The sequence below is a fragment of the Flavobacterium difficile genome, from assembly GCF_011392115.1.
Classification (GTDB): Bacteria; Bacteroidota; Bacteroidia; order Flavobacteriales; family Flavobacteriaceae; genus Flavobacterium; species Flavobacterium difficile.
The window spans coordinates 576,713-634,383 of sequence record NZ_JAAJBT010000001.1 but is presented as its reverse complement, the minus strand read 5'-3'; the positions used below and the strand labels follow the sequence as shown (position 1 = coordinate 634,383).

Sequence of the window (57,671 nt, the reverse complement as noted above, 5' to 3'; positions counted from 1 at the left end):
AAGTTCATGAAAACTTTGAAAATATTTTAGAAGAAAATGACTGGTTCGAAAAGGAAGTACAATGTTTTGACTCCAGATTATTTCATTTTTTAGATGATAACCGATTAGAATACAAAAACATTAAAAATCCAACCTTCCTATTTACTGCTTGTGAAAACTTAATCGCAGATGAAGGCTCTATACTATTTTCATCAAAACAATTGAAGCAAAACAAAATAGATGAATTACCAACCAATATTATTGTATTTGCTTCAACAAGTCAATTAACTTTAACAAAAGGAGACAGCTTAAGAAACATTAAAAACAAATACGACAAAGAATATCCAACAAATATTACCGCTATAAAGTATTTTGAAAAAGCAAAAGAAGAAGATTTTCTTCATTATGGTAGTTGCCATAAAAACCTTTATCTAATACTTCTAGAAGACTTATAGTAATGAGTGAGAATATTACAAGAGCAAGCAGTGGTGCGATATATGTTGCTTTACTTTTATTTTGCACCCTTTTTTCGCCAATTACTTTTCACATACTTTTTACTGTTTTTATGTGCCTAAGTATCTATGAGTTTTCTAAAATGACTCATTATAAATATTATTATTTATTTGCCATTGGAGGAATTGCAATTTCTGTGCTTTTTTTCTTTAGCCAACTTCCGCCAGCAAATTTAATTTATATCGCTTCAGGCTGTGTTGTTTTTAATATATTGTTAGTATTCAATTTATTCAACAACAACTCTTTTCATAAATATCACAAAACATATAGTCACTTATTTTTATACATTACACTTCCATTTATCCTATTATTAACTCTACCAAATTTTGGAAATGTACTACCAAATATTACGGTAAAAGAACCTAAATACGAAATCGTATTAGCCATTTTTATTATGATATGGTGCAATGACACATTTGCATATATAGTAGGAAAATCAATAGGGAAACACAAACTACTTGAAAGAGTATCACCTAAAAAAACCATCGAAGGGTTCTTAGGCGGAATGCTTTTTACTGTAATTTCTTCTGTAATAATTAGTCAATTTTATACTTTTTTTAACGTAACTTTGTGGATTATTACAGCAATTATAATTGCATTATTTGGAACTCTTGGAGATTTAGTAGAATCTAAATTTAAAAGAGAAGCCGGTATAAAAGATAGCGGAAACATCATGCCTGGTCATGGTGGAATTTTAGACCGATTAGATAGTGTTATTTTTGTAATTCCGTTTTTATATCTTATATATTTAATTTATTTTAATTATGCTTAAATTTCATCCAGAAGGCGGAAAAATTATTTTAATTTCAACTTTAATCACCGTTTTAGGTATTTTCGGTGTAGATTATTTATTACACGACAACAAGATTCTTAGAATTGTAGTGCAATGTGTTTTGTTATTTTTATTAGTTATGATTCTTCAATTCTTTAGAGACCCAAAAAGAATTGCAGACAATAGCGACAATCATGTTTTAGCTCCAGTGGATGGAAAAGTAGTAGTAATTGAAGAAGTTTTTGAACCAGAATATTTTAAAGATAAAAGATTGATGGTATCTATTTTTATGTCGCCAATCAATGTTCACGTTACAAGATATGCCGTTAATGGAATCGTAAAATACAGCAAATATCATCCAGGAAAGTTTTTAGTAGCTTGGCATCCAAAAGCAAGTGAAGAAAACGAAAGAACAACTGTTGTCATTGAAAATCGAGTTTATGGAGAAATTATGTACCGTCAAATCGCAGGTGCATTAGCTAAAAGAATTGTAAATTATGCTGTAGAAGGCATGAGAGTAGTTCAGGGTAAAGATGCCGGTTTTATTAAATTTGGTTCTCGTGTAGATTTATATTTTCCCGTAGGAACAGAAATTAATGTTAAATTAGGTCAAAAAGCAATTGGAAATAAAACTATAATTAGTAAAAAATAAATGAGTGAATTGTCGTTAGATGAAAGATTCCAGGAAGCCATTCGTAATGCCAACGAAAAAATTCCTAAAGCTTCTGTACCACAAGATGTACAGCTAGTTCTCTATGCTTATTACAAACAAGCACTTTCGGAAAACATTAGTTACAGTCATCATGGCTACGAATCTGATGAAGTGATTACAGCTTTTAAACAAAATGCCTGGATGCAAGTTAGACATCTTAGTGCAGATCAAGCCAAAGAGAAATACATCGAAATTATAAATCAAATGTTAAAAGATAGACAGTAATGTTTGTCTTTTTTTAATTTTTGTAAGAATTCAAATTAATCATAACATGAAAAATAAATCTATAGCTTTGACTTTCGCCGTAATTTTTGCACTTATAAGTTGTGGAAAAGATAAAGAATTAATAGAAGTTACTATTCCAGAACCAGAGAAAACTGAAAAAGTAGCTATGGGAAATCCTGCTGATGTAAAAGCAGACGATCCGGAAGGTGCTTTTCAAATGAAAGGCTTATCATACGCATACAACAGTTTAGAGCCTTTTATTGATGCCAAAACTATGGAAACACATTATTCTAAACATCATTTAGGATATTGTAACAAACTAAATTCTGCCATCAAAGGAACAGATTTAGAATCAAAATCTATTGAAGAAATTCTAAATAAATTAGATATGAATCAAACCGACATTAGAAATAACGCAGGCGGTTACTATAATCATAATTTTTTTTTCGAAATTTTAACATCCAATGGCGGAGAAGCAACCGATGAAGTTTTAGAGGCTATCAATACAGATTTTGGATCTTACGATGAATTCAAATACAAATTTACTGACAGCGCAACCAAATTATTTGGCTCAGGTTGGGTTTGGTTAATTAAGGATAAATCTGGCAAATTAGCAATTACCACAACAACAAATCAAGACAACCCATTAATGCCAAAAGCTGAAAGTAAAGGCGTTCCTATTCTAGCTTTAGATGTTTGGGAGCATGCCTACTACTTAAAATATCAAAACAAACGTAAAGATTATATTGAAGCTTTTTTCAACGTTATCAATTGGAAAAAAGTAAACGAAAAATTCAAAGCGGCAACAGCTACAGATTAATAAAAATCTTGAAACAAAAAAAAGGACTTCAAAATTGAAGTCCTTTTTTGCAACTATTTTTCGACAATTAATACCAATTACATATTAAATTGCATTCATTTTTATCTTAATTGGAAACTGTTTTTAGAAACTAATTCTCCGTTTTTATCAAACACATTTACAAAATAAGAACCTGAAGTAATATTTTTAACAGGTAAATCTTCTTGAACTTGAACCGTTTTATTTTCATATTTTACAGTTTTCTGGAAACTATATGGTAAATAAGTAGATCCGAATGTTTCAGACTTTTTTTCACCCAAAACATTATTTTTACTATCGATAACTTGAACATAATACGTTCTGTCTCCAGTTTTTGCAACCTGATTTTCAGCTATAGTAAAACTAATTTTTAAAACATCAGCTCTCGTAGCTTTATCTGTATCAATTTGTTTCCCAGAACTTCTTTGTTTTACCGCTAAAGTTGTTAAATTTAAAACTGCTAATTTTTGAGCTTTTTCAACTGTTTTTGATAAATTTTCATTTTTAGCTGCTAAAGTATCATTCGCAGTTTTCGCATTGGATAACAAAACTGTTGTGCTGTCTAAATTCTTAGTTAATCCTAAATTAGCTTCTTTTAAAACTTTATTTTCAGCAATTAAATTATCCATTTCACGTTTTAACTTCACATATTCATTTTTATATTTTGAAAGTTCCGCTACGCTTCCATTAGATTTTTTAATTTTTTCTAATAATTCAACAATTTTCGCTTGTTCTTCTTCTAATTCACCTTTTAAAGCAGTATTGTCTGCAATAGCTGTATCATATTCAGCAATTTTTGCTTCAAGCTCTGCCTGAAATTTTTCTTTTTCAGTCAGTGTTTTTGTTAAAGTTGAATCTACATCATTTTTATCTTGATTTAACTTATACATATATGCCAAACTTCCCATAAGAAGTAATGCTAAAACAACAATAGCAGCTTTTAATCCAGAATTTCTAGGGTTTGATTGATTTAATTCCATATTTAATCGATTTAGGTTATTTAATCGTGCAAAAATAAAATTTTATTTATTTCTTCTACTATATAACGTTATCTATCTTGAAAATATTATATTTGAAAACATAATAAAAAGTTAAAATGGACAAATTAAACGTATTCAGTTCTAAATATTTAGCTAAAATTACGCAACACAGAAGCGGCGAAATAAAATTCGGAGAAAAAATCATCACGGTTCCAATTGACGAAAACTGGATAGATTTTATTTCAAATTGCGAGGCAAAATTCGTTTTAATTGGTTTACCCGAAGACATTGGAGTAAAAGCAAATTTGGGAAGAACAGGAACGGCAACTGCATTTGAAAGTACGTTAAAAAGTTTAGTGAATTTTCAACATAACAAATTTTGCAAAGGAAGCGAATTGATCGTTTTAGGTGAAATTAATTTCTCTGCTGAAATGGAAATTTCTAGAACATTAGACACCAGCAATAAAGAAGATCGAAAAAAACTTTTTAGCATGGTTGAAGAAATTGACAAAGATGTATCTTTTGTTATTAGTACTATTTTAAAAGCTAACAAAATTCCTATAATTATAGGTGGCGGACATAACAATGCATATGGAAACATAAAAGGATTAGCTTTAGCTAAGGGAATGCCTGTAAATGCCATAAACTTTGATGCTCATACTGACTTTAGAATAATGGAAGGCCGTCATAGCGGAAATGGATTTACCTATGCTTTTGAAGAAGGCTTTTTGAAAAAATATTTCATCTTTGGATTGCATGAAAATTTTGTTTCTAAAAGTGTTTTCAATACCCTAAAAACTATAGAAGACAGAGTAAAATATGTAACTTATGAAGAAATGGCTGTAAGAAAAACTAAAAGTTTTACTTCAGAAATTACAACTGCATTAAAATTTATTTCCAATACACCTTTTGGTTTAGAAGTCGATTTAGATGCCATTCCGAACATACATAGTAGCGCTATGACATTAAGTGGTTTTAGTGTAGAAAAAGCACGTCATTTTATCCATCAGGTTGGAAAAGAAGAAAATGCATGTTATATACACATCTGTGAAGGCGCTCCAGATTTAGATTTATCCAACAATAATCATTTAACTGGGAAGTTAATTGCTACTTTAATTTTAGATTTTATAAAGAGTAAAAAACAAGATGAAAATTAAAGATTAAGCCTCGAGAAAAAAAACTTTATAATTTTTGTAAAAAAGTGTTGGATTTCGAAATTGAAGTTTTAAATTTGTAAAATCAAGAAAAGAATTAAGTTGAAATGAGCGAATTGTCAAAAATTATTGATTCTTTAGAAGTAAAGTTCTTTAAATTATCTAAAAAAATAGAAAGTTTAGAGCAATTAAACGAGAGTTTATCTAAAGAATTAAATGAAATAAAACAAACCGCCCAACACGAAAAAGAAAAAGTAAACACTTTAAAAAACGAGTTGGAAAGCTTACGAATCACAAATTCTCTTCTAGGCAGTGAAGAATACAAGAAAGAAACAAAACTGAAAATAAATTCGTTGATTAGAGAAATCGACTATTGTATAGCACAACTTTCTGAATAATTATGGCAGAAAAGTTAAAAATAAAAATTTCAATTGCAGACCGAGTGTATCCCTTAACAGTGGAAACAACTCAGGAAGAAGGTTTAAGAACAGCATCTAAAAAAATTGACGCTACCATTAAAAAATTTGAAGCCAGCTATGCAGTAAGAGACAAACAAGATGTATTGGCCATGTGCGCTTTACAATTTGCATCTCAAATAGAACAAACACAAATAGACACTTCAACAGAAACTGTAGAAGCATTCGAAAGATTGAAAAAACTCAACGATAAAATTGAAGGTTTACTTTCAAAATAAATAAAAAAAAAAAAAAAAACGTTCATACAAAACACTAAAGTACTGCCCACATTAGTAAATATTTGATAAACTCAACACTAACAATTAAACGAGTGAATTTGCGATACTAAAGCACGTTCCGATTTATCGGAAATCCTTGAACATTGCTCTAGCTCAAATCCTGTCTGAATCGAGTTTATTCAAACACCTGATGTGGGCTTTTTTATTAAACAAAACAAAACTATGGAACCATTAAGTATAATAATTGGAATCGTTGTCGGATTAGCTATTGGATTTGCAATTGCTAAATTTTTAGAAAAAAGCAATGTTTCTAATCTTATTAAAAATGCTAAAAAAGAAGCAGGCTCAATATTAAGAGATGCAAAATCTGAAGCCGAAGCAGAAAAGAAAAACAAGCTATTACAAGCCAAAGAAAAATTTTTAGAATTAAAATCGGAACACGAAAAAGAAATTTTGTCAAAAGACAAAAAAATGGCTGAAGCCGAAAAAAGAACAAGAGATAAAGAATCTCAAGTTTCTAATGAGTTAGCGAAAGCAAAGAAAATTAATGAGGAAGCTGAAGCTAAAATTAAAGAATACCAAACTAAAATCGATAACTTAGAGAAAAAATCTCAAGAAGTAGACAAATTACATAAAAGCCAGATTGAACAATTAGAAGTAATATCTGGTTTATCTGCAGATGATGCTAAAAATCAATTAGTAGAAAGTTTAAAAGCTGAAGCTAAAACGAATGCAATGGCGCATATTCAAGAAACAATTGAAGAAGCCAAACTTACTGCTCAACAAGAAGCTAAAAAGATCATTATCAGTACAATTCAACGTGTTGGAACAGAAGAAGCAGTTGAAAATTGCGTGTCTGTTTTTAACATTGAATCAGACGATGTAAAAGGTAGAATTATTGGTAGAGAAGGAAGAAACATTAGAGCTATTGAAGCTGCAACTGGAGTGGAAATCATTGTAGATGACACACCAGAAGCAATTATTTTATCTTGTTTTGATCCTGTTAGAAGAGAAATTGCGCGTTTAGCACTACATAAATTAGTTACAGATGGTCGTATTCACCCTGCTCGTATTGAGGAAGTGGTAGAAAAAACCAAAAAACAAATTGAAGAAGAAATTATCGAAGTAGGGAAACGTACTGTAATCGATTTAGGAATTCATGGTTTACACCCAGAGTTAATAAAAATTGTAGGTAGAATGAAATACCGTTCTTCATACGGACAAAATTTACTACAACACTCGAGAGAAGTTTCTAAATTATGTGGTTTAATGGCTGCAGAATTAGGACTTAACGTAAAATTAGCAAAAAGAGCCGGTTTATTACACGATATTGGAAAAGTTCCAGATACAGAAAGTGAATTACCTCATGCTATTTTAGGTATGCAATGGGCTGAAAAATATGGTGAAAAAGAAGAGGTATGCAACGCAATTGGTGCACACCACGATGAAATTGAAATGAAATATTTAATTTCTCCTTTAGTTCAAGTATGTGATGCGATTTCGGGTGCTAGACCTGGCGCAAGACGTCAAGTATTAGATTCTTATATCCAACGTTTAAAAGACTTAGAAGAAGTAGCTTATAGTTTCCCAGGAGTTAAAAATGCTTATGCAATTCAAGCTGGTAGAGAATTACGTGTATTAGTAGAAAGCGAAAAAGTTTCAGATGAATTAGCAGCAAACTTATCTTTTGAAATTTCACACAAAATTCAAACAGAAATGACATATCCAGGACAAGTAAAAGTTACCGTAATTAGAGAAACAAGAGCGGTAAACATTGCCAAATAAACTCAATTCATAGCAAAATAAAAGTCCGTTTCGATCAATTCACAACGGACTTTTTTTTATAATTTTATTCAAATTTTACAAAAGGGCATGGAATTTGCTTTTGATTTTCTAAATAGAAAAATATATAATAAGAAAAACATTACTTATTTATTAATCTTAATTTAAATAGTATGAAAAAAGTCATTTTATTACTAACTAGTTTTATTACAGTTACTGCATTATCTCAAGAAAAAACCTCAAACGAGGGAAAATTTGGCATTAAAGGTGGATTAAATTATTCCACCGTAACAAAAGGAGAATTCAAAGACGGCTTAGATCCCAGAACAAGTTTTCATATTGGATTTGTAGGAGAAATACCTTTAATTGGTAACACATTTGCCTTACAACCTGAAATTTTATATTCGCGTCAAGGTTTTGAAAACAATTTTACAGTTTTGGGAGCCAATTTTAAAAATGAATATCAAATTGATTATATCAACGTACCTGTTTTATTAAAACTAAAAGCTGGAAATGTTCTATCTTTTGAAGCAGGACCACAATTTGGTCTTAAAATAAATGAAAAAATTGTTAATGATAACAATCAAATAGTTAACGATGACATTAATGAATTTGATACTGCCTTAGCCGGTGGTGTATCATTAAACTTTAATGAGTTTTTCATATCAGGTAGGTATACTTATAGTTTTAATGAAATAATTGAAAATTCTGACAGTAAGAATTCTGTTTTCCAACTTGGAGTGGGTTTTAGATTTTAATCTTATTTTATCAAAAAGGTCCGTCATGATTAAATCATAACGGACCTTTTTTTATTATTACAAGTCTATCTATTTATCTTTTTTTCTTGGTTTGGTTTTATTGTCAATTACTTTAATTATAACATAGTATATTAAAACAAAAGAGATTAAACGTAATCCCATAAACATAGATTCACTTTTCATGAAACTTAAAAATTTCAAATCGAAAGGAAAAGCTAAAAATGCTGAAACAATTGCAATAACCAGCAATTTAGAATTGGTCATATTAGTAAAAAAGTTCTTCATGCTTAATAAATTAATTAAAGAAAGAATCTACAAATTCTGTCTTATTAAATACTTGTAAATCTTCAATACCTTCTCCTACTCCAATATATTTTACTGGAATTTGAAATTGATCTGAGATACCGATAACCACACCGCCTTTTGCCGTACCATCTAATTTAGTAACAGCTAAACAAGAAACTTCTGTAGCTGCGGTAAATTGTTTGGCTTGCTCAAAAGCATTTTGTCCAGTTGAGCCATCAAGCACCAACATTACATCATTTGGAGTGTTTGGAACTACTTTTTGCATCACATTTTTTACTTTTGTAAGTTCATTCATTAAACCAACTTTGTTATGTAAACGTCCTGCTGTATCAATAATCACAACATCTGCATTTTGTGCTACAGCAGATTGTAAAGTATCAAAAGCAACTGAGGCCGGATCAGAACCCATTTGCTGTCTTACCATAGGAACTCCTACTCTATCTGCCCAAATTTGTAACTGATCAATTGCTGCCGCTCTGAACGTATCCGCCGCACCTAAAACCACATTAAAACCAGCTTTTTTAAATTGATAAGCTAATTTTCCAATAGTTGTTGTTTTCCCAACTCCATTCACACCAACCACCATAATTACGTAAGGTTTAATATCTTTTGGAAGGATAAATTCAGAATCATTTCCGGTATTGGTTTCAGATAAAAGTGCGCCAATTTCTTCTCTTAAGATTAAATTAAGCTCATCTGTTCCTAAGTATTTGTCTTGAGAAACTCTTTTTTCTATTCGTTGAATAATTTTTAACGTGGTATTCACACCAACATCAGAAGAAATAAGTACTTCCTCTAGATTATCTAAAACTTCATCATCTACTTTAGATTTTCCAGCAACCGCTTTAGTTAATTTGGAAAAGAACGACGTTTTAGTTTTCTCTAAACCTTTATCTAAAACTTGCTTTTCCTGTTCAGTTAAAACAGGTTCGCTTTTGTTGGAAGAAAATATTTTTTTAAAAAAACTCATTGTTTATTTAGGTAAGGATTTGATTTGCATTAATATGAAACAAAAATAAAATAAAAAAAGCTACTTTCAAATGAAAATAGCTTTTTTAGTATCTATATATATAGATTATTTCTTTTTTAAGAACTCATCTACTTCTTCAGGACTCATAACTGATTCCACAAATGTGTAAGCACCTGTTTTAGGAGACCTTACCATTTTGATTGCTTTAGTCAATCTTTTAGAAGCTGTTTGTAAAGTTGCTACGGTTTTCTTTGCCATGACTTAATGTTTTATGGAATTTAAAAGTTTCAAATAAACTACTTGAAAATTAAAAATTTCTAATTATTTAATTTCTTTGTGAACAGTTACTCTTTTCAAGATAGGATTGAATTTCTTAATTTCCATTCTATCTGGTGTGTTTTTCTTGTTTTTAGTAGTGATGTAACGAGAAGTTCCTGGTTGACCAGATTCTTTGTGCTCAGTACACTCTAAAATTACTTGGATTCTATTACCTTTCTTTGCCATTTTGATATATTTTTAAATGATTAAACAGATTTTACAAATCCATCTGCTTTAGCTTTTTTCAAAACTGCGGCAATACCATTTTTGTTAATTGTTTTTAATGCTGCTGTAGATATTTTTAGGCTCACCCATCTATCTTCTTCTGCAATGTAAAAACGTTTTTTCACTAAGTTCACAGAGAATTTTCTCTTAGTTTTATTCATCGCGTGAGAAACGTTGTTTCCAACCATTGCTCTTTTTCCTGTTAGTTCACAAACTCTTGACATTATTCTAAACTTTTATATCGTTATTCTAAATAAGGGTGCAAAGAAAAGGATTTTTCAATTACTATGCAACTATTTTTTATTAGTTTTTTGAAATTTCTTTGTACAACATTTCAAATGCTGTGTTAACTGCCCTATACACTACCTTTTCACGTGGTTGACCAAAATTAAATTCTTCTACAAAAACTTCATTTGGTGTAGCAATTGCAATAAATACCGTACCTAATTCTGCATCGCTTTCTCCTTTTGTCGGACCAGCATTTCCTGTAGTAGCTATGGCATAATCTGTTTTAAAAATGGATTTACAATTAAGAGCCATTTCTTTAGCAACAGCTGCACTTACAACAGAAAACTCATCAATTAAATCTGAATTAACTTTTAAAACATCTGTTTTAATTTGATTCGAATAAGCTGTAATTCCACCATAAAAATACGCAGAAGCTCCAGCCACAGCTGTTATTAATTGAGATATTTTTCCACCTGTACAACTTTCAGCAGTAGATAAGGTTACTTTTTTTTCTGCAAATAATTTACCTAAAACCACTTCAATTGTTTCGTCTTCTTCGTAACCTACAATAATATCACCAATAATAGGTTTTAATTTTTCAACTTCATTAAAAATAGCTTCTTTTAAAAAGTCTTCATTTTCACCACGAGCTGTTAATCTTAAACGAACTTTACCCGGACTCGGCAAATAAGCCAACTTAATAAAATTAGGTAAATTGGTTTCCCAATTTTCAATTTGTTCTGCAATTAAGCTTTCTCCACGACCATAAGTCATTAATGTTTTGTGAACAATATAAGGTCGTTCAAATTTTTCAACTAGGTAAGGAATTATCTCATTATCTACTAAGTATTTCATCTCATAAGGCACTCCAGGTAATGAAATAAACACTGTACTTTCATGTTCCATTAGCATTCCTGGCGCAGTTCCTACTTTATTAAAAAGTACTTTCGCTTTAGAAGGCACTAATGCTTGATCGATATTTAATTGTGTAATTGGTTTTTTATAAAAGCCTTCAATAATATCTTTTACATTTTGTAAAACCTCATCGTTTTGAACTAAAACATCATCAAAATAATCGCAGAATGTTTTTTTTGTGATATCATCTTTAGTCGGACCTAATCCACCTGTTATAATTACAACATCAAAATTATTTTGCACATCTTTAAACGTCTTTAAAATATGCTCTTTATTATCTGAAATGGAAAGCATTTCATAGGTTGCAATTCCGATTTTATCTAAAGCTTTCGAGATATAAGACGAATTGGTATCGACAATTTGACCTATTAATATTTCATCTCCAATGGTTATGACTGCTGCTTTCATATTTAAAATTTGTGCAAAAATAAGAAAACCCCGCTTAAAGCGAGGTTAATTATATATTAAAAGATAGCTTATAGATTAAAATCTTTTTTTATTTCATCTGCGGCATCATTAATTCTGGATCTTAAAGATTTAAATACTTCTTTAATCTCTTTACGTTTTCCTTCTTCTTTTGTCCAATTCATAATTTGCATATTATCTTCATAAGCAATATCCATACCTAATAAATCTAAAGTTGGTTTTATTTTATGAGCTGATGCGTAAGTTTGAGTATAATCTTTAAGTTCAATAGCATTTTTCATAGATTGAATTTCTAAAGGAACTTCTTCTAAAAATAATGAAACAATTTGCAAGGCAAACTCGTTATCATTTTCAGATATTTCATATACTTTGGATAAATTATATTGTAATGCCATTTATTTAACTTGAATTTTAAACATTTGTTTGCCTTCTAAAAAACCTTCTAAAATATCATTTTCTTTAACAGCTGCTACACCTTTTGGTGTTCCTGTAAAAATGATATCTCCTTTTTTTAAAGTAAAATATTGTGAAACATACGAAACAATTTCGTCAATATTCCACAACATCATAGAAGTTGAGCCTTTTTGAGCAATTTCGGAATTTTTCCTTAATTCAAAGTTAATATTTTCTAGAGAAGAATAACTTTTTTTCGGTAAAAAGTCACCAATAATCGCTGAATGGTCAAAAGCCTTAGCTTTTTCCCATGGAAGGCCTTTTTCTTTTAACATAGTTTGCACATCACGAGCGGTGAAATCGATTCCCAAACCAATTTCATCATAATATTTGTGGGCAAATTTAGTACTTATATATTTTCCAACTTTACATATTTTAACTAAAACCTCCACTTCATGATGAACGTCTTGACTAAATTCTGGGATCACAAAAGGCGTCTTTTTTGGTAAAATAGCCGTATCTGGCTTCATAAAAATAACTGGTTCGACTGGTCGTTCGTTATTTAATTCTGAAATATGGTCTGCATAATTTCTACCAATACAAATAATCTTCATACTACTTAGTATTTAATCTTCTTAATTTCAAACCTGTTAATACTTTTTTAGTGTAAAGTGGAAAATCGGCACCTTGAATCCAACCGAAATAACCTGGATCTTTATCAAAAACCTCATCCACTAAAACATTTTTATATTTCCCGAAACTAAACATTTCTTGACCTTTGTCATTCATCACAATCATTCCGGCAAAATCTACTGATTTTTTGCGAGTAGTGAATTCAGATAAGGCTTTTACATCATTTTGCAGATCAGGATATCTTTCTAATTGCCCTAATAAAATTTCATAAGTGGCCATAGTGTCTGCTGCTGCAGAATGCGCATTTTCTAACGTTTTTCCACAATAAAATTTCAAAGCTGCAGCAAGTGTTCTTTCTTCTTTTTTATGAAAAATAGTTTGTACATCAATCGAAACGCGATTTTTCATATCGAAATCTACACCGGCACGAAGCATTTCTTCTGCTAGTAAAGGAATATCAAATCTATCAGAATTATATCCTGCCAAATCTGAATCTTTTATCATATTATAAATTTGAGAAGACAATTCTGCGAAGGTAGGTTCATTGGCTACTTTTTCATTTGTAATTCCGTGAACAGCAGTAGTTTGAGGTGGGATTGGAATAGTAGGATTTACTAACCACGTTTTACTTTCTTTATTTCCATTTGGAAACACTTTAAAAACAGAAATTTCAACAATTCTATCTTTTCCAACATCTATTCCTGTTGTTTCTAAATCGAAGAAACAAATTGGTCTTGTAAGTTTAAGTTCCATTTTACTATTTTAGAACTGCAAAGATAGAACTTCGAAACAAAATTTTACTATTTTTAAGAAATTAAAGAATAGTAATTTTGTTTGAAAGAAAAATTCTTTTTTAAACAAAATACCCGATAAATTCTTATCGGGTATTTTTAAATATATTTTATGATTAGAAATCTCTATTGATATCCCAAGCTTCTAAATATTCTGCTACACGTTTCACGAAACTTCCACCTAAAGCACCATCTACCACTCTATGATCATAAGAGTGTGATAAGAACATTTTCTGACGAATGCCAATGAAGTCTCCTTCCGGAGTTTCAATAACAGCTGGTACTTTTCTAATCGCTCCTAAAGCTAAAATACCCACTTGTGGTTGGTTGATAATTGGCGTTCCAAAAACCGAACCAAATGTTCCCACGTTAGTTACCGTATAAGTCCCACCTTGTGTATCGTCTGGTTTTAATTTTCCTGCTTTAGCACGACTTCCTAAATCGTTTACCGCTTTAGCCATTCCAACTAAATTCAATTGATCTGCATTTTTAATTACAGGAACAATTAAGTTTCCGTTCGGTAAAGCTGCCGCCATCCCTAAGTTGATGTTTTTACGCTTAATAATATAATCTCCATCTACAGAAATATTCATTCCTGGGAAATCTTTCAAAGCTTTAGCTACCGCTTCCATCATAATTGGTGTAAACGTTAACTTTTCACCTTCGCGTTTTTCAAAAGCTGATTTTACTTTATCTCGCCATTTTACAATGTTAGTTACATCTACTTCAATAAAAGATTGTACGTGAGCTGAAGTTTGTACTGATGCTACCATGTAGCCAGAAATTAACTTACGCATTCTGTCCATTTCCACAATTTCGTCACCTCCATTTACAGAAACTGGAGCTGCTTTTTGTGCTACTGGCGCTTCGGCTTTTACTGTTGCAACAACCGGAGCAGCAACTGCTGCAGCTGGAATAACAACTGTACCTCTATTTGCAATATATTTTAGAATATCTTCTTTGTTTACACGACCCTCTTTACCAGAACCTGCAATTGTTTCTAGTTCTGCTAAAGAAATCCCTTCCGCTTTAGCCATATTTTTTACTAAGGGTGAAAAGAATTTATCTGAACCAGAAAAATCTGCTGGAGCACTAGTTTCAATAGCTGCTTCAACTGTTTTCACAACTTCTGCAACCGCAACTGGAGCTTCTAATTTTACTTCTGGAGTCGCTGAAACAGCACCACCTTCCGTTTCAATAATGGCAATGGTTTGTCCAACTTGAACCACATCATCTACTTGAAACAAAATTTCAACCAAAGTTCCAGAAACTTCTGAAGGCACTTCACTATCCACTTTGTCTGTTGCAATTTCTAAAACTGCTTCATCCATTTCAATAGTTTCACCTACTTTTTTTAACCAATTTGTAATGGTTGCTTCCGCAACACTTTCTCCCATTTTTGGAAGTTTCAATTCAAATCTTGCCATATTATTATTGTAATGTTGTGTTCTTTAAATTTTAATGCAAAAATACTAATTATTTTGATGTTTTATAATGATATCATCAAAAATTCATAATTTCAATACTTCACCTCTATCGTTTGCGTTATTACTACCAATTAAGTAATTTGATTGCGAAATATAATTCTTAAAAGTAATATTTTTAGATTTATTTTTTTCCATAAAATCGATAATTTCTTTAAAACTAAATGAATAAGTATCGAAAATTACTTCATAATTACATTTCTGTTTTTTAAATTCTTGAATTTCTTTTTCTAAAACATTCATTTTATCAAAAATTCTCAGAACAAATGAAAATTCTTTTTTTGATAAAATCTCTGAAACAACATTCTCATTTTCAGCGTTTTTGGTAACTAAAATATACTGAAAAATCTTTTTACTGATATTTTTTTGTTGTTTTTGTTTGAAAATCGTAAAAACGAAACTTCCCACTTGCATCATCACATCAAAAAACACCGACTTTTTAAAATGTTTTTTATAGAAAAATTGCATCGCTTCACGGAAACGTTGGATATACTTTTCATCTCGAACCGTACTTTCTCCTTTGTAATGAATCACAGAAGTTTCATGAAAATAAAAATTCTCTTTACCGAGTTTTTGAATCATGTAACTCAAATCGATATCATCTGAATACATAAAGCAATTTTCATCAAAACCACCGACTTGCAAATACAGATTGCGTTTTAAGACCATAAAAGCACCAACTAAAATATCGACATTACCTGATTGATTTTCCGTTAAATGCTGTGCATAATATTTTCCAAAAACATTTGATAATTTATACAAGCCAAAAATTTTGGTAAAAGCTACCCAAGGAGTAGGAACACCACGCTTACTCTCAGGCAAAAAATTTCCAGTACCATCAATGAGCTTACACCCGATTATTCCGGTGTTCAGTTGCCAGTTTTTAGAGTTCAGTATTTTAGTAAAAGTATCTTCTGCAACAACCGTATCCGGATTTAAAATGCAAATGTATTCACCTTTCGCTTCAGCCACTGCTACATTATTCCCTTTTGGAAAACCTACATTTTCTTTATTTTCAATTAATTTGATGTTTGGAAACAATTGTTTCATCATTACACAACTATCATCAGGAGAATGATTATCGACTACAATTATCTCAGCATCAAGGTGCTCAAGTGCTTTTTGAACACTTAAAACACATTGCTCTAAAAAATAACGAACGTTATAATTAAGGATAATTACAGATAGTTGCATGTTGCGAAGATAACAAAAGTTTATTTTAATAAAACATTAACAAAAAGATTTAAAAAAAACGTAATATCTTAGTGAACTAAAAAATTATCCAACTAAACTAACAAAAATGAAATCTATTTTCAAGACGCTTTTACTTTTATGTGCTTTTTCTTTACAAGCGCAAGTAGATTCAAAAGAAGCTTACACCAAAAAAGAAGTTTACATCACTATGCGTGATGGCGTAAAATTATTCACTGCCATTTATACCCCAAAAGACTGTTCAAAAGACAAAAAGTATCCAATTTTAATGCAACGAACTTGTTATAGTGTAGCGCCTTATGGTGAAGAAAACTATAAAAAATCGTTGGGACCGAATACTTTCTTATACAAAGACAAATACATTTTTGTATATCAGGATGTTAGAGGAAGATATATGAGTGAAGGTGTTTTTACCAATATGACACCACAAGTGGAACACAAAACCAAAAAAGATATTGACGAAAGTACTGACACTTATGATACGGTAGATTGGTTGGTAAAAAACATAGCTAATAATAACGGAAAGGTTGGACAATATGGAACTTCTTACCCAGGTTTTTATTCTGCTGTTGGAGCTTTAGCCAATCATCCTGCATTAGTAGCCTCATCGCCACAAGCGCCAATATCTGATTTCTTTTTTGATGATTTTCATCATAATGGTGCTTTTTTAATGGGCTATTTCAAAACGTTTCCAGTATTTGGTGTTCAAAAAACTAAAGCAGAGAACAAAGCATGGTATTCAGATCAAAACATTAAAACTACATCTAGAGACGGTTCTATATTTTATAATGAATTGGGAACTTTAAAAGAAGGTGTAGATAAACATTATAAGAATAATTTTTTCATGCAAGAAATTGTAAATCATCCTAGTTATGATGCCTTTTGGAAATCTAGAAACTTGCTTCCTCATTTAAAAAACATCAAACATGCGGTAATGACAGTTGGTGGCTGGTTCGATGCAGAAGATTTAGCTGGACCTTTGAACATTTACAAAACCATAGAAAAGAACAATCCAAAAGCGAAAAACACTATTGTAATGGGGCCATTTTCACATGGTGGTTGGTCGAGAGAAGCCGGGAAACATTTTCATAATGATATTTATTTTGGAGATAGTATCGCTACGTTTTACCAAAAAAATATGGAATACAAATTCTTCAATCATTATTTAAAAGAAAATTCAAAAAATGCAGTAGCACTTCCTGAAGCTTACATGTTTGATACAGGAAAAAAAGAATGGAAAGAATTTGCAAATTGGCCACCAAAAAACAGTAGCAAATTAAATTTCTATTTGAATACAGACGGAAAAATAACCAATGAAAAAGCAACTTCAACTGGTTATTCTGAATATTACAGTGATCCAAACAAACCCGTTCCAAGTAGTACGAACTTAAGCGACATGAATGGTTTTACTCCTAGAAATTACATGTCGGAAGACCAAAGATTTGCTTTGAACCGACCAGATGTAGTAACTTTTACTACCGAATACTTAACTGAAGATGTTACTTTAGCTGGTGAAATTATGGCAAAATTAAAAATCATGTCTACTTCAACAGATGCCGATTTTATTGTAAAACTTATTGATATCTATCCGATTGATGAGCCACAAAATACTGACAAACCAACTGTTTTATATGCCAATTATCATCAAATGGTACGAAGTGAAATTATGCCTGCTCGATTTAGAAACAGCTTTGAAACGCCAGCTGCATTAACTCCAAATACAGCAACTGAAGTCAATTTCCGTTTACAAGATGTTTTACATACTTTTAAAAAAGGGCATAAAATTCAAATCCAAATTCAAAGTACTTGTTATCCATTATTTGCAGTTAATTCGCAAAAATATTTAGACAATCAATATTTAGCCAATAAAGAAGACTACACCAAAGCTTTCATTAAAATTTTAAATGATAGTTTCATCGAAGTCGAAATCCTAAAATAATTCCAAAAGCTGTCTGAAACGACAGCTTTTTTTATTTAATTACAAAAGATTGCTTCATTCTATGCAATAACCTATTTTTGCAAAACAATTGGCGAAACTTGTTCCGAAAGTCGGAATGGCCACATTGACAAACAGATAAATTGACAAATGAATTACCTTTCAGTAGAAAACATATCAAAATCATACGGAGAACGTGTTCTTTTTAAAGACATTTCTTTCGGAATTAATAAAGATCAAAAAATAGCTTTTATCGCCAAAAATGGTTCGGGAAAAACTACCATTATGAGCATCATCAATGGTTATGATGAGCCGGATACTGGTCAAGTTGTGATTCGAAAAGGAATTAAAATGGCTTTTTTGAGTCAGAATTTTAATTTACAAGACGAATTAACCATTGAAGAAAGCATTTTCGCCTCGGACAATGAAGTTTTACAGGTAATTCGAAACTACGAAAAAGCGTTAGAAAATCCTGAAAATGAAGAAAAATACCAAAAAGCATTTGACGATATGGATCGTTTTAATGCTTGGGATTTCGAAACACAATACAAACAAATTTTATCAAAATTAAAGTTAGACGATTTAAAACTAAAAGTCAATAAACTTTCGGGTGGACAAAAAAAGCGTTTATCGTTAGCCATTATTCTAATTAATCGTCCGGATTTATTAATCTTAGACGAACCAACCAATCACTTAGATTTAGAAATGATTGAATGGTTAGAAGATTATTTCGCTAAAGAAAACATTACTTTATTTATGGTAACGCACGACCGTTTCTTTTTAGAGCGTGTGTGTAACGAAATTATCGAATTAGATAACGGAAAACTTTATCAATACAAAGGAAATTATTCGTATTATTTAGAGAAAAAAGAAGAACGTCAAATTTCTGAAAACGCTACGATAGATAAAGCGCAAAACTTATTCATTAAAGAATTAGCTTGGATGCGACGTCAACCTAAAGCAAGAACAACCAAATCGAAATCTAGACAAGACGATTTTTACCAAATCAAAGCTGTAGCTGAAAGTCGACGTAAGGAAAACGTGGTTGAACTTGAGATTAACATGGAGCGTATGGGAAGCAAGATTATCGAAATGGTAAAATTGAACAAAAGTTTCCCTGATAGAACCATTTTAAAAGACTTTACTTACGCTTTTCAACGTGGCGAACGTATCGGAATTATTGGTAAAAACGGAACTGGGAAATCGACATTCTTAAACATATTAACCAAAACGATAGAACCAGATTCTGGTAAAGTAATTATTGGTGATACGATTAAAATTGGGTATTACACACAAAGTGGAATCAATCCAAAACCTGGTCAGAAAGTCATTGATATTATTAAAGAATACGGAGAATATATTCCGCTTACGAAAGGAAAAATTATTTCTGCTTCGCAATTGCTAGAACGTTTCTTATTTGACGCGAAAAAACAATACGATTTTGTAGAAAAATTAAGTGGTGGCGAATTAAAACGTTTGTATTTGTGTACGGTATTAATTCAAAATCCGAATTTCTTAATTTTGGATGAACCTACCAATGATTTAGATATTGTTACGTTAAATGTGTTAGAAAGTTTTTTGTTAGATTTTCCCGGATGCTTATTAGTTGTGAGTCACGACAGGTATTTTATGGATAAAATTGTAGATCACTTATTTGTATTTAGAGGTCAGGGTGAAATTGAAGATTTCCCAGGAAATTACTCCGATTTTAGAAGTTATGAAGATTCTGCCGAACCAAAAGTTTTAAACAGTGTGAGCACTGATAAAGGAAGTTGGAAAGAAAAAACGGCAAAAGTTGGTTTAACTTTCAACGAACAAAAGGAGTTTACTAAAATTGAAAGAGAAATAAAAGATTTAGAATACCAAAAGAAACAAATTGAGCAAGAATTTGCGGATGGAAAAGTCGCTGATGATAAAATTGAAGCCAAAGCTATAGAATTACAAAAAGTGATTCAAACTTTAGAAGAAAAAGAAGAGCGTTGGTTTGAGTTGTCAAGCAAAATTGAGTAATTATTTGAACCATTAAGGCATTAAGTTACATTCAGATTTCTTAATTTTCTTAATATCTTAATGGTTTTACATGAAAAAAATGCTACATATTTTAAAAACATACATAAACTTTATTTGGAATTCCAAAAACGAACACGGTGTGCATTCGCCATTTGTGTTTGATTTGGTTACGAAATGCTTTTACGACAAAACGAAATATCCAGAATACGAAATTCTTGAAGACTACAGGTACAATCTATTAAAAGAACATCAAATCATTGAAGTCACAGATTTTGGTGCGGGTTCACGCGTTTTTAAATCAAACAAAAGAAAAATATCAGCCATTGCAAAAAATGCTGGGATTTCTCCAAAAAGAGCCGAATTATTATTCAGAATTGTACGTTATTTTCAACCAACCGAAATTTTAGAAATTGGAACGTCTTTAGGATTAGCCACTTCTGCCCTTTCGTTAGGGAATAAAAATGGAAAAATTACAAGTTTAGAAGGTTGTCCAAATACAATGTCAATCGCAAAAAATCAATGTCAATCACATAAATTAAATAATGTTGAATTTATTAACACTGAGTTCTCTTATTTCTTAAAAAACTACCAACCAAAAACTGTAACTGGAAACCACGACTGGAAACTCATCTACTTCGACGGGAACCATTCGAAAAAAGCCACTTTAGCTTATTTCGAAGAATTATTACCCACCATAACCAATACTTCCGTTTGGATTTTTGACGACATTCATTGGAGTTTAGAAATGGAAGAAGCCTGGGAAATCATAAAAAAACATCCAAAAGTGAAAGTTACGATTGATACCTTTCAATGGGGAATCGTATTTTTCAGAGCCGAACAAGAAAAAGAACATTTTATAATCAACCCTTCAAAAGATTGGTCTTCCTACTTTTTAGAAAGAATAAAAATTTAGTTGTAACAAAATCTTCTTTTTGACTACTTATTAGTCGTAGTAATTACTGTAAACTAAAAACTGCGACTGAAAAATATGAAAACTCCAATAATAGACATTAAAGGCATTACACGTGATTTCCAATTAGGAACTGAAACGGTAAACGTATTAAAAGGCATCGATTTACTAATTAATAAAGGGGAATATGTGGCGCTAATGGGACCATCAGGATCTGGAAAATCGACTTTAATGAACATTTTAGGTTGTTTAGACACACCAACTTCTGGAAGTTATATCTTAAACGGAAAGCAAGTTAGTGAAATGCACGACGATGAATTAGCAGAAATTAGAAATAAAGAAATCGGTTTCGTTTTTCAAACCTTCAATTTAATGCCGCGTACTACAGCTTTAGATAACGTGGCTTTACCAATGGTTTACGCAGGTTTTTCAAAATCTGAAAGAGACGAACGTGCTACAGAAGTGTTAACACAAGTGGGTTTAGCAGATAGAATGGACCACAAACCGAATCAACTTTCTGGTGGACAACGCCAACGTGTTGCCGTGGGTAGAGCTTTAGTAAACAAGCCTTCTATCATTTTAGCTGATGAGCCAACAGGAAATTTAGACAGTAAAACTTCAGTTGAAATCATGAAACTTTTTGGAGAAATTCACGCCAACGGAAATACTGTAATTTTAGTTACGCACGAAGAAGATATTGCTGCTCACGCACACAGAATCATACGTTTACGTGATGGAATTATAGAAAACGATTTCAAAAATGAAGAAATTGTAGCGTATTAATTTTTAGAAGCAGACGTTTCGCATTTCAGTTCAACAACTGTCCCGCTTTACGCTATATTCCCGAAAAAAATCGGGAGATGCCACTACAATCGGGGCTAAAATAGACTTTTAAAATTTTTTAACACAAGTACATCTTATGAAAATAAAAATGTCAAAAAAAATGTTAGTCTTTGTATTATTTTGTGGCTATTTAGTTTTTTGCCAATCGTGTATGAAAATGCGAATGTCGCCAAAAAAAACAACGAAATATTTCTCTGAATCAAATACTACTTTTAAAGACATTAGTTATAAAATTTCTGAAATACACCAAATCCATTACATAGAAACAGGCGATTCTACAAAACCGACTCTTTTCTTTTTACATGGCTCACCAGGAAGTTGGGACGCCTATAAAACCTATCTATCTGATTTAGATTTACAAAAAAAATACCGTTTAATTGCCATTGACCGACCAGGTTTTGGCTACAGTAATTTTGGCGAAGCAGAAGATTTAGAAACACAAGCCAACTTAATTTTACCTTTTATCCAATCTAAAAACAACAACCAGCCTATTACTTTAATTGGGCATTCTATGGGCGGACCAGTAGTTGTCAAATTAGCTACAAAAAAACCAGAATTATTTAAAAACTTAGTGATTTTAGCTGGCGCTGTCGATCCAAAAGCTGAAAATCCAGAAAAGTGGCGACCTGTTTTGATGTCGAAACCTATAAAATACTTAATTCCTGGCGCATTCCGACCATCCAATGAAGAGCTTTGGTGGTTGAAAGAAGATTTAAAAATTCTACAACCCGATTTAAATAAAATTACTTCCAATGTAATTATCATTCACGGTACAGAAGATTCTTTAGTGCCCTATTCGAATGTAGCATTTATGGAGAAAGAATTTATAAATGCCCAAAAAATAGAAACCATTCCCATAGAAAAAGCAGACCACTTTATTCCTTGGTCGCACTATGAAATTATTAAAAAAAGATTGATGCGTTTGGAGAATTAACTGAGTTATAAATTTTGAAAGTGTTCATAATCTATTGATTTATTTTACGATTTATTAATTTTTGCGAATTTTCAATTTCATCTTGAATTTTTAATTTTTGCAAATGAAACACAATAATAAAAACTATTAATACTATTGGAGCTCCAAAAATTATAGTTCCCCAATACCCTCTTTCCTCAACTAATTTAATAATTCTTGGCGCTGGTGCAAATGGAACAATAAAATTAGATAGTAAAACAACTATAAATAGTTTAGGAAAAGCTTTTTTATGTTTTATAAGTTTGATTTTCTTTTCTTCAAGTTGCTTTTTTAAATCTTCAATAATCTCTATATTATCCATAGCACTAAAACATTAAACTTCTATACTTCCACCAAAAACCATTTCTGCTGGACCAGTTAAAAATACGTTTTTGTACATATTGTTTTCTATATCGAAACTGATAGTTAATTTTCCACCTAAAACGTTAATATTAACTCGTTTTGCATCAGTTTTAAAAGTCGAATGCATCGCAATTGCTACTCCAGTTGCTCCTGTTCCACAAGATAATGTTTCATCTTCTACACCACGTTCATACGTACGAACTGAAAAAGTGTCAGCATCCATTTGCTCTACAAAATTAATATTACAACCACTTGCATCGTATAAATCTGAGTATCTTAATTTTGCGCCATTAGTTTTAACATCAAAATGTTCTAAATCTTCCACTAATTGCACATGATGCGGCGATCCTGTATAGATAAATTCGTGTGTATCAAAATGCTTCACCACATCAACATCAATCATTTGCAGGGCAATTAATTTGTTTTCAAATTTCGCGTAATGATAACCGTCTGAAGCTTCAAAATGCGCTTCATTTTCTATTACACCTAATTGTTTGGCAAAAGCAACTAAACAACGTCCACCATTGCCACACATGGTACTCGTACTTCCATCGGAATTATAATACACCATGGTAAAATCATACTTTTCGTGATTTTCTAATAAAATTAAACCATCGCCACCAATGCCAAAACGTCGGTCGCACAGAAATTCAATGAGTTTGGTATTATTTTTGGGAAACGTGTTAGAACGATTATCAATCATTACAAAGTCGTTTCCGGTGCCTTGGTATTTGAAAAAATTTATTTGCATAATACAAAGATATTTATTTTTTTGCAGATAATTGCATTAGGGATTGAAGCGGCATCCTCCGATGTACAAAAACAAGGGCTTACCCGTAGCTTTTTGCCAGTTGGAGATATAGTGGAAAGCCCGGCCTGAAAGGAAATGCCCAAATGCTAAAAAGTTGTTAAACATTGTTAATCGTGCGTTAAACGGAATTTTATTATAAAAAAACCTATTTATATTTACATTGTAAACAAATTTAAAAATGAATAAAATGAAAAATTTAGGAAGTCTATTTGTTGTATCATTAATGAGTGGTGCCGTTACTTTGGGTGCCTATAAATTCATTGAAAATCAAAAAAGTGATTCGGATTCATTTATTACTACTTCGCCGAATTATAACAAACTGGTAAATTATAAAGGTGCTGAAAGTGTAGATTTTACAACAGGTGCCGACAAAGCCATACACAGTGTAGTGCACGTGAAAAATGTTTCGGTACGAACAGTATATGATCCGTTTGCGAGTTTTTTCTATGGTCGTGGCGAAAGTCAACAACAAGAACAAATAGGTACAGGTTCGGGTGTAATTGTTTCGGAAGATGGATATATTGTGACAAATAACCACGTAATTCAGGATGCTACAGAATTAGAAGTGACTTTAAATAACAACAAAGCCTATAAAGCCAAATTGATAGGAACAGATAGTAAAATGGACATTGCTTTACTAAAAATCGATGCGGATGAAAAACTACCCTTTATCGTTTTTGGAAATTCTGATGATATAAAAGTTGGTGAATGGGTTTTAGCTGTTGGAAATCCGTATCAATTGAATTCGACGGTTACGGCTGGAATTATTTCAGCGAAAGCTAGAAATTTAGACAAAGCAAGCATTCAATCGTTTATACAAACGGATGCCGCTGTAAATCCAGGAAATAGCGGTGGGGCTTTAGTAAATACGAATGGAGAATTAATTGGAATTAATACGATGATATCTTCTCCAACAGGAAGTTATGCAGGTTACTCTTTTGCAGTTCCTTCCAATATTACCAAAAAAATCATTGAAGATTTAATGAAATTCGGAAACGTACAACGCGGTATTTTAGGTGTTGAAGGTGGCGAATTAAATGCCGAAGTAGCCAAAAAATATGGCATAAAACAAACTGAAGGGTTTTATGTGAATAAAGTCAATAAGAATTCAGGAGCAGAAAAAGTAGGAATTGAAAAAGGCGATATTATTTTAAAGTTAGATGATAAAAAAATTGCATCATCAGCAGAAATGGCTACTGTTATTAATACCAAAAGACCAAATGACATAGTAAAAGTTACTCTTTTAAGAGATGGGAAAAACTTAGCTTTAAATGTACCGTTAACCAAAAAAGAATTAATCGCTTACGAATTTAATGGTATTGAATTTGAAGATATAGATGCGAATGATAAAAAGCGTTTCAATTTAAAATACGGCATAAAAATCAAACAAGTTACTAACGAAGATTATGCAGAATATGCAGATGATTTAAAAGGATCGATTGTAACTCAAGTAGACAATATGCGTGTTACAGATATGGAAAGTGTTTCTGCATATTTAGCTAAAAAAGATGCTACAGAAAAAACACGTTATCAAATTATTGCTAAAAACGGGCAAATGTATCGTATCTTTTTATAAAAAAACACATAAACCACAAGAAATTCGCAAAGCACAAAAAGTTTTGCGAATTTTTTTTTAATTGAATTCGTAAAACGTTCCAAATTCAAATCCAGCTGCATTCAAACCATAATTTGGTTTTTGCAAATTCGCATTAGACGCATGTCTGAACATGAATTTAGCATCAAAAGAAATCTTTTTCCATTTGTAATTATATCCTATAGAAATTACATCACTAAAAGCAAATCCTTTTTTTAATCGCTCAGTATCAGTATCTATATACATAGGTCCGGAATTTAACGTAGCAAAAACTGAAGCCTGTACATTTAAAAACCTTCTGTAAATAATCCCTGCATTTAAAGCGTATTCATTTATAGTTTTCGGCTGCATGTACTTTGCTCGAAGTGCGTCTCCATTTGGAACAGTGTGACTAATAAACCAATAGTTTATCATTTGATGATTGGAACGGTAGTAACTTGGTTCTACTAAAATTTCCCAACTGTGTTTCCTTTTTTTTGACCAATTGAAATGATTAGAAAACTTAAAAATTTGAGTTTCGTAAGTATAATCCCATTCTTGTTTAATCAAATTATTTTGTGAGGCGATTCCAACAACAATTCCTGATCTTAACCATTTAAATTTAGGTAAAATCTCTTGTGCAGAAATCGAAATCGAAAAAAACAAATTAAAAATGATAAAAAAGTAAAATCTCATGAATTATAAAATGGAAGAGTACAAAATAGCAAACAAAAATAAAAAAATTACTCCAATAAAATTTAAAAAACCTCTATCAAAAAAATTTCGAAAGTTATTATTAATTAAATTTTAATTTAATAACGGATTATATGCTTTAATTATAACAAAAAAGAGCAAATAAATTAAATTACTGTTAATAGTGAGTTTTTTAAGAAAATTCAAGCAAAAAAAAGAAAAAAAATTATATACTTTTGCTTTTCATCATAAAAAAAAACCTACAAATTGAATTGTTCTAAACCCAAAATCATGAAAAAAAAAAACCTATTAAAACTAACCTTGTTCGTGTTATTTTTAAATTTTACAACCGCTCAAAATAATTGGCGACAAGTTGAGTTGAAAGAAGTCATTTTAAAGATTGGAAAAGGAACAAAAGAACAGCTTCCTACAAGTTATTCCCTTTATACGTTTAGTTTATCCGATTTAAAAAGCCGATTAGCTGTAGCTCCAAATGAAGATTTTGAAAATCTTAATGCTTCAAACGTTTTAGTCTCATTTCCATTTGAAGACGGGCATTTGGAAGAATTTAAAATGAGAAGAGTTCAGTATTTACATAAAGATTTAAATGCTTTATATCCTGAAATTCAATCTTATATTGGAGTTAGTAAACAAAATCCTCTAAATAAAATACACTTAAGTTTATCAAGTGATAACTTTTATGGTGTAATCACAGGGGAAAAAACCATCTATCTTGATCCGTACAAAAGAGGGACATCTGATTTTGTAATGATATACAATAGAAAGCATTTCAACAAAGCTACAGATGACGATTTTATATGTAATTATGTTGACGAAGAAAACAAAGAAGAAGCAGTTCAATTCGGTACTAAGCAAGTTCAAAGAAATATTATAGACGGACGATACAGAACCTATGAAATTGCAATTGCTTGTACTTCAGACTATTCCGCATATCACGGAAATACTGTAGCTGGAGTTTTAGCCGCAATGAACACAACTATGACACGAGTTAACAGTGTTTTTGAACGCGATATGGGATTAAGATTTCAAATTGTTCCTTCAAACAACAGATTAATTTACATTAACGGATTTAATATAGATGCTACTCCCGATCCTGATCCGTATGATAATTATAGTGGTACACAAATGCTATCTGTAAATACAGGTAATATTTCTGGATTAATTACAGCAGCAGCATATGATATTGGCCATGTATTTAGTACTGGTGGTGGAGGAATTGCAGGAACTGGCCCATGTGGACCTAACAAAGGTTCTGGTGTAACTGGAATTGTAACTCCAGAATTTGATCCTTTTGACATTGATTACGTGGCACACGAAATTGGACATCAGTTTAGCGCTGGTCATACCTATTATAATCCTTGTTTTGGTTCGAAAGTTCCTGATGATTATGAACCTGGAAGTGCCTCAACAATTTTAGGTTATGCCGGAATTTGTGCACCAAACGTTCAAGCTAATAGTGATGGCTATTTTCACGCAAGAAGCATCGCTCAAATGACTACAGCAGTAAATTCGCATACATGCGAAACAGAAACGACATATACAAATGTAGAACCTACAGCTAATGCAGGTTTAGATTATACTATCCCAAGAAGTACGCCTTTTATTTTAAATGGTAATTTATCGACTGATCCAACATCAGGTGATGTTTTAACCTATTGTTGGGAGCAATATGACAATGTTGATGGCGGTGCGCAACCACCTGTTTCAACTAATACAGCTGGTCCAATTTTTAGATCTTTTTTTCCTACCACTAACCCAGAAAGGGTATTTCCAAACATGGAAGCTGTTGTTGCCAATCAAACCCCAACTTGGGAAGTTTTACCATCTGTGGCAAGAACTTTAAATTTTAGGTTAACGGTAAGAGATAATAATGCACAAGTTGGACAAACAAATAGTGATAATGTAGTAATTACCGTAAATTCAACTGGTCCGTTTGTAGTTAATTCTCCTAATTTAGGAACAGAAGTTTGGTATGCTGGAGAAATAAGAAATGTTACTTGGGCTGTAAACTCAACCAATACGTTATCAGCAAATGTAAACATCAAATTATCTCTTGATGGTGGATTTACATATCCTATTACTTTGCTGGCAAACACAGCAAATGATGGAAATCAGACTGTTACAGTTCCTAACAACATAACCAAAAGAGCTAGAATAAAAATTGAAGCTGCAACAAATATCTTTTTTGACATTTCTAATCAAGATTTTGAAATTAAAGCAGGAACATTCGAGTTTATAACTGCAACTACAAATATTCCAGTATGTAAACCAAATAATGGTTCTCTAATTTTTGATTACGCAAAAGCACCTAATTTTAATGAGTTGGTTACTTTTTCAGTAGATAATTTACCTGCTGGAATGAGTGCCGCTTTTTCACCAACATCGCTTTCTGTTAATGGTCAGGTTACCGTAACTTTTTCAGGAGCTGCTTCTGTAGCGGCAGGAAGTTATCCAGTAATTTTAAAAGGTACTTCAACCAATGCAACTGTAACTACACCTCTTACATTAAATGTTTATGAAGATTTTATCGGACAATTAACTTTAAATGCTCCGAGTAATGGTGCTACTAACCAAGCTACTTCAGTAAACTTAAAATGGAATGCACTAGCAAGTGCGGAAGATTATATTGTAGAAATTTCAGAATCACCTTTATTTACTACACTTTCCGAAACTACTACTACATCAAAATTAGAATATCAAACAACAGCTTTAGTTGAGGGAAAAATTTACTTTTGGAGAGTTCGTCCTAAAAACACCTGCCTTTATGGTTCGTATTCTGAAATCTTTTCATTTCAAATTTCTAGAGATTTTTGCAATACTTACACTAATGAATATTTTCAAAATAATGATAATGTATGGAATACAAATTCCAATAATGCTGTAAGTGCAAGAATAGATGTTACTGATAATTTAATTATTAGTAAAGTTAGTTTTTACATGAGAGCTACTCACCCATTATTAACCGATTTAAAAATGCAATTTAGAGCTCCAAATGGTATTTTTGCAGAAATTTATAATAGAGATTGTTCTGGTGCAAATATTAACGTAACTTTTGATGATAATGGTATTCCATTAACTTGTGGAAATGTAGACAACAATGTTATTGCAGGTTTAGAAGGTACTCAGCAACCTGGACAAGCTTTCTCAAGATTTATAGGATCAAATGCACAAGGAACATGGAATTTGTTAGCAACAGATAGAGTATCAAACACTTCTGGTGGAACATTTGATGAATTTAGCATTACCATTTGTGGAAAATTACAAGTGGTAAATAATATCACTTTAGTTAATAATCCCTTAACCGTTAATCAAGGCGCTACACAAAACATAACCACATCGTTGTTAAATGCGGCGCAATCTGGCGCTACAACTGCCCAATTAACTTATACGGTTACTAAGTTACCAACAAACGGTTATTTATTATTAAATGGACAACGTTTATTTATTGGCGATTCATTTACTCAAGCCAACATTAATAGTGCACAACTTGCATACAAACATAATGCATTAAGTTCTGCTTCAGATCAATTCATTGCTACTATTAAAGGTAACAATTTAGCCTTATTAGGAGGTCGAGTTTTCACCATAAATGTTACCCCTCAAACTTGTGCTACATCTACAACTTGGAATGGTACTACTTGGAGCAATGGTAACCCGGATAAAAACAAGAATGTTATTTTTAATGGAAACTTTACAACTTCTGCAAATGTAGAAGCGTGTTCTATTCAAGTCAATGGTTCAGCTGTTTTAACTATTTCTTCTGGAACAAATGTTACTGTAAATAAAGCAGTTTCAATTAATACTTCAGCGAACATTATAGTCCAAAATAATGCCAATTTAATTCAAGTAGAACATCTGAATAATAATGGAATTGCTACAATAAACAGAAATAGCGCACCTATTGTTCGTTTAGATTATACACTTTGGTCGTCGCCAGTTGGAAATCAAAATTTATTGGAGTTTTCTCCACAAACAGTTAGTAACCGTTTTTACACCTATAATCCTTTAACTGGAACGAATGGTGCCTATGAATCGATTGCACCAAGTTCAAACAATTTCATTCCTACAAAAGGATACCTGGTAAGAGCTCCAAACAATTGGTCAAGTTCAGTTTATTCACCATATTTGGGAGTTTTTACGGGAACGATTAATAACTCATATTTTAAACCGGTTATTAAAAAAGGGAATTCGGGTTACAATGCTATCGGAAATCCGTATCCATCTACAATTAGCGCCAACGATTTTATTTTAAAAAATACATTCAATAGAGGTTCTGAAAATCAGACCATTGATGGAACTTTATACTTTTGGACTCATACGCAACAAGCAGTAAATGGTAGTTATCCTTTAAATAATTATGCAACTTATACTTTATTAGGTGGAACAGCCTCTACTGCAGGTGGAGCAACTCCAAACGGAACTATTCAAGTAGGTCAAGGATTTATTGTGAATGCAGTTGTGCCAAGTTATATTTCTTTTTCGAACGAAATGAGATTGGTAAATAATGGAAATCAATTTTATAGAGCATTTAACCCATCAGTAGTTGCTTTTAATTCAGAAGAAAAACACAGAATTTGGTTAAATCTTAAAAATAATTCGGGACAATTTAGTCAAATTTTAATTGGATACATGATTGAAGCAACAAATGGCATGGATTTTGCTATAGACGGATTTGCTTTTGGTAATCAAGGTAGTCATTTATATTCTATTGAGGGTACAAACAAATATGCTGTGCAAGGAAGAAAAATGCCTTTTACTGATGAAGATGTTATTCCAATTGGACTATCAATCGTTGAGCCAAGTATTTATGAAATATCAATTGAAAATTTAGACGGATTGTTTGAAGGAAACCAAAATATTTACTTAAAAGATAAGGAGTTAAATGTCATGCATGATTTAAAAAACGCACCGTATTCGTTTAATGCATCAGTTGAAACTATAGAAAATAGATTTGAAATTGTCTTTAAAAACGAAACGTTATCTAATACTGATGAAAATTTTTCAAATTTAATCATCCATCAATCAGAAAATCACGTATATGTGAATTCATTAAGTGATGAAATTGAGGAAATCGAAGTTTTCGACTTGTTAGGTAGAAGCATAATATCTAAAAAAGATATTCATAAAACTAGTTTAAGTTTTTCTACACAAGGCATTAGAAATCAAGTTTTAGTCATCCGAATTTCAACTAAAAACAAAATGATAAAAAATATAAAAATTATCACAAATTAATTCAAATAAATACAAATTATTATGGTAGCCTTACCCCTTTTAAGAATGAAACAAATACTTATTTTAGTGTTTTTATTTTTCTTAAACTTTACGAATGCGCAAACAACTTTTTTTAATGCTAATTTTGAAAATGCAACTGGAAATAACGCTTGGACTACTTCAACCACAGGTGGCAGTCCAAGTAGTTGGTTAAGAGGTGTAGATAATGCAGCTGGTGTGGGTCATAACAGAACAGCAATTCCATTAGTTTTTGCTGGAACTGGAAACACAACAAATTGTTTATACACACAAAGACATACTACAACTTATCAAAGTAACACTAACATTCAGGCTAATTCTCCAGTAATAAATTTTTCTGGTTATCAGAATATTACATTATCGATTAGTACAAGAACTGATATAGCAGATAACACAGATGATGGAATTAAAGTACAATATCGTTTAAATAATGGTGCATGGCAAAACTTAGGAAACGGGTTTGCAGGTTGGTACAACAGTGCTGTATCGGCGCTTGGTTCTAATGGTTGGTCTGGCGGCAACGCCGATTCGCAATGGGTTAACAGAACTATTAATATTTCAAATCAAGATATCAATTTTAACGGAAACGATGCTGTTCAGTTTAGAGTTATCTTTGCTTCTGATGCTAATAATAACGATGTAGGTGCAGCTTTTGATAACTTTAGATTAATCGGTTTTACAGCACCTGAAATCCAAGTTAGGGGAAATAATGTTAATATTCCAGACAATAATACAGCAACTTCATTAGCTGATTTTACAGATCTTGGTGGAATTTTACCAGGTAATTCTATCACAAGAACTTTTGAAATTAGAAATACAGGGTTTCAAAATTTAACTATTGGAGCTTTTACGTTTAGTGGTGTGAATGCAAGTGAATTTACATTAGTTACTCCACCAGCTGCAACTGTTATACCTGGAGGCTCAACCACATTTACCGTTCAGTTTTTACCAACAGCTTTAGGTATTAGAACTGCACAACTTTCATTTGTGAATAATGATTCAAACGAGAATCCTTTTAATTTTAATATTAGTGGTACAGGTGGTGAACCTGAGATTGTTATTAGAGGTTTAGGAAATGATGTACCAGACAACTCTTCTTCTGGAAATTTAACTAACGGAACCCTTTTTCCTAATACATTAATAGGAAATACAAATACAAGAACTTTTACTATTAGAAACACCGGAAATGCTCCTTTAAATTTTACAGGTACACCAGTAGTTCAAATTAGTGGTAGTGCAGAGTTTACGATAACTTCATTTCCAACTGGTCCAATTCCCGTAGGAGGTACATCAGACTTAATCATTTCATTTAGCCCAACAACTGCTGATAATTTTCTGGCTTTAATTACTATACTAAATAATGATACTAGCGAAAGTATCTTCGATTTTGTAGTTCAAGGAAATGGTACGGTAATAGGGACTGAAATAAACGTAAAAGGAAACGAGGAAACAATTGCGGACGGAGATGTAACTCCTTCAACTATAGATTTAACAGATTTTGGTACCACTTTTGTTGGGACACCTATTTCAATTCCTTTTCAAATTTATTCTGTAGGAACAAACACTTTAAGAGTTAATTCAACTACAGTAAGTAATGGAACCGGTTTTACTGCAACAAATATAGCACAAGACATTCCTTCTGGAGGTGTAACTTCATTTGTTGTAACTTTTACACCAACTTTAACAGGTACATTTACTGCAACAGTAACTGTAAATAATAATAGTAATGTAAATGCAGGTAAACCTATTTACACCTTTAGAGTTACAGCTCGAGTAATTGCTTTACCAACGCTTTCAAATGCGCCAGGCGGAGTTGTAACAAACTTAAAACTGTGGCTAAAAGCAGACAGAAATATTGGAACATATGCCGATGGTACTAATGTTACAACATGGCAAGACAACACTTTTGGTAGTACCAGAAATGCCAACTCGAAATTAGGAAAAAATCCAATGTTTTTTAACAATCCAACTTATAATGTAAACTTTAATCCAGTTGTACATTTTGATGGAAGTAGTGCGATGTATGCTGGTCAAGGATTTAATAATCACGACATGTTCATCGTTATTAAACCTACTAATACCATTGATAGGTTAACAAGCGCACAAGATATTTTTAGTGGAGATGACACAAATACAAACCAAGGAAGTCAGGACGTAACAGGATTTTCTATGGGAAGTACCTCCGCAAGATACAGCAATGAAGTAGTTGCTTACAATCAAGCTGCTAATACAGAATATGGAGAAGCAGAAACTAGTACAACCAAATCTTATACAGGAATACAACTTTTTAATGCAAGAAAAAGAGACAATACGAATGGTAGTTTAATGCATTTATTTAATAATGGAATACAATTAACTACAACTTCAGTTGCAACTGGAACATACAAAAACATATTAAATTCAAGATATTGGTTAGGAAGAAGTGAGTTCTTTGATGCTAGTTATAATGGAGAAATACTTGAAGTGATTACTTATGATGCCAGAAATAATGATGCCAATAGGAGAAGAATTGAATCTTATTTAGCCATAAAATATGGAATTACTTTAGGATTAAATGGAACCAGTTTAGATTATGTAGATTCTAATGGAACAACCATTTATAATGCTTCTGCTGGTTTTAATTTCGATATCGCCGGAATTGGAAGAGATGATTTAGCACAGTTAAATCAGAAACAATCTAAAACAGAAAATAAAATAAATGACATTACTATAGGTTTAAGTGATATTTTTGAAACAAATAGTTTAAATACAAATACTTTCCAAGGAAATAGAAGATTTTTGGTTTGGGGTAATGATAACGGAACATTAGGAGCTGCAACACCTCTTATAGCAAATATTAGTTCGGGAATCACACCAGCACTTACTACAGATGTTGAATTTACATCAGTTGAAAGAAAATGGAGAGTAGTAGAAACTGGTGGAGATGTTGGTACTGTTAAAGTTTCAATACCTTCAGTAATGCTTACTGCAACACTAGCACCTCCAGGTGATTTTTACATGTTAATTTCTGACACTCCAACTTTCACAGCTACTGCAGAATATCGAGTAATGACATTAAATGGATCTAATTTAGAAACAAATTACGATTTTAATGGAACAAAATACATCACTTTTGGATATTCTCCAGATAAAACTTTTGCAAGATCAATAGATTTTAATGGTACATCAGATTATATTAATTCTGGAAATAACGTAAACTTAGAAAATGAATTTACTGTATCGGCTTGGATTAAAAGAGATGCTGTAAACGGAAGTATTTTAAGTAAAAAAAATGCAACAACTGGATACGAGTTTTACATTAACGCTACAGGAAATGCCCAGATGACTTGGACTAATGGTGGTGCTGTACAAAACATCACTTCGACAATTGTTATTCCAGCTTCAAAATGGCATTATATAACTGTTTCTTATGATGGAACTGCCGCTAAAATGTATATTGATGGGGTATTAAATAATACGGTAAACTTATTAAGACCACAAGCAAATACATTCGACTTTTTAGTCGGTGCTGCAAATTCGGCTTCCCCTACCCGTTTTTTCAATGGTACTATTGATGAAGTTCGAGTTTGGGATATGGAAATTACCGAAAGTCAAATTAGATTTTTAATGAATCAAGAAATGGACAAACATTCAGATGGTAATATCAAAGGAAGTATAATTCCGCAAAACATTTCTTTAAATGAAGTAGTTTCATTATCATGGAATAATTTACTGGTATATTATCCAATGTCTACTTTTAGTTTCACTAATTTAAAAGATAAATCAGATAATAATGTGGTTGGTGCGTTAAGAAATTTAACTACTGTAGACAGACAAACGGCGCCACTGCCTTATGAATCTGCTGCTAATGGAAACTGGAATACTGCCACTACATGGACAAACAGTGCACTAAACTATATTCCTAATTCAAATTCAGTAATTAATGGTACGACACCAATCGATTGGAATATTGTAAGAATTAATAATAATGTTACCTCTACTGGAAACAAAACGGTATTAGGAGCAATTGTAAATTCAACTAGAAACTTAAATATTGGAAATGATACCAAACTAGAAATATCTCATTATTTATTATTAAATGGTAAAATCGACTTAGTTGGTAGATCGCAATTAATTCAAACGTTAAATAGCGACTTAGATGTTACCAGTACAGGTATATTGGAAAGAGATCAACAAGGAACAGGAAACTTATTTAATTATAACTATTGGTCATCTCCTGTAAGTACCGTTTCAAGTTCTGTTGCTAATAATACTGGGTATTCTATAAATAATGCTATGAAAAATGGAACAAATGCTGCAACGCCATCTAACATCAACTGGGTTAGTGGATTCAATGGAAGCACAACTCCTTTTAATATTGCTAGAAGATGGTTATATAAATTTACAAACTTATCTCCAGATTATGCCAACTGGCAAGTAATTAATGAAAATTCAACTTTAGAAACTGGACAAGGTTACACTATGAAAGGTAGTGGTGTAGCTGCACCTCCTGCTATTTCTACTCAGAATTATGTATTTGTAGGAAAACCTAATAACGGTTTAATAAATTCAACAGGATTGAATATTGGCCCAGGAAGTAACAACTTAATCGGAAACCCATATCCATCTGCTTTAGATGCTACTGCATTTATTAATGATAACTTGTCACGTATTAATGGAACTTTATACATTTGGGAACATTATGCTACTAATAACACACATATTTTAGCAGGATATCAAGGCGGATATGCAACTAGAACGGTATTAGGTGGTGTAGCCCCAGTAGCACCTGCTATGATTAGTGGTGCCGGTTCAAGCTCTAGAGTTCCTGGTAGATTTATTCCTGTTGGACAAGCTTTCTTTGTACAAGGAAATGCAACTGGAGGAACCATTAACTTTAATAATAACCAACGTTTATTCATCAAAGAAGACAATGCAAATTCTAACGTAATGTTTAGAAATGCTTCTGAATCTGTTACTAGTTTAGAATCGAATCAAGAAGATCAATATGAGCAAAGTCCTTTTCAATTAATTCGCTTAGGTTACACGGCCATAGAAGAAAACATGAAAAGACAATTGTTACTTGGTTTTACACCCAACAATATTGCGTCTTCTGGGTATGACAATGGGTATGATGGCGTAGCATTTGACATACAATCAAATGATGCATATTTTCCATTGGGAGACATAAAATTAGTTATTGAAGCAGAAGGAGCATTTACCGAAAATGGTATTTTCCCAGTGACTTTAAAATCAAGCGTGAATGGAAATGGTAAGTTTTATTTAGAGGAAGTAGTAAACTTGCCTACAAGTCAAGGTATCTATTTACATGATAACGTGACAGACGTATATCACGATTTAAGAGCTGGTGAAGTAACTATTCCTCTTACTACCGGTGAAATTGCAAATCGCTATACTATTCGATTTAAAAACAATGATTCTACCTTAACTAATGATACGTTTGAATCTACTACAAATTCGTTTTATCACTCTAAAAATGAATTAATCTTTATGGAAAAAATGCTGAGCGAAACCATTAAAGAAGTGAAAATATTCAATGTATTAGGACAAAATGTTAAAACTTGGAAAGGTTCAGAAATTGATGCCAATTCAAGTGAAGTAAAATTGTCTACAAAAGAATTTGCTAACGGTGTATACATTGTTAATGTAACCACAGAAAAAGGTAAATATTCTAAAAAAATCATAGTTGAGTAATCTCAATACATAATAAATATTAAATTTCTTACAAATGAGCTCGATAAAAAATCGGGCTCATTTATTTTTACACCACAAAACAAAAAGGTGCAAATGGAAAAATAAAAAAGTATAAAAAAGCTTTACGAAAACGATTGAAATATATACTTTTGCATCAAATTAGTAACACAATCTATATTTTCATGAACAACAACACTATTTACGAAAAAGAATTAGCTTTTCAAGCAGACAGGAGAAAAGCCTGTGTAGAATTCGTTAGAATTATAAGCGACTTATGGTTCGACAAATCTATTGAATTAGTATTATTTAGAAATCAATTAATTGATAGAAATGTTTCTGACATCATAAACTTACACGAATATGCTGGTGCTTTTGTAGAAAAACCAATTAACATTTTCGATTCGGTTGAAATTGCCAGAGCAATTGAAAATTTAGATTTACCACCATCAAGAATTGATATTGGAAAATTAACTTACGAATTTCATTTAGAAGACGACAAATATAATGACGCTACAGCATTTGTGATTGACAAATTAAAAAATGCAAAAGATACATCTGAAATTAAACCTAAAGATGTTGTACTTTATGGATTTGGGCGTATTGGACGTTTATTAGCTCGTGAAATGATGAGTAAAATTGGTAAAGGACAACAATTACGTTTACGTGCTATTGTAACTCGTGATAAAAATGATGCGGTTTTATTAGAAAAACGTGCTTCATTATTACGTTACGATTCTGTTCACGGTGATTTTGAAGGTTCAGTTACTGCCGATCCAGAAAATAATGCTTTAATTATCAACGGAACTACAGTTCATATCATTACAGCCAATTCTCCAGAAGAAATTGACTATACAGCCTACGGAATTAACGATGCATTAGTTATCGACAACACAGGAGCTTTCACAACGGAAGAAGCTTTAGCCAGACATTTAACTTCAAAAGGTGCAGATAAAGTTTTACTTACTGCGCCAGGAAAAGGAGTTCCAAATATCGTATATGGTGTAAACCACGAAGATTACAATCCAGATGAAGTAAATATTTTCTCTGCGGCATCTTGTACCACAAACGCTATCACTCCTATTTTAGCCGTTATTGAAGAAACTTTAGGTGTGGTTAAAGGACATTTAGAAACAATTCATGCCTATACAAACGACCAAAACTTGGTAGACAACATGCATAAAAAATACCGTCGTGGTAGAGCAGCTGGTTTAAACATGGTAATTACTGAAACTGGTGCTGGTAGTGCCGTTGCAAAAGCTTTACCAAGTTTAACTGGTAAATTAACTTCAAATGCTATTCGTGTTCCTGTTCCAAATGGTTCATTGGTGGTTTTAAATTTAGAAGTTGGAAAAACAACATCGGTTAAAGAAATCAATCAAATTATGAAAAAATATGCTCTTGAAGGCAACTTAGTAGAGCAAATTAAATATTCAATGAACAACGAATTAGTATCTTCAGATATCGTTGGAACTTCTCAACCTTCAATTTACGACAGCAATGCTACAATCGTTTCTGGAGATGGAAAAAATATTGTTTTATACATTTGGTATGATAACGAATATGGTTACAGTCACCAAGTTATTCGTTTAGCAAAATACATCGCTAAAGTTAGACGTTACATGTACTACTAATAGTTAGCAACTTAAAATTTAAGAATCCGTCTCAGTTAAAATTGAGACGGATTTTTATTTTACATACACTTTTCGTAATAAACTAAATAAAAAAACTACAGTTCTTCATTAATTTATCTATATTCGTAAAAAATATTAAATTATGAAAAAAATTAAACTATTATGTTTTGCGATTTTACTGGTTTCGCAATTAGGATTTTCGCAAAAGAAAAAAATTGCAGTAGTTACATTCTATGCCAATAAAATGGTAGGTTTTGATGAATTAGGTATTGGTTCTGAGTTACTATTAAAAGAAGTTTTAAATTTAAGAGACGATCCTAATTTCAATTTAACTCCTTTATTAGAACAATATCACTCAAATTTTTTCAATACGTATTCTAAAGAATTACCTTTTGATTTGTTACCTGAAAACGAAGTACTTGATAATCCTTCTTATCAGGCATTTGAACCTAAATTTGATCTATCTAAATTTCAGGCAAGAGATTACCTAATGTATAACAAATACAAATACATTTACGAGGGATTAGGCGGACAAGCAAATGAAGTGGCTGTTGCTAAATTATTTGCAGATAAAGCAGATGGTGTTTTGTTTGTAAATATAGATTTTGCGCTAGAAAAAGGATTTGGTATTGGCGGAACGGCTACTGTAAAAATGAGAGCAACAACTAGAATGGCATTATATAATAAATCTGGCGCTAAAGTTTTTGCTTTTTCTGAATCAGAACGTTCGAAAAAAACATCTGTTATGGTTGGAGGTATTCCTGTTATGAGTCCTGAAAAAATATTACCAATGTGTGAAAGTGCATTAACAGAACTTATGGGCGATTTAAGCAAAAGAATAGCTAAAATCACTAAGAAATCTGAAATGAAGTTATAAAATAGATTATTTTGTATAAAAAAACTGCCTTAATAAAGGCAGTTTTTTTTTGGTTTCATAATTGAATTTCTTTGAATCCTTGAATTCTATTTATTTAAAAAAGTGTTTCCTATACAAACTTACAACTTCTTAAATTTTGTTTAAACAGATTTTTTCTGTGTCAAATAATAAACTGGAATACCTAACAAAACAATAAACAAGCCTAAACCAGTGTTTTTCGTATCGTAAATCAATAAAATAACACTAATTATAGTTATTAAAACAATATATAAACTTGGAACAAACGGATATCCAAAAGCTTTGTAAGGTCTTGGTGTATCTGGCTCTTTTTTGCGAAGAATAAAAATTCCATAAATCGTAAGAATGTAAAACAATAAATTAGCAAAAGTGGCATACGTAAGTAAATCGCCATACTTTCCAGATAAACATAATACTGAAGCCCAAATGCATTGCATCCAAAGTGCGGTTTCTGGAACCTGATTTTTATTTAATTTTCCTGCACTTTTAAAGAACAAACCATCTTTACTCATGGCGTAAAATAACCTTCCACCAGCTAAAATTAAGCCTGAATTACATCCAAACGTAGATACCATAATCAAAGCAGCCATAATAAAAACACCAGCATTTCCAAAAATTACAGAAGCTGCACTTGCCCCTAACCTATCTTCGTTAGCATATTTAATTCCTTGACCAATAAAATCTTCGGAAAGAGGATTTCCTTCCAAAGGAAGCAAAGAAAAATAAGCCAAATTGGCTAATAAGTAAATCACAGTTACAATTAGAGTTCCTAAGAACAAACTTTTAGGAATGTTTTTTTGAGGTTCTTTAATTTCACCCGCTATAAATGTAATATTATTCCAAGCATCAGATGAAAACAAAGAATTTATCATGGTAAAACCAAGCATTCCAATAATGGCAAATCCTGTTAAAATTTCTGTTTTTGTAACTCCATCTACTACTGTAGTTTTAGATGCAGTCCACATATCTGTAAAATTATTAGCTAAAGTATCCGATTGCAATCCAACATATAAACCAAAAATAATTAAAGCAAATAAAGCTATTAATTTAGCTGCTGTAAATACAAATTGTAGGTTCTTTCCACTTTTAACACCCTGATTATTAATAATTGTTAAAATAACAATACTAAAAATAGCTAACAGTTGTTGGTATTGAATTTTATAGGAACCAATTTCAAGTAAATTTTCACTTAATACTGGAAAAAATATAGCGGTATATTTAGTGAATGCTACGGCCACTGCGGCAATTACGCCTGTTTGAACTACTGTAAAGACAGTCCAACCGTATAAAAAGGAAAGCATTTTACCATAAGCCCGTTGAATGTATACGTATTGTCCACCCGCTTTTGGCATCATTCCTGCTAATTCGCCATAACTTAAAGCGGCTGCTAGTGTAAGTAAACCTGTTAAAACCCATGCTAATAAAATCCAACCCGCACCGCCAATATCTCTAGCCATTATAGAGGTTACAATAAATATTCCGGAACCAATCATCGAACCGGCGACTAAACTAGTGGCATTTAATAATCCTAATTCTTTTTTAAACTCTGTTTTGTTTTCCATTGTAAAATTATAGTTTCGCTAAAGATAAAAAAAGAAAATGATTCTTGATATTTTTATTTCAACAAACCAGCACACGAAAACGAAAACTATAATCTTTTAAAAAAAATTACTCAGTAATCACCCTATTTATTTGAATGAATCGTTTCTGGTAATACGATTCGTTTACCGATGAAATTATAACGCCTGAACTTGTAGAAGAATGTACGAATTTAATATCATTTTCAGTTACTTCAGTAATTAACCCAACATGATTAATTCTTGAAGAACCGTTAGTGGCGAAGAAAATTAAATCGCCTTTTTGCGCTAATTTTTTATCGATTTTCATGCCAATTTCTGCCTGCTCGAAAGATGATCTTGGCAATTCCATAGCAATAGTTTTAAAAGATGAAAACATCAAACCCGAACAATCAAAACCAGCAGCATCCGTACCTCCACTTCTATATCTTGTTCCTATTCTACTGGTAGCTGTGGCTATTACAGCTTCAATTTTAGACAATCCTTCTACTGAATTAGGCTTAATTTCTTCGACTGTAACAATCTCATTTGGTATTTCTTCTTTTATTATTTTTTCAGCTGTACGAATAAGCAATCGTGTTCCAACAGAAAGTTCCGATTTAATTTGAGGATTTAACTGTTCTAACTCGGCAATTGAAATTTTGTATTTTTTTGAAAGTCCGTATTTAGTTTCTTTAGGTAAAACCGTGTGAAAAACATCTTGAGAAGTAGCATTAATGACAGTTTTATCCGTATCATTTTTCGAATTTTCAAAAACTACTTTTGGTTTTTCAAGCTCTTTATTTTCTGTTATTGGTTTCTTGTTCGCATCAGAAATTTTTAAAATCATCCCTGTTTTTAAACCTTCTAGTTCAATACTTGGATTTAATTTTTTTATTTTTTCGATACTAATATTGTATTTTTTTGATAATCCGAATAACGTTTCTTTAGCAACAACAGTATGTTCTATGATTTGCTCTGTTACCTTTTTTTCAGAAATCTGTAGTATTGCATTTACTGTTAAACCCTTTTTGGCCGTCGGATTTAATTCTTCTAATTGTGCAACTGAAACCTTGTATTTTTTTGAAATACTGTAAAGAGTTTCGCCTTTTTGCACCTTATGTGTTTGGATTTCTTGAGAAAAACCAAAAAATACAAAAAGAAAAAACAGACTTGTGATAAAAAATTTCATTTAGTAGTAACGTGAGAAGTTTCGGAATAGTATAAAAAAAGTGCAAGCATTAAACTAATACTTACACTGCTATTGAATTTATTTAGATATTATCTTTTGTAATTCTGTTTCGCTACCCAATCAGCATATTTAGCAGCAACTTTTAAATGTGCATCATAATCTGTTGCAAATTCATGGTAACCAAAACGCTCTACACTAGCACAAAAATAAAAATAATCGTGTTTTTCAGGACTTAAAACTGCATCAATTGCTGAAACGTCTGGCATAAAAATTGGCCCTGGAGGCAATCCTGTATTTCTGTAAGTATTATATGGAGAACTTGTCATTAAATCATTGTTCATTACACGTTTAACCACTAAATCCCAATTGTTAGATTTTTGTTTTAGAGCATAAATTACTGTTGGATCTGCTTGTAAAGGCATATTTTTATTTAAACGATTTAAATATACACCTGCAACTTTTGGTCTTTCATCTGCTTTAGCTGTTTCTTTATGCACGATTGAAGCCAAAGTATACACTTGAGCTGGAGTTAAATTTAAGGCTTTGGCTTTAGCTAATCTACCCTCATTCCAAAATCTTTTGTATTCTTTCGTTAATTTTTCAGCTAATTCTTCAGGCGTGATATTCCAATAAAATTCATAGCTATTTGGAATAAAAAATGACATAACATTGTCGTTGTTTAAACCATTTTCTTGTAAGAAAGAATCGTTAGTAAAAATCTCCTTTAATTTTGTGGTATCTGGTTCAATTTGCGAAGCCAATCTTACGAATAAATCTTGAACTTTTTCTTGATTGTTGAATGCTAATTTCACCGGAACATTCAAACGTAATGAACGAACAATACTGAAACTACTCATTCCTTTCTTTAATAAAAACTTACCAGGTTTAACATTTACATCATAGCCTCTCTTTGAAGCTACCCAATCAATTTTATCTTGATTTTCTATGTAGGGTGCTAAAATTTTCTTTACATCTTCATATTTCGAATCGGTTGGTACGTATACAAATACTTCCTCTTCTTGAAATTTTGTATTTCCTGTAAAGGCTTTATTGATTACATATCCACCACAAAGTATTAAGAATATTGCTCCAATACTGATAATTCTTAAGAATAATTTTTTTGCTCCCAAAATTTTTATTTTTTATGTATTAGTTGAAAAAGTACTTCATCAACAAAAGTATCTTTTATTTTGATCCAATCTTTTTTAATTCCGATTTTTTGAAACCCAAAATTAGTAAAAAGCTGTAAACTAGCTTCATTATTTGTAGTAATATTTGCAAATAATTGATGTAAATTTAAATGGGTAAAAGCATAATCAGAAATCAATTGTAAGGTTTCTTTTCCAATACCCTGATTTCTAAAGGTTGAGGAAATAATTATTCCTAAACCAGCGCGACAATTTTTCGCATCAAAATCGAACAAATCTATTAATCCGACATTTTCATTAGTTTCTGACAACACAATAACCAAACGCAATTGCTTAGCTTCATAAATATCTTGATGCGCGTTTTCTAAGTAATTTTTCAACACCCATTTACTGTATGGCGTTTGCGTATTACTCACTTCCCAAATCGATTCGTTGTTTTCTATTTCATAAAGAAAATCTAAATCTTCGGGTTCGAGTGCACGCAAATGGATATTTTTTCCTTTTAATGTCATAATTTATTTTTTACCGCAAAAACACTAAGGTTTTCGCAAGGATCGCAAAGATTTTTTAATTACTTAATGCTTCTTTAATCTTCATCGCACATTTTTCACCATCGATTGCTGCAGAAATGATTCCGCCTGCGTAACCTGCTCCTTCTCCACAAGGATACAAACCTTTAATTTGAACGTGCTCTAAAGTAAAATTATCTCTAGGAATACGAACGGGAGAAGACGTTCTACTTTCTGGTGCGTGTAAAATGGCGTCATTCGTTAAATAACCTCGCATTGCTTTTCCGAAAGCTGAAAAACCTTCTCGCATCGTTTGAGTTAAAAAAGATGGAAAAACTTCACCTAATTCTACCGAAGTTGTTCCAGGCACGTAGGAGGTTTTTGGAATGTCTTTTGAAATTTTCGTTTGTGTAAAATCGATCATTCTTTGTGCGGGAACTTTTTGCGTTTTGCCAGCCACTTGCCAAGCTTTTTGTTCAATTGCCTTTTGAAATTCCATTCCAGCTAAAGGCCCGAATTTTTCGAAAGGTTTGAAATCTTCCAAACGCAATTCGACTACAATTCCAGAATTGGCAGTAGCCTGATCTCGTTTACTTGGACTCCATCCATTCGTCACCACTTCCCCATCTGCTGTGGCGCAAGGTGCAATTACACCACCAGGACACATACAAAACGAATACATTCCGCGACCATTAACTTGTTTGACAATGGAATAAGGAGATGGCGGTAAATACTCACCACGAAAATCACAAGAATATTGAATCTGATCGATTAATTGTTGTGGATGTTCGGCACGAACGCCTAATGCGAATGGTTTTGCTTCGATGAAAATCTCTTTTTTATGTAACAATTCGAAAATATCTCGAGCAGAATGTCCGGTGGCTAAAATGATTTTTTTGGAATGGATTGTTTCTCCATTTTGTGTGACAATTCCGTCCACTTCATTATTCTTTACCAAAATATCAGTAACACGAGTTTCGAATAAAACTTGTCCGCCACATTCGATAATTTTCTCACGAATGTCTTCTATAATTTTTGGTAATTTATTAGTACCAATGTGTGGATGCGCTTCTACCAAAATTTCTTCGGTAGCTCCAAAAGCTACTAAAAGTCTTAATATTCGATCTACATCTCCACGTTTTTTGGAACGTGTGTATAATTTCCCATCGGAATAAGTTCCTGCGCCGCCTTCACCGAAACAATAATTAGAATCTGCATTTACAATTCCGTCTACATTTATGGCTTTTAAATCTCTACGTCGACCACGCACCTCTTTTCCGCGTTCCACAACAATCGGTTTTAAACCTAATTCAATTAATTGTAAAGCAGCAAATAATCCGGCAGGACCAGCGCCAACCACTATAACTTCTTGTTTATTAGTTACGTTTGGATAATTAGGCAATTCAATTTTAGATTCGGTAAACACCTCATCTTTAAAATAAATATTCAGTTTTAAATTGAATTTTATAGCTTTTTGGCGGGCATCAATAGAGCGTTTAACCACCACAATTTTTTGCAAATCAGCTACAGAAGTATGTACTAATTTGGAAACGTATTGAGTTAACATTTCTTCGTTATTCGCCATTTCTGGAGAAACTTGAATGAGTAGTTCGCGTGGCATAAATATAATTTTAGCCTACAAAATTAAGGAAATATAATTGGATTCCACTTATTTTTTTAATTCGGAACGGTGATCAATATCAAGAATTTCATAAATTACTTTTAAATGATATTTGATCGTATTCTCTGAAATAAATAACAGATTAGCTATTTCTTTATTGCTTTTTCCTTCTTGAATCAGTTGAATGATTTCTTTTTGCCTGTCTGTTAAATTGAAGGAAGATAAATCTAATTTTTTGTTTCCTCTTTCATCAATTTCAATAGTTAAACGTTCAATTTCATTGTGAATTCTGATATTTTCATTTTCCGCTAAAATTCTACGTTGTTTGTTAGATTGATATAATCTAAAAGCAAAAAACAACAAAACCAGTAAGAAAAAAATCAAACCGTATAAAATATATTCAAAATACTTTTTGTTTTGTTCTTTTAATTTTTGGTTTTCATCTTCTAATTTTTTTTCTGCGAGTTCTAACTTTCCATTGGCATCCGTTGCGTCATAAAATTTCACAATTGAATCGTATTTTTTTTGCGTATAAAAGGCGTTTTTAAAGTCTTCATTTTCCTGAAAAATATTTCGCATTACTTGATACAAATACATTTCATATTTTATTTTGTTGTATTTTTTAGCTAAAACTAAGCCTTCTTTAAATGCAACATCGCGTTTGTTGTACTGTCCCATTTTATTGTAAAGTTCCATTTTTTTACCAAAAATATTGGGTAAATTTTCTGGAGAACTCGCTTGAACCATCGCTGCGGCTTCGTTTAATAATTGTTCTGATAGATTGTACTCTTTATTTAGCATTTTTATGTAACCGTCTTGCATAACAATCCATGACTTTACAGGAATGGTTAAATGTTTGAAGTTAAGTTTTCTCAATTTTTTAATTAAGGCTTCTGCTTTTATGTATTCTTGGGTATCAAAATAAACAAAACACTTTTCAGCATCTATAGTATTAACAACCTCTTCTTTTTTATCGCTTTTTAAGCCTTCAGCTAACGCTAATTCTAAGTTGTGCAAGGTTTTAGTATAATTGAAAAGTCTTTTATAGGTATATGATTTAAACAAATAAGCAAAATATTTCTCGTAAGCTGATGCGTTTTCACTATTTGTTATTTCAGATAAAATAGCAATAGATTTTTCGTATTGTAAGTTATCATTAAAGGTTTTAATCTGATTTTCTAGTACTTTGATTTTTTCGGGTTGACCAAAAAGGGAATAAAAAGATAAAAATGTAAAAAATAATGTAATAAAATACTTTTGCCTCATGCCTGATTTTTTTCCAAATATAAGAAATGTGTTATTAAAACCGAAAAGAAAAAAAAAATTTAAGTTGCTTATTTTCAAGTATTTACAAAAAACTACCCAATGGGTAGTGCCAAAACTACCCGTTAACTACCCTGTAAAAAATAGTTTCTCCTAAATCAATAAACGAATTTTGAATAAAATTAAGCGAAATGAAACTTTTAGAAAAATTAAAAAATTATATGAAACTCTTTTCTGTTAAAAGAAATGAAGCTATTTATACTTGTTTACAAAATAACATTCCATTGACTGATAATAACATTAGTGATGTTGAAGAAATTGTAAAACAAAGGAAAGTAAAATAGACAAAGTTTACCTATTGCCACTTATTTAATTATTAATATTATGAAAAATCCAGAAAAATACCGCTTAGAATTAGTACTATTTCTTTTGTATAGTATTTTATTTTTTCTGTTTTTAACTTATACTGTATAATCTAAATCTAATCTTAAACTAACTTTTATGAATCAAAAAAAATTACTCTTTGGCCTTTTATTATTTGGAGCCACACAAGTAAACGCACAACAAACTACTACTTCAACTGGTGGTAATGCCACTGGACCAAACGGAAACGTGAGTTACACTGTAGGGCAAGTCGTTTACACCACAAACACGGGAACAACTGGTTCCGTAGCACAAGGTGTGCAACAAGCTTTTGAAATTTATACACTATTAGGTGCGGATAATTTCAATATTAATTTACAAATGGCGGTATTTCCAAATCCTACTACCAATTGGTTACAATTAGATATCAAAAATTATGGTTTTGAAAAATTAAGCTATCAAGTTTTTGACATAAATGGGAAATTGGTGCTTCAAAATAAAATTAGCTCAGAAACTACAACTATTAGTATGGAAAACTTATCTAAAAACATTTATGTATTAAAGGTTTTAGATAATAACAAGGAAGTGAAGACATTTAAAATTATTAAAAAGTAAACCGTTATGAAAAACATAAAAAAACTTATAATAGCTACTTCGTTATTCATAGGAAGTTTAGTTTTTGCCCAAGCTCCAGAAAAAATGAGCTACCAAGCCGTAGTGCGTAACACTACCAATAACTTAGTAACCAACCAACCGGTAGGGATGCAAATTAGCATTTTACAAGGTTCGGCTACAGGAACAGCGGTGTATGTAGAAACGCAAACCCCAACCTCTAATGCGAATGGTTTAGTGAGCTTAGAAATTGGTGGCGGTGCAGTAGTTTCAGGAAACCTGGCTACTATCAACTGGGCAAATGGTCCGTATTTCATTAAAACAGAAACCGACCCAACAGGCGGTTCTTCTTATACTATTACAGGTACTTCTCAATTATTGAGTGCGCCTTATGCATTATATGCCAAAACTTCAGGAAGTTCAACTCCTGGTCCTGCAGGGCCACAAGGACCACAGGGACCACAAGGTATGATGGGATTAACGGGACCAGCGGGACCTCAAGGTTTAACTGGAGCATCTGGAGCACAAGGTCCAGCAGGTGCAACTGGACCAATAGGACCTGCGGGACCTCAAGGTTTAACTGGTGCAACTGGAGCGACAGGACCACAAGGCTTAACTGGACCAATGGGACCTCAAGGACCTATGGGAGCAATCGGTGCAACTGGACCACAAGGAGCTGTAGGAGCAACTGGGCAAGGTGTACCTGCTGGTGGAACTACGGGTCAAGTTTTAGCAAAAGTAAATGCTACTGATTTTAATACGCAATGGGTTACGCCAAGTACAGGTGGAAGTGGAGCACAAGTAGCTTTATATGCCACAAAAACTGCCAACCCTCAAGTTTTGTCATTAGCGAATGGAGTAAATACAGGCGATTTAGTGACGTATAACAATGTCATCACTTCAAACACGACTTTCGGTACATACAATACAGCGACCAATACGTTCACAGTAAGTCAAGCTGGTGTGTATTACATACAGGCTAACACCCGAACCCCGGACGCATCACCCGCAACGAACACAACGAATCAGTTCTTGTTTGTTGATGTCGATAATGCAGGTATTACCGGTGTAAATAATATAATAACTGATTACCAAGCAGCCAACAACACAAATTTCCCCTCTGGAGTGAAAGGAAAAGGGTTTACGTCTGTGATGTATTTCCTTAATGCAGGTCAAACCATAAATATAAAAGGATTAACAGCCAACTCATCTACATTAAGTCAGCCTTTGAATACTAATGGTAGTTGCCAGTTCATGATAGTGAAGATGTAATCATCGCACTTTGTTTAAAAATATACATGACATGAAAAAATTACTTTATTCCATAGTTGCATTCACACTAAGTTTTAGTGCTTTAGCCCAAGCTCCCGAGCAAATGAGCTACCAAGCCGTGGTGCGTAACACTTCCAACAACTTAGTAACCAACCAACCGGTGGGCATGCAAATTAGCATTTTACAAGGTTCGGCTGCAGGAACAGCCGTTTATGTAGAAACACAAACTCCAACCTCTAATGCAAACGGATTAGTGACGCTAGAAATTGGTGGTGGTACAGTAGTTTCAGGAAACCTGGCTACTATCAACTGGGCAAATGGTCCGTATTTCATAAAAACAGAAACCGATCCAACAGGCGGTTCTTCCTACACCATTACAGGTACTTCTCAATTATTGAGTGCGCCTTATGCTTTATATGCTAAAACTTCAGGAAGTTCAACTCCTGGTCCAGCAGGACCACAGGGACCTCAAGGACCTCAAGGACCTCAAGGTATAATGGGATTAACGGGACCTGCGGGACCTCAAGGTTTAACTGGAGCTACTGGAGCACAAGGACCAGCAGGTGCTACTGGACCTGCTGGACCTCAAGGTTTAACTGGAGCAACAGGACCACAAGGACCACAAGGCTTAACTGGACCAATGGGACCTCAAGGACCTATGGGAGCAATCGGTGCAACTGGACCACAAGGAGCTGTAGGAGCAAATGGGCAAGGTGTACCTGCTGGTGGAACTACGGGTCAAGTTTTAGCAAAAGTAAATGCTACTGATTTTAATACGCAATGGGTAACACCCGCAGTTGGAGGTTCAAGTTTACCATCACAAACAGGTAACGCTGGAAAGTTTTTAACTACCGATGGCACTAATGCAAGTTGGGGTACAGGTGGTTTAGCTGTTTATGATGCTAATAACGTTAGACTTGGTGCAGTAAATAGCGTAAATGCTGCTGCAACAAATCCAAATGCTAATATTGTTACGAGCACAGGGCATTATATTTCTGTATACTTATTAGAACCAGTGAATGATGATAATTATGTAGGATCACAAATTTATTGGACAACCAGTGGCTGTACTGGAACACCTTATCTAAATGCAGGAAGCTCTACAATCCAAAAACGTTGGGCAAGATCTTTGGTATATTCACAATCTGCCAATAAAATATATACGTTAAGTAATCCAAACGCAGTAGGTTTAGCTTCAAGTGCAATTATTTTAACAAATGGATTTTTGGAGTCAAACACGTGCAGCACTACTTCTTCTCCCATTTCTCAATCTTTATTTCCATTAACAGAAGTTGCTAGTCCAGCTAGTGTAGGTTTGCCTAGTAGTATTGCTTATCCGTGCAGTATTAGATAATAAACTAAGTAATCCTTTATTAGATTTAATTAAAAAAATTAAAAACAAAACGGCATCAAGAAACACCATCTTGGTGCCATTTTAAAAAAAATATTAAATGAGAAAACTCTTCTTTTTGGGTTTAAGCCTTTTCGCTTTAAACACATTCGCCCAAGCTCCTGAAAAAATGAGCTACCAAGCCGTGGTGCGTAACACTACTAATAATTTAATAACCAACCAACCGGTAGGCATGCAAATTAGCATTTTACAAGGTTCGGCTACGGGAACAGCCGTTTATGTAGAAACACAAACCCCAACCTCTAATGCAAACGGTTTAGTGAGCATAGAAATAGGTGGTGGTTCAGTAGTTTTAGGAAACATGGCTACTATCAACTGGGCAAACGGTCCGTATTTCATCAAAACAGAAACTGATCCAACAGGCGGTTCTTCCTACACCATTACAGGTACTTCTCAATTATTGAGTGCGCCTTATGCTTTATATGCTAAAACTTCAGGAAGTTCAACTCCTGGTCCAGCAGGACCACAGGGACCTCCAGGTATCCAAGGTCCAGCAGGAACTAACGGTTTAGACGGAGCAACTGGTCCAATGGGACCACAAGGACCTCAAGGCTTAACTGGACCACAAGGCCCAGCAGGAGCTAATGGTTTAGAGGGTGCAACAGGTCCAATGGGTCCGCAAGGTATTCAAGGTCCAGTAGGTCCAGCAGGAACTAACGGTTTGGACGGAGCAACTGGTCCAATGGGACCTCAAGGTCCTCAAGGTTTAACAGGACCACAAGGCCCAGCAGGCGCAAACGGTTTAGACGGAGCAACAGGTCCTATGGGGCCTCAAGGTATTCAAGGTCCAGTAGGTCCAGCAGGTGCTAACGGTTTAGACGGTGCTACAGGTCCAATGGGTCCGCAAGGTCCGCAAGGTTTAACAGGACCACAAGGTCTAGCAGGTGCAAACGGTTTAGATGGAGCAACTGGCCCTATGGGTCCACAAGGCCCACAAGGTTTAACAGGACCACAAGGTCCAGCAGGAGCTAACGGTTTAGACGGAGCAACTGGTCCAATGGGACCACAAGGACCTCAAGGCTTAACTGGACCACAAGGTCCAGCAGGAGCTAATGGTTTAGATGGTGCAACAGGTCCAATGGGACCACAAGGTATTCAAGGTCCAGTAGGTCCAGCAGGAGCTAACGGTTTAGACGGAGCTACAGGTCCAATGGGTCCGCAAGGTCCACAAGGTTTAACAGGACCACAAGGTCCAGCAGGAGCTAACGGTTTAGACGGAGCAACTGGCCCTATGGGTCCACAAGGTATTCAAGGTCCAGTAGGTCCAGCAGGTGCTAACGGATTAGATGGTGCAACAGGTCCTATGGGTCCTCAAGGTCCTCAAGGTTTAACAGGGCCACAAGGCCCAGCAGGTGCTAACGGTTTAGACGGAGCTACAGGTCCAATGGGTCCGCAAGGTCCACAAGGTTTAACTGGACCACAAGGCCCAGCAGGAGCTAATGGTTTAGATGGTGCAACAGGTCCAATGGGACCACAAGGTATTCAAGGTCCAGTAGGTCCAGCAGGAGCTAACGGTTTAGACGGAGCTACAGGTCCAATGGGACCTCAAGGTCCAGCAGGTCCAGCGGGAGCAAACGGTTTAGATGGAGCAACTGGTCCAATGGGACCACAAGGCCCACAAGGTTTAACAGGACCACAAGGTCCAGCAGGAGCAAATGGTTTAGATGGTGCAACAGGTCCAATGGGACCACAAGGTTTAACAGGTCCACAAGGTCCAGCAGGAACCCCTGGTGCTAACGGACAAGGTGTGCCAACAGGTGGAACAACAGGTCAAGTTTTAGCTAAAGTAAATGCTACTGATTTTAATACACAATGGGTAACACCAAGTGGCTCGGATAACTTAGGAAACCACACAGCTACTACATCTTTAAACATGAACAATAATGCCATTACAGGTGCAACCAACATTACAGCAACGGGAACAGCTACTTTAGGAGGCAATGCCTACCCAACCAACACAGGAACAAATGGTCAAGTTCTTACAACCAATGGCTCAGGTACTTTAAGCTGGGGAAGTGCTGCTGGTGGCACTCAGTCCATGCTGCGTGCTACTGCGACAACATCTCAAACGTTTCCAATTGGAACAAGTTTAGCGACACCCGATATAGCTACTTGTTTCAATAACGAAATAACAGATCCATTTAATGCATTTACAAACGGGGTGTTTACTGCTCCAAGTACAGGGTTATATTTTGTTTCAATTCAAACAGCTACATCGACTCTGATTTGTTTAGCACCAATGGTTGATGTCAATAATAATGGTGTTAACGGTGGTGAAGATTTCTGCGGTACTGTTTTTTCAAATAATCAATTACAACTTCCAAACAAAGGTCGTGGACAATTGCAATGTATGGTGTATCTTACCTCAGGGCAAACATTTTCTGTTCGCTTTTTTAATCAATCAAATGTAACTACTACAACAAACAGTAGTGATGGTAGTACCAATATAAATATTGTTAAACTCAATTAGAAACGATAGTGTAACCTAAAGGGTAGTTTTTCAAGCTACCCTTTTTTATATTTGTAACCTTTAAGACCTAATATGAAAATTTCAAAAGTATTCTATAATTTCAAAAAAGCACAATGGTTACTTTTTACAATTGCTTGCTTAGTATATGTGAACACAATTCCAAACAAATGGGCAGTTGATGATGGAATTATAATACATCAAAATAAATTTGTACAAAAAGGTGTAAAAGGAATTCCTGATATTGTAACAAAAGATGCTTTTGCCGGCTTTTATAATAAAGATGTCAATGCTGTTGAAGGGGGAAGATACAGACCAATGTCTCAAATCTTTTTTGCGTTAAATGCAGAATTTTTTGCAAAAGAAACAAAAGTAGCTACCACTGAAATTGATACTCCAAGAGTTGGTACTAAAGATATATCAGAAACAACTTGGTTTCCAAATTGGCTTCATTTTTTAAATATGCTTTGGTATGGTTTACTTTGTTTGCTCATCTATCGAACGTTAGTACTGCTTTTTACGAAAAACCATACAGACGAAAGTCCAAAAAACTATTCTATTGCTTTTATAACTACTTTGCTTTTTACTGTTCACCCTTTGCATACAGAAGTTGTGGCTAACGTAAAAGGTTTAGACGAAATTTTAGCACTTTTAGGTGCCATTTATGCGTTATATGGCATTTTAAAATCTTACTATTCGAATTCAACTCGAAGTAAACAAATTTGGAGTTTTGTGGCTTTGTTTAGTTTTACTTTTGCTCTTTTCTCTAAAGAAGCTGCCATTACTTTTGTAGCTATAATTCCAATGGCTTTATTTGTTTTTACGAATGCTTCTGCCAAAGCAATTTTCAAATTAAGTGCACCTTTAATGCTTCCTGTACTTTTATTTTTAGGTGTTAGACAAGCAGTCTTAAACCCAACAGATGCAAAAGAAATCCCAAAAGAATTACTAAATGATCCTTTTTTGGTTTATAACCCTAATGCAACTTACGAAGCGTTTTATCCAAATGCTGATGTAAAAAAAATAAAAAGTATCGACCAAAATACGCTTCAAAAAATGCCAAAAAGCAACGAATTGGCAACTAATTTTTATACATATAGTGTTTATTTAAAACTTTTAATAGCGCCTTATCCGCTAACGGTTGATTATTACCCAAGGCACATTGAGGTGAAATCATTCGCCTCGCCAGTGGTACTATTTTCTGTAGTATTGCATTTATTTTTATTGATTTGGGCCATGAGAAACATTCGAAACAGAAATTGGATAGCTTTTGGTATTTTGTATTACTTCATCACTTTTTCTGTTGTTTCCAATTTCTTTTTTTCAATTGGTGCCAATATGGCTGAACGTTTTATGTTTATGCCTTCACTCGGTTTTTGTTTGATAGTTGCCATATTTTCAATAAAATTAGCTGAAAATTGGAATCGAAAAAAACAAAATCTTGGATTTTCTCGCATAGCTTTCATTTTAGGAGCCATTACCCTATTGTTTGGAACTTTAACCATTCAGCGTAATTTCGATTGGAAAGATAATTTGACCTTATTTTCAAAAGATGTACTGATTTCTTCTAACAGTGCTAAAATTAATTTTGATTTAGCCGCATTGAAATTAGAAGAATCAGAAAAATTACTAAGAGAAAAAAATAAAGAAACGGCTAACTTTTCTAAAGTGGAAAGAGACAATGCTATAACTGAATTAGATGGCGACCGTTATAGAACTTCAATGGAAGCGATTCCGTTATTGGAAAAGTCGGTAACTATTCATCCACTATATACTATTGCTTGGCTTAAGTTGGGTAATGCGTACCATTATTTGGGCCAATTAGCAAGTAATGGTAAAGAATCGAATAAAATGTATTTGGAAAAAGCCCAAGCGGCTTATCAAGTAGTAAAAGAATTAGAAGGGAAAAACACAGCTCAAATTGCTTCTGAATACTTGGGAATTTGTTTGATGGATTATGGGAAACTGATTGGGCAACAATTTGGGAATTTGCCTTTAGCTACTACATATTTGGAACAAGCCAAAAGTATAAATCCTAAAGAAGCAGAAATTTATTTGCTTTTGGGAACGGTTTATGCCTTACAAAACAATTTTGATGAAGCCATTAAAAATGCCAAAATCAGTATAGAATTACAACCTAATAATGAGGAGTACAAACGAAATTTAGAAACCATTTTAGCGTTAAGGACTAAGTAAAACGATAATTTAAAGTGCTAAACAACAAAAAAATAATTGTAGTGCTACCGGCTTTCAATGCCGAAAAAACTTTAGAACAAACCTATAGCGAAATTCCGTTGGATATTGTTGATGATGTAATTTTAGTTGACGATTCAAGTTTGGATAACACTATTGAAATAGCTAAAAAACTCAATATTAGCCACATCATCCAACACGATAAAAACAGAGGTTATGGAGGCAATCAAAAAACCTGCTACAACAAAGCGCTAGAATTAAAAGCTGATATCGTTGTAATGCTGCATCCCGATTACCAATACACACCAAAGTTAATTACAGCCATGTGCAGTATGATTGCCAACGGGGTTTATCCAGTAGTTTTTGCTAGCAGAATTTTAGGCAAAGGCGCTTTAAAAGGTGGTATGCCAATTTATAAATATGTCGCTAATAGAATATTAACCTTAATGCAAAACATCCTCATCAATCAAAAATTAAGCGAATACCATACGGGTTTCAGGGCTTATAGCATTGAGGTACTTCAAAAAGTAAATTTCAATAATTTTAGTGAAGATTTCATCTTTGACAATCAAATGGCAGTTCAAATTTTCAAAAATGGCTTCGAAATTGGAGAAATAAGTTGCCCAACAAAATATTTTCCTGAAGCTTCAAGTATCAATTTTAAAAGAAGTGTCAAGTATGGTTTGGGTGTTTTGTGGGAATCTATAAAACAATAACCGAAAACACGAATGAATAAAACCATCACAAAAAAATTAAAAAAAGGTAGCTAATTTTAAAAAAAATAGTAGTTTTGATTTTACATTATTCGCACGTAACTTTAAAATTATTATATATGCCTTTCGAAAATTTAAGTACTGTACATTACACAACAGCACAAAAAACCGCTACAACAGATACTTTATCTGCATTAGAAAACATTTTAACTGCAAATTTCAAAAATCTAACCCCTGAAGAACGCAGAAAATACGGAAGTATCAACGAGCAAAACAAATTAATTGTTAATAAGGCACTCGCCTATCGTACCCACCAACCCAACTTAAGTAGCGCCGATGTAGATTGGGAAGAATTTCAAAACGATTTTGATTCTAGAACCTTTATAGAAGGCATCCTTACCCGATTACAAGCCTTAATGGATGGTTTATACAACAACAACAAAATTTTACATGATTATGATAATTACCAAGCGGCACTAACCGATTATGGGTACAGTCAATACAAAGCAGGTACTAAAGCAGCAGGCTTTGAAACTAAAGTAGCAGAAATGGCTCAGTTTTTTAATCGAACGGGGACTACTACAACTCCTAAAACTTCAGAGGATACGACAACAAACTAAACACTACCACAAAATCTAAAAGCCTTTCTACTTGTAGGAAGGCTTTTTTTATGAAGTACTATTGATGTATACCTCAACTTTGGAATCACATAGGTAATGAATGGAATTGTATCCGTCAAAATTGGGGTTGTTTACGTGAGAATTTAGTGCAAACCACGTCAAACTTGGGGTTAATTATGTCAAATTTGGGGTTTATAACGTAAAACTTGAAGTAGATTACCTCTCATTTGAAAAGCATTACGTCAACTATGTGGTTTGTTACGTCAAATTAGAGTTCGACACAACAAAAATAGGGTTAAGTGATTTTAAAATCATACTATATCAACATTTGAAGCACTAAAATTAACATGTATATATTAAATGCGTTTAGGTAGTTTTTTTTAAAATTGTAATACCCTTCTAGTCAATTTGGAGGTTTTTTTTCAAAAAAATAAATTTCTAAAATCACTCCTGTAATAGTACTTCTACATACTTGTATTTATAATTGGTATTTTATTTCTGATGATATTGGAAGAAAAAACAAATGTCTGTTATAATTTGAATGACACTATTATTTGATATAAAAAACTTCAAAATATAATTACTACTCCTTAAAGTGAACCACTCATTTACAGGTGTTTAAAAAACACACTACCCAACAGGTAGTTGAAACTACCCTTTAACTACCCTTTAACTACCCTTTAACTACCCTATATCAACAAGTGTATTTGAAGTAATTAAATGACATTTGCCAAAAAAATTACTAACTATTAGCAACTCATCACTATCAAAAGAAATAAAGCTAATTTCAATTATTTGCAACACAATATTCCTTAACCAAAAAAAAATACTAAAGAAGTAG

The 57,671-nt window shown here is 32.8% G+C and carries 49 protein-coding genes (1 of these 49 cut by a window edge); 28 read left to right on the top strand and 21 right to left on the bottom strand.

Annotated features, from left to right (window positions below):
* The 5 genes in view from G4D72_RS02705 to G4D72_RS02685 are tightly spaced (at most 46 nt apart) and all read left to right on the top strand, a layout consistent with a single transcriptional unit that may run on beyond the window.
* Positions 1-434, top strand: partial view of a lactate utilization protein B/C gene (locus tag G4D72_RS02705; protein ID WP_166076044.1) — the 3' portion only. 169 nt of this gene lie to the left of the window's left edge; the window shows 434 of its 603 coding nt (coding positions 170-603); its start codon lies beyond the left edge, outside the window; its stop codon occupies positions 432-434.
* Positions 435-436: 2 nt separating this feature from the next.
* Positions 437-1,264, top strand: a complete 828-nt coding sequence (locus tag G4D72_RS02700) for a phosphatidate cytidylyltransferase (protein WP_166076043.1) — start codon at positions 437-439, stop codon at positions 1,262-1,264.
* Positions 1,257-1,916, top strand: coding sequence for a phosphatidylserine decarboxylase family protein (locus G4D72_RS02695; protein ID WP_166076042.1), 660 nt, complete (start codon positions 1,257-1,259; stop codon positions 1,914-1,916). The genes G4D72_RS02700 and G4D72_RS02695 overlap by 8 nt, the downstream gene beginning before the upstream one ends.
* Positions 1,917-2,201 carry an acyl-CoA-binding protein gene (locus tag G4D72_RS02690; protein WP_166076041.1) on the top strand — a complete coding sequence of 95 codons (285 nt, stop codon included), beginning with the start codon at positions 1,917-1,919 and terminating at the stop codon, positions 2,199-2,201.
* Between the two features lie 46 nt (positions 2,202-2,247).
* On the top strand, positions 2,248-3,021 hold the full coding sequence (locus tag G4D72_RS02685; RefSeq protein ID WP_166076040.1) for a superoxide dismutase: 774 nt from the start codon (positions 2,248-2,250) through the stop codon (positions 3,019-3,021).
* 101 nt (positions 3,022-3,122) lie between these two features.
* On the opposite strand, the gene G4D72_RS02680 is transcribed toward G4D72_RS02685, so the two are convergent.
* On the bottom strand, positions 3,123-4,019 hold the full coding sequence (locus G4D72_RS02680) for a coiled-coil domain-containing protein (protein WP_166076039.1): 897 nt from the start codon (positions 4,017-4,019) through the stop codon (positions 3,123-3,125).
* A 116-nt stretch (positions 4,020-4,135) separates the two neighbouring features.
* On the opposite strand from G4D72_RS02680, the gene G4D72_RS02675 reads away from it, so the two are divergent.
* From G4D72_RS02675 to G4D72_RS02655, 5 genes are all read left to right on the top strand, one after another.
* On the top strand, positions 4,136-5,176 hold the full coding sequence (locus G4D72_RS02675) for a formimidoylglutamase (protein ID WP_166076038.1): 1,041 nt from the start codon (positions 4,136-4,138) through the stop codon (positions 5,174-5,176).
* A 104-nt stretch (positions 5,177-5,280) separates the two neighbouring features.
* Complete coding sequence (locus G4D72_RS02670) at positions 5,281-5,571, top strand: hypothetical protein (RefSeq protein ID WP_166076037.1); 291 nt, start codon at positions 5,281-5,283, stop codon at positions 5,569-5,571.
* Positions 5,572-5,573: 2 nt separating this feature from the next.
* A complete protein-coding gene (locus tag G4D72_RS02665) occupies positions 5,574-5,867 on the top strand; it encodes a cell division protein ZapA (protein ID WP_166076036.1) in 294 nt (97 codons plus the stop codon).
* A 222-nt stretch (positions 5,868-6,089) separates the two neighbouring features.
* On the top strand, positions 6,090-7,652 hold the full coding sequence (rny, locus tag G4D72_RS02660) for a ribonuclease Y (RefSeq protein ID WP_166076035.1): 1,563 nt from the start codon (positions 6,090-6,092) through the stop codon (positions 7,650-7,652).
* 170 nt (positions 7,653-7,822) lie between these two features.
* The gene (locus G4D72_RS02655) at positions 7,823-8,407 is read left to right on the top strand and encodes a porin family protein (RefSeq protein WP_166076034.1); all 585 of its coding nucleotides are present in this window, start codon (positions 7,823-7,825) and stop codon (positions 8,405-8,407) included.
* 69 nt (positions 8,408-8,476) lie between these two features.
* On the opposite strand, the gene G4D72_RS02650 is transcribed toward G4D72_RS02655, so the two are convergent.
* The 11 genes from G4D72_RS02650 to G4D72_RS02600 all read right to left on the bottom strand — a co-directional run bounded on the left by G4D72_RS02650 (position 8,477) and on the right by G4D72_RS02600 (position 16,290).
* The gene (locus tag G4D72_RS02650; protein WP_166076033.1) at positions 8,477-8,692 is read right to left on the bottom strand and encodes a hypothetical protein; all 216 of its coding nucleotides are present in this window, start codon (positions 8,690-8,692) and stop codon (positions 8,477-8,479) included.
* 10 nt (positions 8,693-8,702) lie between these two features.
* Positions 8,703-9,683: a signal recognition particle-docking protein FtsY gene (ftsY, locus tag G4D72_RS02645; protein WP_166076032.1), complete on the bottom strand. Its 981-nt coding sequence runs from the start codon at positions 9,681-9,683 to the stop codon at positions 8,703-8,705.
* 105 nt (positions 9,684-9,788) lie between these two features.
* Complete coding sequence (locus tag G4D72_RS02640) at positions 9,789-9,941, bottom strand: DUF4295 domain-containing protein (RefSeq protein ID WP_166076031.1); 153 nt, start codon at positions 9,939-9,941, stop codon at positions 9,789-9,791.
* A gap of 63 nt (positions 9,942-10,004) precedes the next feature.
* On the bottom strand, positions 10,005-10,187 hold the full coding sequence (gene rpmG / locus G4D72_RS02635) for a 50S ribosomal protein L33 (protein ID WP_091308983.1): 183 nt from the start codon (positions 10,185-10,187) through the stop codon (positions 10,005-10,007).
* Positions 10,188-10,207: 20 nt separating this feature from the next.
* Complete coding sequence (rpmB, locus tag G4D72_RS02630; RefSeq protein WP_166076029.1) at positions 10,208-10,450, bottom strand: 50S ribosomal protein L28; 243 nt, start codon at positions 10,448-10,450, stop codon at positions 10,208-10,210.
* A 79-nt stretch (positions 10,451-10,529) separates the two neighbouring features.
* The gene (locus tag G4D72_RS02625; RefSeq protein WP_166076028.1) at positions 10,530-11,777 is read right to left on the bottom strand and encodes a CinA family nicotinamide mononucleotide deamidase-related protein; all 1,248 of its coding nucleotides are present in this window, start codon (positions 11,775-11,777) and stop codon (positions 10,530-10,532) included.
* Between the two features lie 68 nt (positions 11,778-11,845).
* Entirely contained in the window at positions 11,846-12,190 is a 345-nt protein-coding gene (locus G4D72_RS02620; protein ID WP_166076027.1) for an Hpt domain-containing protein, read from the bottom strand.
* On the bottom strand, positions 12,191-12,802 hold the full coding sequence (locus tag G4D72_RS02615) for a fumarylacetoacetate hydrolase family protein (protein WP_166076026.1): 612 nt from the start codon (positions 12,800-12,802) through the stop codon (positions 12,191-12,193).
* A 1-nt stretch (position 12,803) separates the two neighbouring features.
* Positions 12,804-13,574, bottom strand: coding sequence for a 3'-5' exonuclease (locus G4D72_RS02610; protein ID WP_166076024.1), 771 nt, complete (start codon positions 13,572-13,574; stop codon positions 12,804-12,806).
* A 154-nt stretch (positions 13,575-13,728) separates the two neighbouring features.
* The gene (locus G4D72_RS02605; protein ID WP_166076023.1) at positions 13,729-15,039 is read right to left on the bottom strand and encodes a dihydrolipoamide acetyltransferase family protein; all 1,311 of its coding nucleotides are present in this window, start codon (positions 15,037-15,039) and stop codon (positions 13,729-13,731) included.
* Between the two features lie 84 nt (positions 15,040-15,123).
* Positions 15,124-16,290, bottom strand: coding sequence for a glycosyltransferase family 2 protein (locus G4D72_RS02600; RefSeq protein WP_166076022.1), 1,167 nt, complete (start codon positions 16,288-16,290; stop codon positions 15,124-15,126).
* A 106-nt stretch (positions 16,291-16,396) separates the two neighbouring features.
* Between G4D72_RS02600 and G4D72_RS02595 the strand changes: the two genes are divergently transcribed.
* The 5 genes from G4D72_RS02595 to G4D72_RS02575 all read left to right on the top strand — a co-directional run bounded on the left by G4D72_RS02595 (position 16,397) and on the right by G4D72_RS02575 (position 22,941).
* Positions 16,397-18,247 carry a CocE/NonD family hydrolase gene (locus tag G4D72_RS02595; protein WP_166076021.1) on the top strand — a complete coding sequence of 617 codons (1,851 nt, stop codon included), beginning with the start codon at positions 16,397-16,399 and terminating at the stop codon, positions 18,245-18,247.
* Between the two features lie 147 nt (positions 18,248-18,394).
* Positions 18,395-20,254 carry an ABC-F family ATP-binding cassette domain-containing protein gene (locus tag G4D72_RS02590; RefSeq protein WP_166076020.1) on the top strand — a complete coding sequence of 620 codons (1,860 nt, stop codon included), beginning with the start codon at positions 18,395-18,397 and terminating at the stop codon, positions 20,252-20,254.
* A 79-nt stretch (positions 20,255-20,333) separates the two neighbouring features.
* Positions 20,334-21,167, top strand: coding sequence for an O-methyltransferase (locus G4D72_RS02585; RefSeq protein ID WP_166076101.1), 834 nt, complete (start codon positions 20,334-20,336; stop codon positions 21,165-21,167).
* A gap of 75 nt (positions 21,168-21,242) precedes the next feature.
* On the top strand, positions 21,243-21,947 hold the full coding sequence (locus tag G4D72_RS02580) for an ABC transporter ATP-binding protein (RefSeq protein ID WP_207784840.1): 705 nt from the start codon (positions 21,243-21,245) through the stop codon (positions 21,945-21,947).
* A gap of 148 nt (positions 21,948-22,095) precedes the next feature.
* Positions 22,096-22,941: an alpha/beta fold hydrolase gene (locus G4D72_RS02575; RefSeq protein ID WP_166076019.1), complete on the top strand. Its 846-nt coding sequence runs from the start codon at positions 22,096-22,098 to the stop codon at positions 22,939-22,941.
* Positions 22,942-22,972: 31 nt separating this feature from the next.
* Here G4D72_RS02575 and G4D72_RS02570 read toward each other — a convergent pair whose 3' ends face one another.
* Positions 22,973-23,281, bottom strand: a complete 309-nt coding sequence (locus G4D72_RS02570; protein ID WP_166076018.1) for a hypothetical protein — start codon at positions 23,279-23,281, stop codon at positions 22,973-22,975.
* A 12-nt stretch (positions 23,282-23,293) separates the two neighbouring features.
* On the bottom strand, positions 23,294-24,073 hold the full coding sequence (gene dapF / locus G4D72_RS02565; RefSeq protein WP_166076017.1) for a diaminopimelate epimerase: 780 nt from the start codon (positions 24,071-24,073) through the stop codon (positions 23,294-23,296).
* A 247-nt stretch (positions 24,074-24,320) separates the two neighbouring features.
* Here dapF and G4D72_RS02560 point away from each other — a divergent pair, with 247 nt between their 5' ends.
* The gene (locus G4D72_RS02560) at positions 24,321-25,709 is read left to right on the top strand and encodes a Do family serine endopeptidase (protein WP_166076099.1); all 1,389 of its coding nucleotides are present in this window, start codon (positions 24,321-24,323) and stop codon (positions 25,707-25,709) included.
* Between the two features lie 57 nt (positions 25,710-25,766).
* Here G4D72_RS02560 and G4D72_RS02555 read toward each other — a convergent pair whose 3' ends face one another.
* On the bottom strand, positions 25,767-26,402 hold the full coding sequence (locus G4D72_RS02555) for an acyloxyacyl hydrolase (RefSeq protein ID WP_166076016.1): 636 nt from the start codon (positions 26,400-26,402) through the stop codon (positions 25,767-25,769).
* A gap of 288 nt (positions 26,403-26,690) precedes the next feature.
* On the opposite strand from G4D72_RS02555, the gene G4D72_RS02550 reads away from it, so the two are divergent.
* The 4 genes from G4D72_RS02550 (at position 26,691) to G4D72_RS02535 (ending at position 39,872) form a co-directional block, all read left to right on the top strand.
* Positions 26,691-31,652 (top strand): reprolysin-like metallopeptidase, encoded by a 4,962-nt coding sequence (locus G4D72_RS02550; protein WP_166076015.1) that lies wholly within the window; start codon positions 26,691-26,693, stop codon positions 31,650-31,652.
* Positions 31,653-31,697: 45 nt separating this feature from the next.
* Positions 31,698-37,364, top strand: a complete 5,667-nt coding sequence (locus tag G4D72_RS02545) for a choice-of-anchor D domain-containing protein (protein WP_166076014.1) — start codon at positions 31,698-31,700, stop codon at positions 37,362-37,364.
* 182 nt (positions 37,365-37,546) lie between these two features.
* Positions 37,547-38,995: a glyceraldehyde-3-phosphate dehydrogenase gene (locus G4D72_RS02540; protein ID WP_166076013.1), complete on the top strand. Its 1,449-nt coding sequence runs from the start codon at positions 37,547-37,549 to the stop codon at positions 38,993-38,995.
* 142 nt (positions 38,996-39,137) lie between these two features.
* Positions 39,138-39,872 (top strand): hypothetical protein, encoded by a 735-nt coding sequence (locus tag G4D72_RS02535; RefSeq protein WP_166076012.1) that lies wholly within the window; start codon positions 39,138-39,140, stop codon positions 39,870-39,872.
* Positions 39,873-40,012: 140 nt separating this feature from the next.
* On the opposite strand, the gene G4D72_RS02530 is transcribed toward G4D72_RS02535, so the two are convergent.
* The 6 genes from G4D72_RS02530 to G4D72_RS02505 form a co-directional block, all read right to left on the bottom strand.
* The gene (locus G4D72_RS02530; protein WP_166076011.1) at positions 40,013-41,452 is read right to left on the bottom strand and encodes an APC family permease; all 1,440 of its coding nucleotides are present in this window, start codon (positions 41,450-41,452) and stop codon (positions 40,013-40,015) included.
* Positions 41,453-41,558: 106 nt separating this feature from the next.
* The gene (locus tag G4D72_RS02525) at positions 41,559-42,638 is read right to left on the bottom strand and encodes a LysM peptidoglycan-binding domain-containing protein (protein WP_166076010.1); all 1,080 of its coding nucleotides are present in this window, start codon (positions 42,636-42,638) and stop codon (positions 41,559-41,561) included.
* 89 nt (positions 42,639-42,727) lie between these two features.
* A complete protein-coding gene (gene mltG / locus G4D72_RS02520) occupies positions 42,728-43,768 on the bottom strand; it encodes an endolytic transglycosylase MltG (RefSeq protein WP_166076009.1) in 1,041 nt (346 codons plus the stop codon).
* Between the two features lie 5 nt (positions 43,769-43,773).
* Positions 43,774-44,301: a GNAT family N-acetyltransferase gene (locus G4D72_RS02515; RefSeq protein WP_166076098.1), complete on the bottom strand. Its 528-nt coding sequence runs from the start codon at positions 44,299-44,301 to the stop codon at positions 43,774-43,776.
* Positions 44,302-44,353: 52 nt separating this feature from the next.
* The gene (locus G4D72_RS02510; RefSeq protein ID WP_166076008.1) at positions 44,354-45,916 is read right to left on the bottom strand and encodes an NAD(P)/FAD-dependent oxidoreductase; all 1,563 of its coding nucleotides are present in this window, start codon (positions 45,914-45,916) and stop codon (positions 44,354-44,356) included.
* Positions 45,917-45,964: 48 nt separating this feature from the next.
* Positions 45,965-47,182, bottom strand: coding sequence for a helix-turn-helix transcriptional regulator (locus G4D72_RS02505; protein ID WP_166076007.1), 1,218 nt, complete (start codon positions 47,180-47,182; stop codon positions 45,965-45,967).
* Positions 47,183-47,370: 188 nt separating this feature from the next.
* Between G4D72_RS02505 and G4D72_RS02500 the strand changes: the two genes are divergently transcribed.
* The 8 genes from G4D72_RS02500 (at position 47,371) to G4D72_RS02465 (ending at position 56,830) form a co-directional block, all read left to right on the top strand.
* Complete coding sequence (locus G4D72_RS02500; RefSeq protein ID WP_166076006.1) at positions 47,371-47,523, top strand: hypothetical protein; 153 nt, start codon at positions 47,371-47,373, stop codon at positions 47,521-47,523.
* Positions 47,524-47,680: 157 nt separating this feature from the next.
* Positions 47,681-48,157, top strand: a complete 477-nt coding sequence (locus G4D72_RS02495; protein ID WP_166076005.1) for a T9SS type A sorting domain-containing protein — start codon at positions 47,681-47,683, stop codon at positions 48,155-48,157.
* Between the two features lie 6 nt (positions 48,158-48,163).
* Positions 48,164-49,426, top strand: a complete 1,263-nt coding sequence (locus G4D72_RS13465) for a collagen-like domain-containing protein (protein ID WP_166076003.1) — start codon at positions 48,164-48,166, stop codon at positions 49,424-49,426.
* Between the two features lie 31 nt (positions 49,427-49,457).
* Positions 49,458-50,780, top strand: a complete 1,323-nt coding sequence (locus G4D72_RS13520; RefSeq protein ID WP_220414630.1) for a collagen-like protein — start codon at positions 49,458-49,460, stop codon at positions 50,778-50,780.
* Positions 50,781-50,877: 97 nt separating this feature from the next.
* Positions 50,878-53,307 carry a hypothetical protein gene (locus tag G4D72_RS13570; protein ID WP_207784838.1) on the top strand — a complete coding sequence of 810 codons (2,430 nt, stop codon included), beginning with the start codon at positions 50,878-50,880 and terminating at the stop codon, positions 53,305-53,307.
* A 72-nt stretch (positions 53,308-53,379) separates the two neighbouring features.
* Positions 53,380-55,500, top strand: a complete 2,121-nt coding sequence (locus G4D72_RS02475) for a hypothetical protein (RefSeq protein WP_166076002.1) — start codon at positions 53,380-53,382, stop codon at positions 55,498-55,500.
* A gap of 14 nt (positions 55,501-55,514) precedes the next feature.
* On the top strand, positions 55,515-56,213 hold the full coding sequence (locus G4D72_RS02470; protein WP_166076001.1) for a glycosyltransferase family 2 protein: 699 nt from the start codon (positions 55,515-55,517) through the stop codon (positions 56,211-56,213).
* 116 nt (positions 56,214-56,329) lie between these two features.
* Positions 56,330-56,830 carry a hypothetical protein gene (locus G4D72_RS02465; protein ID WP_166076000.1) on the top strand — a complete coding sequence of 167 codons (501 nt, stop codon included), beginning with the start codon at positions 56,330-56,332 and terminating at the stop codon, positions 56,828-56,830.
* The last annotated feature ends 841 nt before the right edge of the window (positions 56,831-57,671 follow it).

What these genes read in the sequence shown, in the direction of transcription:
- G4D72_RS02575 (WP_166076019.1), top strand. Translation starts at nt 22,096, where the DNA reads ATGTCAAAAAAAATGTTAGTCTTTGTATTATTTTGTGGCTATTTAGTT.
- G4D72_RS02585 (WP_166076101.1), top strand. Translation starts at nt 20,334, where the DNA reads ATGCTACATATTTTAAAAACATACATAAACTTTATTTGGAATTCCAAA.
- G4D72_RS02665 (WP_166076036.1), top strand. Translation starts at nt 5,574, where the DNA reads ATGGCAGAAAAGTTAAAAATAAAAATTTCAATTGCAGACCGAGTGTAT.
- G4D72_RS02605 (WP_166076023.1), bottom strand. Translation starts at nt 15,039, where the DNA reads ATGGCAAGATTTGAATTGAAACTTCCAAAAATGGGAGAAAGTGTTGCG.
- G4D72_RS02545 (WP_166076014.1), top strand. Translation starts at nt 31,698, where the DNA reads ATGAAACAAATACTTATTTTAGTGTTTTTATTTTTCTTAAACTTTACG.
- G4D72_RS02540 (WP_166076013.1), top strand. Translation starts at nt 37,547, where the DNA reads ATGAACAACAACACTATTTACGAAAAAGAATTAGCTTTTCAAGCAGAC.
- G4D72_RS02610 (WP_166076024.1), bottom strand. Translation starts at nt 13,574, where the DNA reads ATGGAACTTAAACTTACAAGACCAATTTGTTTCTTCGATTTAGAAACA.
- rny (WP_166076035.1), top strand. Translation starts at nt 6,090, where the DNA reads ATGGAACCATTAAGTATAATAATTGGAATCGTTGTCGGATTAGCTATT.
- G4D72_RS02655 (WP_166076034.1), top strand. Translation starts at nt 7,823, where the DNA reads ATGAAAAAAGTCATTTTATTACTAACTAGTTTTATTACAGTTACTGCA.
- G4D72_RS02530 (WP_166076011.1), bottom strand. Translation starts at nt 41,452, where the DNA reads ATGGAAAACAAAACAGAGTTTAAAAAAGAATTAGGATTATTAAATGCC.
- G4D72_RS02675 (WP_166076038.1), top strand. Translation starts at nt 4,136, where the DNA reads ATGGACAAATTAAACGTATTCAGTTCTAAATATTTAGCTAAAATTACG.
- G4D72_RS02640 (WP_166076031.1), bottom strand. Translation starts at nt 9,941, where the DNA reads ATGGCAAAGAAAACCGTAGCAACTTTACAAACAGCTTCTAAAAGATTG.
- rpmG (WP_091308983.1), bottom strand. Translation starts at nt 10,187, where the DNA reads ATGGCAAAGAAAGGTAATAGAATCCAAGTAATTTTAGAGTGTACTGAG.
- G4D72_RS02690 (WP_166076041.1), top strand. Translation starts at nt 1,917, where the DNA reads ATGAGTGAATTGTCGTTAGATGAAAGATTCCAGGAAGCCATTCGTAAT.
- G4D72_RS02615 (WP_166076026.1), bottom strand. Translation starts at nt 12,802, where the DNA reads ATGAAGATTATTTGTATTGGTAGAAATTATGCAGACCATATTTCAGAA.
- G4D72_RS02465 (WP_166076000.1), top strand. Translation starts at nt 56,330, where the DNA reads ATGCCTTTCGAAAATTTAAGTACTGTACATTACACAACAGCACAAAAA.
- G4D72_RS13465 (WP_166076003.1), top strand. Translation starts at nt 48,164, where the DNA reads ATGAAAAACATAAAAAAACTTATAATAGCTACTTCGTTATTCATAGGA.
- ftsY (WP_166076032.1), bottom strand. Translation starts at nt 9,683, where the DNA reads ATGAGTTTTTTTAAAAAAATATTTTCTTCCAACAAAAGCGAACCTGTT.
- G4D72_RS02500 (WP_166076006.1), top strand. Translation starts at nt 47,371, where the DNA reads ATGAAACTTTTAGAAAAATTAAAAAATTATATGAAACTCTTTTCTGTT.
- G4D72_RS02620 (WP_166076027.1), bottom strand. Translation starts at nt 12,190, where the DNA reads ATGGCATTACAATATAATTTATCCAAAGTATATGAAATATCTGAAAAT.
- rpmB (WP_166076029.1), bottom strand. Translation starts at nt 10,450, where the DNA reads ATGTCAAGAGTTTGTGAACTAACAGGAAAAAGAGCAATGGTTGGAAAC.
- G4D72_RS13520 (WP_220414630.1), top strand. Translation starts at nt 49,458, where the DNA reads ATGAAAAAATTACTTTATTCCATAGTTGCATTCACACTAAGTTTTAGT.
- G4D72_RS02625 (WP_166076028.1), bottom strand. Translation starts at nt 11,777, where the DNA reads ATGAAAGCAGCAGTCATAACCATTGGAGATGAAATATTAATAGGTCAA.
- dapF (WP_166076017.1), bottom strand. Translation starts at nt 24,073, where the DNA reads ATGCAAATAAATTTTTTCAAATACCAAGGCACCGGAAACGACTTTGTA.
- G4D72_RS02580 (WP_207784840.1), top strand. Translation starts at nt 21,243, where the DNA reads ATGAAAACTCCAATAATAGACATTAAAGGCATTACACGTGATTTCCAA.
- G4D72_RS02695 (WP_166076042.1), top strand. Translation starts at nt 1,257, where the DNA reads ATGCTTAAATTTCATCCAGAAGGCGGAAAAATTATTTTAATTTCAACT.
- G4D72_RS02560 (WP_166076099.1), top strand. Translation starts at nt 24,321, where the DNA reads ATGAAAAATTTAGGAAGTCTATTTGTTGTATCATTAATGAGTGGTGCC.
- G4D72_RS02495 (WP_166076005.1), top strand. Translation starts at nt 47,681, where the DNA reads ATGAATCAAAAAAAATTACTCTTTGGCCTTTTATTATTTGGAGCCACA.
- G4D72_RS13570 (WP_207784838.1), top strand. Translation starts at nt 50,878, where the DNA reads ATGAGAAAACTCTTCTTTTTGGGTTTAAGCCTTTTCGCTTTAAACACA.
- G4D72_RS02600 (WP_166076022.1), bottom strand. Translation starts at nt 16,290, where the DNA reads ATGCAACTATCTGTAATTATCCTTAATTATAACGTTCGTTATTTTTTA.
- G4D72_RS02535 (WP_166076012.1), top strand. Translation starts at nt 39,138, where the DNA reads ATGAAAAAAATTAAACTATTATGTTTTGCGATTTTACTGGTTTCGCAA.
- G4D72_RS02650 (WP_166076033.1), bottom strand. Translation starts at nt 8,692, where the DNA reads ATGAAGAACTTTTTTACTAATATGACCAATTCTAAATTGCTGGTTATT.
- G4D72_RS02555 (WP_166076016.1), bottom strand. Translation starts at nt 26,402, where the DNA reads ATGAGATTTTACTTTTTTATCATTTTTAATTTGTTTTTTTCGATTTCG.
- G4D72_RS02505 (WP_166076007.1), bottom strand. Translation starts at nt 47,182, where the DNA reads ATGAGGCAAAAGTATTTTATTACATTATTTTTTACATTTTTATCTTTT.
- G4D72_RS02525 (WP_166076010.1), bottom strand. Translation starts at nt 42,638, where the DNA reads ATGAAATTTTTTATCACAAGTCTGTTTTTTCTTTTTGTATTTTTTGGT.
- G4D72_RS02670 (WP_166076037.1), top strand. Translation starts at nt 5,281, where the DNA reads ATGAGCGAATTGTCAAAAATTATTGATTCTTTAGAAGTAAAGTTCTTT.
- G4D72_RS02570 (WP_166076018.1), bottom strand. Translation starts at nt 23,281, where the DNA reads ATGGATAATATAGAGATTATTGAAGATTTAAAAAAGCAACTTGAAGAA.
- G4D72_RS02680 (WP_166076039.1), bottom strand. Translation starts at nt 4,019, where the DNA reads ATGGAATTAAATCAATCAAACCCTAGAAATTCTGGATTAAAAGCTGCT.
- G4D72_RS02510 (WP_166076008.1), bottom strand. Translation starts at nt 45,916, where the DNA reads ATGCCACGCGAACTACTCATTCAAGTTTCTCCAGAAATGGCGAATAAC.
- G4D72_RS02700 (WP_166076043.1), top strand. Translation starts at nt 437, where the DNA reads ATGAGTGAGAATATTACAAGAGCAAGCAGTGGTGCGATATATGTTGCT.
- G4D72_RS02550 (WP_166076015.1), top strand. Translation starts at nt 26,691, where the DNA reads ATGAAAAAAAAAAACCTATTAAAACTAACCTTGTTCGTGTTATTTTTA.
- G4D72_RS02475 (WP_166076002.1), top strand. Translation starts at nt 53,380, where the DNA reads ATGAAAATTTCAAAAGTATTCTATAATTTCAAAAAAGCACAATGGTTA.
- G4D72_RS02590 (WP_166076020.1), top strand. Translation starts at nt 18,395, where the DNA reads ATGAATTACCTTTCAGTAGAAAACATATCAAAATCATACGGAGAACGT.
- G4D72_RS02595 (WP_166076021.1), top strand. Translation starts at nt 16,397, where the DNA reads ATGAAATCTATTTTCAAGACGCTTTTACTTTTATGTGCTTTTTCTTTA.
- G4D72_RS02685 (WP_166076040.1), top strand. Translation starts at nt 2,248, where the DNA reads ATGAAAAATAAATCTATAGCTTTGACTTTCGCCGTAATTTTTGCACTT.